Genomic DNA, 57671 nt, shown 5'->3' with positions numbered 1-57671 from the left:
TCCCTTTCGGCCAAATATCAACTAACGCCAAATTGGGTTATCGGAGCGCGGTCGTCGTTTGACAGCCGTGATTTTTCCGCCCAGAATTTTTACACCACGTTCGTTTCAGACACAGCAAATGAGCAGGTAAAAACATCCTGGAACCAGTTGAAGATCGGATATCAGAAGGCCCGGTCGTCCATTTCACTTGATGGCGGGTATAAGCACGTGAATGATCATTATTTGTACAATTCTGCTTCGATCAGAAACGAAAGTATATCCAAACTCTGGCAGGGATTGTTGGTCTGGAAACAGGAATTAAGTGCCAAGTCTACTTTGGTAACCGGACTTAATTATCAGAACAAGAACATTTCATCAAACGACCGCGGAAACCATACGCTCAACCAACTTGCTCCTTTTGTTACGCTTTCTCAACGAATCGGCGACAACTTTACCGTAACACCTTCAATCAGAATTGATTGGCGTGAAAGTATTGGTACGGAAGCCGTTCCACAGATAAACCTGTCATTCAAAAAGGAAAACTGGCAGCTGCGAGGAAGCGCGGGAAAAACAATCCGAGATGCGGATTTCACGGAAAGATTTAACAACTATAACAAAAAACTGGTAACAGGAGGCAGCGTCGGAAATCCGGATCTGAAAGCCGAAAGATCATTCAGTTACGAAGCGGGCGCGGATTGGTTTATTAAAAACAATTTCAAAATTTCGGCCACTTTCTTCCAACGCCTCCAACGCGAGCTGATCGATTTTGTGACGACACCCTATGCTGATATGCCTCGTAAGGAAAATCTTTCTCCAACCGGCACATTCGCGTTGGCTGAAAACATCGCCTCCGTAAACACCACAGGAATCGAAACTGATATTCAATTCACTCATAAGCTGGCTGACCATCAATCGTTATGGTTTGCTGCTGGTTTCACTTGGCTTAATAGCGCAAGCAGCAATCAGGTACCTTCATTTTATGTATCATCGCACGCCAAGTTTCTGTCTAATTTCTCAGCGATCTATAAAATTCATAACTTATCGGTTAGTCTGACAGGGATATATAAAAATCGGGCAACGCGTGAGGCTACTGCCATCGAGGCCAGCATATCCAAAAACTATTTGATCATCAATACAAAAGTGGAATATGCATTTCTAAAACAAAGACTGGCCATTTTCGCGCAAGCAGACAACCTGTTCGACACCCAATATAGCGACTTGTTAGGCTCCAAAATGCCCGGTTTCTGGGCCCAGGGCGGAATCAAGTTCAACTGGATTAAATGACATATGAGGAGGTAATACAGATCGTTTCCCGGAATCCGGGAAGCGATCTTCTTTATTGACAATATATATTCAATAGACGATCGGACTTATTTTCCAAGTAAATCCTTTCCCAAACAATCAATGACCATTCCCCAGACAACGCCTGACTAAAACCCAAAACTTCAATTAAATACCGAAAAGTAAGTCGCGTAAGAGAAACACCTAATGTCCCCCTGCTTCCTTCGGAAACACATCCACAATAATATTGGGATTGAAACCGTGCTCCAGATAAACTTTTAACCCGCAAAGTACATGTGCAAAGCCGCTAGTGGCATCTCTCACTGCGGCCAAAATTGCGTCAGCATCTCCTGTAAAACCAGTCTGCCGAACATGAACAAAAGTTGTTCCGTCAGATAAAGCTTTGAAATTTATCTCCACCACTGTAGGATGTTCGCCCGTAAACCAGTGAAAGACCAGCTTTTCGTTTTCAACAATTTCCGTAGCCATCACCTGAAAAGAAATCTGATACATTTCCCATTCCCAGGTAACCCGTTTGGCGACTTCAAGTTTTCCGCTCCCTTTTGTGAACCAAAAATTTCGGGTCACATCAGGATCTATAAAGGCGTTAAATACTTCACCGGGCGACTTTCTGACTCTTATTTGGGCTTCGGCGTGGCGCATCATTTGAATTGGCTTTAAGTGTCGAATCCGAATTTACAGCTAATCCACAAATCATACCAGCTTCGTTAATATTTCACCCTCAATTCCCCTGTTGGAGTCCTATAAATGGCGCCAGTGGCCAGCCCTCCTTTCGTTGCCGAGTAGTTGTCCGTATATACCGGAATATCTGACGATACAGAAGCGGCATTTGATGCGTTTTTATTATTTAAGGCTGCTTGCTTAGAATTATCGGCCGAAGCTTTTTCGGAAAAATTCACCAGATCTCCACCCATAAACCGGTTTGCAATGGCTGTTACATCATTATTAGCCCCTCGTTGGATCGCAACACCTTTTGGCACGCTGATCTGATTTCCGGTTGCCACCATCGTGTTTGTTGTATTGATGCCCCATTTGAGAGCCTCTACAAAATTCGAATTAAATATAATCCCGTCAGACGTATTGTATATTCCATAGCTGGGGTTAAGACGTATCGTATTTCCTGTAATTATCGTATATGCCCCACTGGTGATTTTTATTCCATAACTATTATTATCCATGCTTTCCCCCACCACAAACGTAGCGCCTGTTTCCGTTTGTGTTACTGTTTCACCTGGCTTAAATCCCCCCTCAATTCCCGTTAGCCATATCGTATTTTTATCCTTATTAAAAGCCGTCAATTTGGCCTTCCCACCGTTTTTACCGGATACTGACCTGGCTGGCCCAACTGCCAGTTTTCCCTGGAGCTTTGTAACAGAAAATAATCCCTTGTATGTTTCCGTGTTTGGAACCAGAATCTGGTTGTTGCTAATGTTGTTATACCCACCTCCCGCAAGTTCAATTCCACTAATTGACCCGTCATACTGGTTATTTATATCACCGCTGCCACTACTTGCATAAACATTTATTAAATTGTTTGAGATTTTATGTTCTCCTCCGTAGCCTCCCCTGATCAATATCCCTGCCCCCTTGGCCCCTTCTAATTTGCAGTTCACGATAGTTGCTTTGTCGCTGCCATACAAATCGATCGAATACTTTCCCCCATCACTTTCCATCTCATTTACAACTGCCATCCTGGTTTGGTGCAGCTGCAGCAACGTGTTGTTCTGACCTCCGTTCGCAGTTTGCCCATTAAAATAGCATCTTGTAAAATAGATACTATAGCATTCAGCTTTACCATATGTCCCTATCTTTACGCAAACATCTTCTCCACCATGAAACATTACATTTTCAAATTTTATGTAACCTGCCGCCGAAGCCCAGAAGCACCGATTCGCTCCGTTCGCCAGTAATGCCAAATTTTTGATTGTCACATAATTCACGGCATCTTTTATATTTCCCGGGTTCATAAAGAGAAGATCCTGCCCTTCAATACCCTTCATTCCCTTGATCGACGATCGTCCCTCTCCCACACCAGAAATGGTTATTTTATATACAATTCGACCATTCTGTGTCAGCGCTTTTAGTGACAACCCTACCGAAGTGTAATATACACCTGGCGACAACACGATATCCAAACCGTTCGTGGTAGCCTTATTCAGCGTTTTTTGCAGGGCCGAGCCATCATCATTGTTATCCTGAGGATTTGCACCGAACCATTCCGGCCTGATGTATCCTATATCCTCCCTTTTATATCTGATGCCCCCATTGACCAGCACCATGCTGCTATCGTCAGTCAGTGGCTCTTTAGAGGTATCTTGCAAAAAAATACCGGACTTTGTACCCTCCTGAATGTATATAACCTTCGCCCCGTTCGCGGCTCCTTTTCTAAAGTCATTCAACGATAAATATGGAATCGTCCCTTGACTTCCGGTAAGACTTTTTTCTTTTTTTATTGTATCCGGTAAAGCAAATAGCTCATCGTCATGCCGGCCGGCAGTTTTAGAATTATTAAATTTCTCAGTTGCGGCAAAAGTGATTGAAGGGAGCGCAAATATCGTTGCAAAAAACAGTATTAGGAGTAATTTAGATTTTTCCATTTTAGTGAAGATGTATAAGTGTGATTTCTTCTAAACAACCAAATTTTAATGGTTGTGAATAAGCAGGCCTAACCTGCATTTTTTTAATCCTTTATTTTAAATAGTAGTGAAACAGGCAATTTCAATCATGAGCTTTTATGATGATATGAGTTCAAAAGAACTATACCAAGTGGAAAGAAACGTGGGAGGACGAGACACGGAACCGATTAATTTTCAATTCGTTATAAAAAAAATGGATGACTGTCTATCTGAAAAAGCATGGTATGCTAAACCTCCAGTACAACCTTCCCAATATGCTCACTGGATTCAATCATCTCGTGAGCCAATCTGGCATCATCAAGGGCAAAAGTCTTATATATCAATGGCTTAAAACTGCCGGATTGGAGTAGAGGCCAGACATGGGAAAGAATTTCCGAAGTAAGTTTTGCTTTAAAGGTATTGTCGCGGTTACGTAAAGTACTACCCGTGACAGTCAATCTTTTACCGACGATCTGGCTAAAATCGGTCAGCATTTTTGCACCCGTAATCGTATTAATAAAGACAAGCCGACCATCAGGGTTCAGCAGATTGAGGTTTTTGGGGATATATTCGCCACCAACCATATCCAAAATTACATCCAGACCCACAGGTTTGAGTTCCTTTTCAAAATCCTGTTGACGGTAATTGACGCACATATCCGCTCCCAACTGAATGCAAGCTTCGCATTTTTCGTCAGTCCCGGCCGTAGCATATACTTTAGCTCCGAAAATTTTAGCCAGTTGAATGGCCGTTATTCCAATTCCGCTACTTCCGCCATGCACCAGAAAATGTTCGTCTTTTTTTAGCAAACCTCTCTCAAATACATTGTGCCAAACGGTAAAAACCGTCTCAGGTAACGACGCCGCTTCAACAAAAGTTAGATTTTCAGGAACTGGCAAACAATGCCCTGCTTCGGCCAATACATATTCCGCATATCCACCTCCAACGACCAAAGCACACACCTTTTCGCCTATATATCTTTGACCTGCATTATCCCCGATTGCATCAATCACGCCCGCAACTTCGAGTCCCGGTATATCTGCGGGCGCCCATGCTGGGGGTGGGTAATTGCCCTTTCGCTGATAAATATCCGGTCTGTTTACCCCTGCTGCTCTGACTTTGATTCTGACCTGAGTGCTAGAAGGCTCAGGAACAGGCCTTTCTTCAACACGGAGCACTTCCGCACCGCCCGGTTTGGTAATTACGACAGCTTTCATCACGAGTAAATTTCTTTACCGAAAGGCGTAAACGACAGCTTCATTAACTTAAAATGCTGCTGTGCGAAAGGAATTCCGATGATTGTGATAGCTAGCAATATGCCGAAAAACAGGTGCGTAAGCGCAATCCAAAAGCCAGCGAAAATGATCCAGAGTATATTGAAAAAGAAGGAGGCTACTCCTGAAGAGGACGAAGTTTTTATCTTCTGACCGAACGGAAATAGTGTGAGCATTCCAATCTTAAAACACTGGATTCCGAAAGGAATGCCAATGACGGTCATGCACAAAACCAGCCCCGCGAGCATATATTCCAGAAAAACGGCAAACCCGCCAAAAATCAACCATAAAATATTCCCTATCAAATTCATATGCGTGTGTAAGTTTAATGGCAGTGACAAACTCAGAGCCTCAATTTACTAAAAAACTCGACTTCACTTATTTCTTTTATCTCGCCTGGCTTCATATCACCGATGGCTATGTCCTCGATGGATACCCGTATCAACCTTTTCACGCGATGTCCCGCGGCCATGGCCATTTTCCTGACTTGCCGGAATTTTCCTTGCTGTAAAGTGATTAAAAGCCAACTATAAGGCACATACTCCTTTTCCCGTGGCAATTCGGCGTATTTTGACTCAGGAACATCAACCAGCTCTACTTTACATGGGTTGGTAGTATACAACGCCCCTCCTTCCACAATAATCGGTATACCATTTCTCAGGCGTTCTACTGTCTCCTGTGTCACTACGCCTCGAACCTGAACAAGATATGCCCTATCGTGGCCAATAGGCCCATTGAATAACAGATTGGTAATCTTCTTGTTGGTGGTCAATAAAAGTAATCCTTCTGAATCGCCATCCAGTCGTCCTATCGCGTGTGTGCCTTCTGGAAACGCAAAATCCAGTTCTCCTAATAGCCGAACCGGATCCGGGCTGATAAACTGAGAAACCATCCCGGAAGGTTTATTGACCAAAAAATAACGGTGATGTGGCTCCTGCACTTTGAAAAGATTTATGAAAAAACTTCGTCAAAGATAATGGACACCTTTCCGAATATAAACGCAGAGTTACGAGAGTTTTGTGCACAGCGTAAAGTCAACTTCTGCATTACTCCGCGTTCAACTCTTCTAACTCTGCGTTTAAATTAAACTTAATGCTCTTTTTGATAATGCGTACCTAACAAATCATCGCCAAAATCATTCTCCAGATCGCGCACAACGGAATGGATATGATTTCCATCGTTTTGGGTATTGTCAAATTCGATGATCATCGTTGGCGCATGAATTCGGTAATAATGACCGTGACCCGGGCCAATTACAGGTTCCTGGTCTCCAAGCCAGGCAAAATAAATATTATCCAGACCACTCTTTTCCAGCTTGGCCCACGCTTGATTTTTTAGTGTCACCTGATATCGGTTGAGATAGCTTAGCACCAATTTTTTAAACATACCTTTCTGCTCCTCAGTTAGTGCAGAATACGGGATGCCCTCTTTTTTCTGCAAAATTGCCTTACGGCTATTGGCGGTAAATATTTCATTAGGAGCTTTTTCCGATAGCAGGCACTGACTTTTCTGAGTCGCATTCAGGCTTTTTAACAGTTGAAATGCAAGGTCTTGTTCTTCCTTCAGAATCACGCGGCCCTTCTGAGGAACATCGGCCAGCACTTTCCCAGGGTTACTACCCATAAATCCGGGTGTAAATGATATCTGACCATTTGCCACCGTAATTTGAACCGACAAATGATGCCCTTCCATTCTCCAGCCCCATGGATCGTTGCCCACCGTGCCAAAAAGCACCAAAAGGTAATTTCCCGGATCACGATAGGTATCATTGGGCGGCCTGCTTTCGATAACACGGAGTACATTTTCCAGGTCAATAATTTGCTCGGCCTTGAGCAATCCGTTTTCACTTAATACACTTTTCAAAATAGCGGTCGTGGCCTGGCGCTGTTTCTCTGTCATATCCTTCAAAGCAATGCCTTTTCTTTCGTGAGGGGTGTAATACCACTCAAACCTTACCTCGGAAGAAAATGGGTATACCACTTTTGCAATGTTTTTCTCGTCCAAAGTACCGACAAACGACTTCACCGCCGTTCCCATGTTGGATATCATTCTTCGCGTGGCTTCATCAGGCGTTTTTTGTCCAAATGCGTTTAACGCAACGCTAAAAAAGATTGCTACTTGCAAGGATGTTCGAAAACGTAAATTCTTCATATCATTCACATTTTTAAGTGTACTGACTGATATGATGAAAAGCGAAATATTAAACGATATACCCGTTTCCAGATTTTTGAAAATCTGACCTTATATCCGTATTTCCGATGTCATCGCTTAGCTTTGCGGAAACGTGTTAAAATATGAACTGGGAAAAATTGTTGTCTGCCAAAAGGTGGGGAAGTGAAGATAAATATATTGAAGATCAGGCCGAAGCCCGGTCCGAATTTCAGCGGGATTACGACCGCTTGATATTCTCTTCACCCTTCCGTCGACTTCAAAACAAAACGCAGGTTTTTCCATTACCCGGAAGCGTATTTGTCCATAACAGGCTGACCCACAGTCTTGAAGTAGCGAGTGTTGGCAGATCACTTGGTCGTATTTTTTACAACAAAATGGCGGCTGTTGATCCGGCTATAGACAAACGACTTCCTTTGATCAGCGAAGTAGGCAATATCGTTGCGGCGGCTTGTCTTGCCCACGATTTGGGAAATCCCGCCTTTGGCCACTCCGGTGAAGCGGCAATTTCGCATTATTTCACGGAAGGTGACGGTGCCCGATTGAAAAGCGAAGTAACAGAAGAACAATGGGCGGATTTGACTCATTTTGAGGGAAATGCAAACGCGTTTCGCATCTTGACGCACCCCTATGCAGGCAAAGGATATGGAAGCTTTGCGTTGACTTACTCAACGTTGGCCGCTATTGCCAAATATCCTTGTGAGGCAATTGCAGGCCATAACAAGGCGCATATTCACACCAAGAAATATGGTTTCTTTCAATCGGAGCAAAAGGGTTTTCAGAAAATAGCGGATGACTTGCAACTGATCCAGGCGAGTGATAATCCGTTGATTTTCAAACGCCATCCACTGGTATATCTGGTAGAAGCTGCCGATGATATCTGTTACAATATTATCGACCTGGAAGATGCGCACAGGCTGAAAATCCTCTCCTATCACGAAGTGGAAACCTTGTTATTAAAACTTTGTAACGACCCCAAACTACCTGCACGACTGGAAGACGTGGAGGATATGGATGCCAAAGTAAGTTTGCTTCGTGCCAAATCTATCAATACGCTCATATCAGCCTGTTCTGAATTGTTTTTCAATGAACAGGAGGCGTTTCTTGATGGAAGTTTTAACAAAAGTCTGATCGGAAGTATTCCTGAACCGTTCAATTCGGCGATGAAAGAAATTGAGAAAATCTCCGTCAATAAGATATATAATTACTCGTCCGTGGTGCAGATTGAGGTAGCAGGCTACAAAGTTATGGGCGGACTCCTCGAAGAATTCATTCCGGCATATCTGAACAATAATTCCCATTATTCGAGAAAGCTGGTGGATCTGATACCAAAGCAATTTATTACCAAACAGACTGATACCTATTCAAAAATTCAAACCGTTCTCGATTTCGTGTCAGGGATGACCGACTTATATGCAGTCGAATTATTTAGAAAGATCAAGGGTATATCGTTCCCTTCTATTGCTTAATAATCAGAAAATTACGCTACGGTTGGCACAACATGTCGACGTTTGACAAATAAGGTCACAAAAAAATGAGCCTCATCATATTTCGTACAATCAAGCGTCTGATTTTTTTGTAAATTGTTAGCTTAAACGTCATCGAAACTGTGCGTCAAATATGAAAACAGATCAGCTTGTTTATGCTGCTGATGCCACTCTACAGTATTTTTCTATTTCTCCCGATGTAATCTTTATTTTCGGATGTAGAGAACTGCTAGAAACAAAGCAGGTAACTTCCTTTCTAAAAGCAGCATACCCCGATGCTATTTTTGCAGGCTGCTCCACAGCTGGTGAAATCGCGAATGAATCTGTTTCCGATAATACGATCATTGCTACGGCAATTCAATTTGAAAAAGTTAAAGTGCTGGCTGCAAAAATTACACTGGAAGAAGTTGATTTCAAGAGCCGCGAGGCCGGCAGCAAACTAGTTTCGTTACTGCCTTTTGAAGGTCTTAAACATGTTTTTGTTATTTCGGATGGGTTGAAAGTAAATGGATCGGAACTGGTGAAAGGTATTCAAAAAGCACTTCCCGATCATGTAACGCTTACAGGCGGACTTGCCGCAGATGGACCAAATTTTCAAAAAACCGTAATAATTGAGCCTGACGGAGACGTCATTTCCGGAAGCATTATGGCACTCGGCTTTTATGGAGATACGCTTTCCGTGAGTTTCGGTTCGCGCGGCGGTTGGGACAGCTTCGGCCTTGACCGACTTGTTACAAGGTCAGAGGAGAATGTTCTTTTTGAAATCGACCATCAACCTGCGCTGGATTTGTACAAATCATTTTTAGGTGATAAGGCCAAAGAGCTGCCAGCATCAGGACTTCTGTTTCCGTTAAGCATGCGCGAAAGCGAGGATAAAACGCCCGTAGTGCGTACCATTCTGGGCATTAATGAAGAACAAAAAAGCCTCACGTTTGCCGGGGATATACCCGAAGGATCGTTCGTGAGATTGATGAAGGCTAATAATGACAGGCTGATTAACGGAGCGGAAGAAGCCGCTCAGGTTGCATCCGACGGGGAGGCTGACACTCCGGAATTCGCATTGCTGGTAAGCTGTGTGGGCAGAAAATTAGTATTAAAACAAATGGTGGAAGAAGAAGTTGAGTGTGTTTCGGAAGTTTTAGGAAGACCTGCAATAACGGGCTTTTATTCGTATGGAGAACTTGCCCCATTCGGCCAGGACTCCGGCACCGAGCTGCACAATCAAACCATGACCATCACCACTTTCAGGGAATAATATGGAGATTCTGGAACCCACCGAAATATCATATCACCGGCTACTTAAGCGGCAGATTCGTAAATCGTTGCCACCAGAGCTCGCTGAGCATCCTGATCTTCAGGAATTTCTGGGGTCGGTAAACCAGGCATATCTGGAATTTCACGATGATATTGCCCGGGTTGAAAACATATTGGAGCAAAGCTCAGCAGAACTTTTTAAAGCCAATAAGGAGCTGATCCGAATTGCTGATGAAAAAACGCAGGAAGCAGCGCATACCAACAAGCGGTTGACTGAAGTGGTGGAAAGTATATCCGAAGTGCTGATTCAGCTCGATTCGGATGGAAAAATTGTATACCTTAATAAAGCCTGGGAAGATATTACGGGATATACCGTTTCAGAAAGTCTTGGTAAAAGTTGGGACGAATTTCCGCTTCCGTCAGAAACAAAAATCAAGATTCGGCAGATTCTGGGTCTAGACTATGTTTACAAGGAAGAGACGCTGAAAATCTTCACCCATGACAAGGAGGAAAGGTGGGTAAGTGCCTCAATTCGAAACCACACTTCGCCAAACGGAGAAATTGGAGGCTATATAGGCACGATGGTGGACGTCACGGACCGGATAGAAGCAGAAAAGAAAGTGCAGGCATATATGCGCGACCTGGAAAAGATCAATTCTGAACTGGACCAGTTTGCATATGTGGTCAGTCATGATTTGAAGGCCCCGCTCCGCGCAATCAACAATCTTTCGGAATGGATTCAGGAAGATCTTGAGCATTTGCTGGAAGCAGATACAAAAGAACAATTTACGCTGCTTCGAGGTCGGGTGCATCGCATGGAAGGTTTGATCAACGGAATTCTGGCATATTCCAGAGCAGGTAGAATCAAGACGAATAAAGATAGATTTCGGATCAAGAGTATCAGTGATGAATTGTGTGAGACTTTCTGCGATGGCAAAAAGATCACTTTTACAGTGGAAGGCGACGGGGATATAGAACTGACTTCCGAAAAGATAGCTTTACTACAAACACTTCAGAATCTGGTTTCGAATGGTATCAAATACAATGATAAAAACGATATCCGGATCACGATCGGATGGACGGATAATGGCGACTGGCTCGAATTTTACGTAAAAGACAATGGGCCGGGAATCAGTCCGGAATACCATGAGAAGATTTTTGTGATATTCCAGACGCTCCAATCCAGAGATGAAGTGGAAAGCACGGGTGTGGGATTGGCCATTGTTAAGAAAATTGTACAGGAAAAAGGCGGCGATATCAAAGTAGACTCCCGTATGACAGAGGGCACCACTTTCTCTTTTTCGTGGCCAAAAAATGAAAACAAAATACCCGAATAAAAAGCACTACCTCTAAATTACCCCAACCTTAATTATTAAAAAATGAATGTTCCAAACCCTGTTCCAATGACCATACTACTTGTAGAAGACGATGAGGTTGATATCATGAATGTCAAAAGGGCGTTCAAGAAAAACAATATATCCAACCCACTCCTTGTGGCACATAACGGGTTAGAAGCACTTGAAATATTGCGGTCTCCGACCGAAAAAAACATAGGTCCCAAAATCATATTGCTGGATCTCAATATGCCTAAAATGGGTGGTATTGAATTCTTAAAGGAACTGAGGAAAGACCCGGAACTTTGTAAATTATCGGTGTTTGTCATGACAACCTCCAACGAAGATGGTGACAAAATTGACGCATTTAACCTGAACGTTGCCGGCTATATATTGAAGCCTTTGTCCATGGAAAAATTTATTGGTGCTGTATCCATTTTGAATAGCTATTGGACGCTCTGTGAGTATCCCGAATAGCAGATCTATCCCTCCTATAAGAATCCATCATGGCGATCTCAATACTTCTCGTGGAAGATGACCACGTTGATGCGCTCCAGTTTAAACGAGCCATTGACAAAAGTCAGTTTAAAATTGACGAAATAAGAACATGCACAAACGCGGATGAGGCCATCGGATTGTTGAAAATCTGGCAGCCCACGTGCATATTCATCGACTATCAGCTTCCCAAGAAGAATGGCCTCGAACTGCTCTTGCATGTCAGACAATCCTATCCTCACGTTCCGGCTATTGTTTTAACTTCTCACGGCGACGAAAAACTGGCCGTCGAAATCATGAAATCCGGGGCGATGGACTATATCTCCAAAGCGGATATCAGTTCGGAAGTTTTGACCAAAACCTTTCACACCCTTTTGCTTATGGCGGAAGCGGATGAAAAAAGCAAAAAGACGCAAAAGCAGCTCAGGGAAAAGGAGGAATTTATTGAAAAAATGGCCCTCCTGTCGCCCAATATCATTTATGTGATCGATATTGTCCGGTGGACCAATATCTTTCATAACAAGCAGATCTGGAAAATTCTCGGATATACTGAATCGGAACTGCAGGGCTCTGACAAGGAAATACTGACCATGATTATCAATAATCAGGATCAGTATATGTTCAGGAAACACTATTATAATATCAAACACAATTTGGCTGAGGGCGAAGTACTTGAAACGGAATTCAGGCTGAGACACCGCGATGGAACTGATATCTGGATCATCACGCGCGAAGTGCCATTCAGGCGAACCAAAAAAGGAAAAGTAAAAGAGGTATTAGGCATGGCTATTGATATCACCGCCCGAAAACTCGCCGAAAAAGAATTAATTGAAGCCAAAAAAATAGCGGAGCAGGCGGCCAAAATAAAAGCCGATTTCTTGTCAACTATGAGCCATGAGATCCGTACTCCGATGAACGCCATTATCGGTTTCACTGAGCTATTGCTAACCAGCACTTTGCCAGGGCAGGACAGAGAGCATCTGGACACGATCAAGTACTCAGCAGACAATCTGATGGTGATTTTGAATGATATTCTGGACTTCTCGAAAATTGAGGCCGGTAAGTTTTCTCTCGAAAAATTCGAATTTGACCTTCGCGATAAATTCGAAAACCTGAGGAAGACATTTGAAGTGAGGGCGAGAGAAAAGAATCTGGAGCTTTCAATCAAAATTTCCGACAATATCCCTGAACGCGTGATCGGCGATCCCTATCGAATCAACCAGATATTTGTGAACCTGATCGGGAACTCCATTAAATTTACGAATCAGGGTTATATCCGGGTTTCGGCGGAGATGGTTCGTGAATATAAGGACAGCTTTGATATTCTCTTTGATATAGAAGACTCAGGAGTTGGAATTCCTGCTGACAAATTATCGATCATTTTCGACAGCTTTTCTCAGGCACATGTGAGTGATGCCTCCAAGTTTTTAGGGGGAACAGGCCTTGGGCTGGCGATCACGAAGAGTATTTCTGAAATGATGAATGGGTCGATAGACGTGAAAAGCGAGGAAGGCGTCGGCTCCACTTTCAGTGTTAAAATCAATTTCGGAAAGGCGGTAACACCGATTCTGCCTGCACCAGTTACCGGACCTATTACCAATTTTTCGCTAAAACCATACAAGATACTGGCAGCCGAAGACATTCTTGCCAATCAGCTTCTATTACAAAGCATTCTCAAAAAATGGGAGGCACAATTTGTGATATGTAACAATGGACAGGAACTGCTTACTAAACTCAACGAGGATCAATATGACCTCATCCTCATGGACTTACAAATGCCGGTAATGGATGGTATCACTGCAATGAAGCATATCCGGGAGCACCATCCGTCGTATAATCATGTGCCCGTCATTGCCTTTACAGCGGATACTTTCGCAAGAACCTCTCCCGAAATTGTCGAATGTTGTTTTAGCGATTTCGTAACAAAGCCGTTTCGCGCGGGAGAGTTGATGGAGGCTATCAGCAGAAATTTGATGCAATTTGAGAACTGAAATTAATGTCCTTGGCCACAAAGGCACTAACAAACAAAGCTGCTTTCGCAATCGGCGAAATGTCGTTTTCGGAACGATTCTGACAGCTGAAAGTCGACGGCCGAACGCAAATTTCTATCTCCGGTAGTCGAGCGGTTTGCTTGCCACTAGTAGCTGGTCGATGGCCCGGGCCATTCTGTTGATACGTTCATCTTCTGATCGGCTGGAGGATAACCAATCCAAAATCTCGGTTTGCTCTTTTTTCTTGAGTTTCTCGAAATTCTTCAACGCTTTCGGTTCTTCCTCCAGGCAAAGTTTGAAATCAGATTCTACGTCAACTGTCTCCTCTATTGAATATAAAACCAGCCTGACCTGATCCCCTGCCTCTTTTTGAATATTTTTTCGAATTTCCGCCTTTACCGGAAAAAACAACTCTCCGGACTTCATTGGCATCAGATTGACTTGCTTTAATTCGTAATCATCGATTTGCCCGGTTACACTAACGCTTCCATAATGCCGCTTCACTTCCGGTCCGATTTCTGAAATGACGATGAACGTCCAGCCGCCTTTTCCGGCCATTTTTGAGAGGGTATATACTTTGTCAACCAGTAACTTCATGGATCATACTTTACATATTCGCTCTAAAGTATGATTTCTCAAGAGAATGATAAAATACTGAAACGATTTTCGAACTAAGCTGTGGCTAATAGAAAACTTCAATATTTCTGTCCTTCAGCAATCCCAATTGCGCTCCGAATCTTTTTTCAGCATCTCCATCTCGTAAAAAGGGATTCCCACGCAGAAACAACTTTTCGATATTCCCAACCTGAAGTATCGCAGTGGGGAAATCCGTTAAATAATTCGATGAAAAATCAAGTTCTTTCAGGTTCTTCAACTTCACAATACTTTCAGGAAAGCTGGCAAACCAGTTATATCCCAAATCAAGCGTCTGAATTCTTTGCATTCTGCCAAAACGCTTCGGCATAGACGCCAGCCAGTTATGATGGGCGTATAACGTATGCAATCTTTTCAGGCGATATAGTTTTTCGGGCAATGCTTTAATCTTATTATGGGAAACTGCCAGATGAGTAAGGCGTTTAAGTCGAATTACTCCAGCGGGAACCTCTGTTAGTTCATTATGGTATAAATCCAGCACTTCGAGCCGTTTCAGCTTTTTCAACTCTTTGGGAACCGAGTTGATTTTGGTTTGGTACAAATTAAGATCCCTTATCTTTTTCGCATATTTCAATCCTCCTCCCGATAACGATTTCAGATCATTGGCCGCCAGCCAAAGGCTCTCCAGTTTCTTACAATTCTCCACTGCAACTGGAATGTCATCAAACTTGTTTTGGTTGAGATTAAGAATCCTGAGGTTTTTATTTTCAGTGAAAAATAGGCTGTCTTTTGTTAGTCTGTTTTGATTCGCATGCAGTTGAGTTAGTCTTGGAAGTTTTTGAAAATCAATGCGCAACGAAGTAATCCAATTCGCATTTATAAAAAGCTCTTCCAGATTCGGGAACCGGTATATCGCATCGGGCACTCCGGTAAGCTCCAGATTATCAAGGTATATCTTCTTGATTTTCAGACTGTCACGATATGTTTCCAAATCCTGAACTTGCGTCAGCAAACTATCGCCGGAATGTTTTTCACGACGGGGCATTCCAAAGTAATGATAGATACTCAATGACCAGTTCTTGTTCCGAGCAATGAAGTTCATTGACTGGCATACTTGCAATAAAGCCGCGTTCCGCTTTTTTAGAACCTCATTCTTTTTAACGCTGTCCAGCTTATTTAAGTCGTTATCAAAAGAAAACACAACATGATCCACATTCCCCGATTTGCTTACACAGATAGTTGCATTCGTTGAAAAACCGGGAGAAAACTTCTTTCCAAATGCTATTGTGAGGGTACTATCCAATTTTCTGGAAAATTTTCTGACAAGAGCAGTATCAGTCTGAAAAGTCAAGTATGGCTGAACTAATTGCTGCGCTTTTATCAATTCCATTTTATCCCAATCATGAAACTGAGTCTGCGCGAAACCATGCAAAACAAAACAAGTCAAACAAAATGTCAGGAAAAACTTCATGGCTGCTCTTTTTTGGATATATAATTAATTTACATGTCCAAATATAACTAAATAATTAGTTATTGCAAATACCCCATTTGTAATCATGATAAATTACAATTTCTCCCCGCATCCAAAAAATTGAGTGCTTACCTTTGTGCAAAATTATTCACGATGACAAAAGTAAAACTGACCGTTAACAACAACGGTTCACTCAAAGTAGACGGCGACTTCGAAATTGTAGATGCGCAGGGCAATGCATACGGTTTGCAGGGAAGAACGATTGTATCCATTTGCCGTTGTGGCATGTCGGTCAACAAACCGTTCTGTGATGGATCGCATAAAGGCCATTTTGAACACAATGCAGTAGCATTTGAGCTGCCTCCTAAAAAAGTTTAGATTAAATTCTTTACCATTAAGGAGTTATGATTCATCAATTCTTAACTCCTTAATGGTTCAAAACAAAGCCTCAGCAAACCGCATGAACACTCATTTCCGAGGCCAGAAATATCCTTCTCCCTTTGATGAGTTGCATTTGAAATCCGCCTGTGAAAACGCCGAAACTCGGCAAGATGGCCTGATGTGGATCGACCACAAAACATGGCAGTCTTAAGCTTTGCCGCCCCTTGCCATATGCAGTAAAAACGGGATGAACGTGCCCGGCAAATACAAATTTTTCAGGATCAGTTTCTACCTTGGGATGATGCGTAAAAACAAAATCGTCCTCTTCATAATCAAGCGGAAAAACGTTGATATTGGCTTCCAATAGCAGGCTGTGATGCAGCACATCATGATTACCAATCACAATCAACATATCGATATAGTGATGTCTGGCGCGCCAGACTTTAAACTCCTCCCATTCTGAATTATACTCGCTGTGAAACAGATCGCCCAGAAATATGATTCTGCCGGCGCCCGTCACTTTTACCAGTTTGTCTAGCTTTTCAAAATTCACTGCCGATGCTTTCTGGGGAACAGCAATTCCCTCTTTCCGAAAATGTGCAATTTTACCAATATGCAGATCACCAATCAATAATGTTTCTTTCTCACACCAAAACACCGCTTTCTCAGGCAGTAACTCAAAGCTATTGCCTCTTATTTCAATCCGCATCACTATATTGTTTAATCATTTTTTGAATTCTGTCTTCCACTTTTTCGGAAGTAAGCTGTTCCCGGAGCCGATCTACCATTACCGGAAATGCAAAAGGTGTAGGTTTCGCGGTTGCCTTAATCACAATCTTTTGAGAGGCAATTCTATCCAGCGCCTGACGCATCCTGACCTCTTCGAGTTGGTAAGTCAATACGTCCTGATACGCCTGTTTGATCAGCAAATTGTTATCCTCATACTTGCTCATCACTGTAAACAACAACGATCCGTTGGCCTGCAAATTCTTCGTTTTGACATATTTGCCCGGATATCCTTGAAAAGTCAATCCTGATATGGCTGCTATTTCTCTGAATTTCCGTCTTGCCATCTCGGTCGCGTTCACACTTTGGTATATATCATCGACCAGATTCTTCGTTGAAAAGAGATCGATTTGCTTCATCACCTCCCTCAGATCGAGATATTGATCACTCAGCAACTCAAAGCCATAATCGTTCATGGCTACCGAAAATGTGATCGGATATAGCTTACTGATTCGATATGCCAGAATAATGGACATGCCTTCGTGCACCAGCCTCCCTTCAAAAGGAAAAATAAAAATATGAAATCCCTCTTTGGTTTCGCATTGTTCGATCAACAGTTCGTCGTTTTTGGGAATTGCTGACCTTTCATTTTGTAGTTCAAGAAGCGGACGGAGTTTAGCCAGCTCAATTTCCTTAAACGGATTGTCGATCGCATCGGCCATTCGTTCTCTGATAAATCTTGATAACTGCGACGACAACGGCATTCTCCCCCCCGCCCATCGCACCAGATACCCTTTTTTGCCCACTGCTTTTTTCACGGTGGCAGTCATTTCATGGATCCGGATAAATTCAACGCTCATGCCAGCAAAAATAAAAACATCACCCGGTTTCATCCGGGTTACAAAATTTTCTTCCACCGCTCCGAGGTATCTGCCTCCTTGTAACTTAACCGAAATCGAGGTTTCAGAGACGATGGTCCCCATACTTAGCATATGGCGGATGGCAATACGCCGATCACGAACCATATACCTGTCGTCGACACGCTCTACTTTTTTGAATTCGTCATATACCAGCAGCGACGAACTGCCTGTTGTAATATATCCCAGCAACCACTCCCATTCTGCACGATCCAGAAACTGATATCCGTAAGTACCTCTCACTTCATCAAAAAGCTGCTTTTCCTCAAATCCCTCACCAACCGCCAATGTCATCATCCATTGAGCCAACACATCATATGCATGGACCACAGGCGGACGTTCTTCAATCATATTTTTGGCAACTCCCTCGCGCAATGACACCGCCTCAATCAGCTCCAACGCGTTTGTCGGGCAGAAATAAATTTTGCTCGCAGCACCCGGTCGATGTCCGCTTCTTCCCGCTCTTTGGATAAAACGTGCGATACTTTTAGGACTACCTACCTGAATGACAGTATCCACGGGCCGAAAATCCACCCCCAAATCAAGACTGGCCGTGCATATTACCACCTTTAATCTTTCATCGTGCAAAGCCTCTTCCACCCAATCCCGTATCTCACGGTCAAGCGACGCATGATGCAGTGCCATTATGCCGGCAAACTCCGGATATTTTTCAATAATTGTCCGGTACCATATCTCCGTTTGCGACCGGGTATTGGTAAAAATCAGCGTTGTAGTGCTCTTATTTACAACTTTCACTACTTCATCAATCAACCGTACTCCCATATATCCCGACCACGGCAAGGTTTCAATTTTGCCAGGGAGTATACTTTCCACTTCTATCTTTTTCTCAATACCGGACTTAATCGTGACTGATTTTTCCTCGTCGAGATTAATTCCAAGCAAAACTTTCCGAGCCTCATCCAGATTTCCGATCGTTGCCGAAATACCCCATATCTGTAAGTTAGGACATAAACTCCTGAGTCTTGCCAACGCTAACTCGGTTTGAGTTCCGCGCTTGCTTCCCATTAGTTCATGCCATTCGTCCACTACTATCGTGTGCAGATTTTTGAATAACTCGGTGCTGTTTTTTTGGGTAAAAAGAAGATGAAGACTTTCGGGCGTAATCAGCAATGCCTCAGGTAATTGCTTTTTCTGGCTGTTCCGTTCTTTCGTCCCTGTATCGCCAGTTCTTATTCCGACATGGAGCGGCAAATTCATCTCCAACGCCGCCGTTTCCATATTCCGGTGGAGGTCTTTTGACAGTGCCCGCAACGGCGTGATCCATAAAATCTGAACACCTTTTATTCGTTCCGCCTTTTTCGGGGGAATTGAATTAATATATCTGATCAAAAAAGGGACCCACAACGAATAGGTTTTGCCGCTTCCCGTTGGCGCATTGACAAGGCCACTTTTTCCGGTAAGGTATGCCTCCGCCGCGTCTTTCTGAAACTCAGCCCACTTCCAGCCCTTCGACCGAAACCAGGCCTCCGCCATTTTATATCCTTTAGATTTTGTCAATTTGATCGGCCCGATTTACTATCTGATATTCATTTTTTGGTAATGCAATTAACCATTAAAACCAACAGATTACAATTTCACAAGATCATTCCAGCATTTATCAATTTTGAACAAAAATCCTGCCATAGATTTTGCAACCCATCGTAAACACGCCCCTCTATTGGCAAGCTTTTATTAGAAAAATATTACAATTCCGGGTTCGTTTTTGTACATTACAGTTGAACTTCAAAATCATCAAACATTCTTCATCTCAAAATCAACCATGATTAACTTCCGCACAATTCTTTTTCATATTGCCATTTTGCTGTGTGTCAGCGCATTTATTTCCTGTAAAAAAGATCAAAACAACCAGACAGAAATCGAAACAGACTCGCTTTCAGCAAGTACTTCCGACTCCGTTTCCGGCGACTCTATTGCTGCCGAATCAGCGATTTCCATTTTCAACAGCACCCTTGATTCCGTATATCAGAACGGAGCTAAAAATGTTTTGTCTGCTTTGATCACCGGCCACGAACGGGCTCGCCAGCGAACCGGCTTTGTGGTCAATTCAATATATGATATTCCGGACAGCCTTGTCCGCAAAAAGCCGTTTCTGCTGCTTACCGATATCGACCTTGCACAATCTCCGGAAAAGATTTTTGACATGAGAGAATCCATGTTTGTGCAAATGGCGAGTCCCGCCTGTCTGCTGAATCAAAAGCTCGTAGCTGTAATGGAATATGCGGTTAATTACAGCGGCACAAAAGTGATCGTCGTGTTGGCGAACGGCACCAGTCGTATCATTGGAGCTGCATGTGATCATGTGCAGACCGACAATTTCGGGATCATCAATGAGGAACTAGCCAAAGCGATGAACACCACCCAGGAATTTGCAGATCGGTCGTCAGCAAACAAAAACTATATCAGTCAAATCGCTCAAAACCAGGCTAAACTTTCAGCCAATCAGATTCTAACCCTTAGCCCCATGCTAAAGTCCCTCGAATCAAGCGGCAAGATCGTCATCAAAAGTGCGATATATAATGCGGACGGTACTGTAAAACTGCTCGACTAACCTTCCCTCAAAAACACTCAAATCAGAACGCATGACTATATTATTAAATGCGGAAACCATGTTTCAATTGCCTTTGAGCAACCCTGTGTTGATCTTCTCACTGGTATTGTTCATTATCCTTTTCGTCCCCATTCTTTTAAATAAAATCGGAGTTCCATATGTGATCGGGCTTATACTAGCCGGCGTTGTCATCGGCGAACATGGGCTGAATCTTTTGCGGCGTGACAGTAGTATTGTGCTTTTCGGAACGGTGGGCCTGATCTATATCATGTTTCTGGCAGCCCTGGAAATTGATATGAAAGAGTTCAAAAAGAACAGTAAAAACAGCTTTATATACGGGCTGTTCACTTTTTCATTTCCGATGCTAGTCGCTTCGCCCGCAGCATATTATATACTTGATTTCCCATTGATCACCAGTGTGCTGTTCGGAAGTATGCTCGCTTCTCATACGTTGATCGCCTATCCCGTTGCGGCGCGATATAACGTGCATAAAACAAAAGCAGCGACTATAGCAGTTGGCGGGACAATCATCACCGATATCCTTTCACTTTTGGTACTGGCTGTTATTGCCCGTATGAGTCAGGGGGAAATCAATCAGGCTTTCTGGATACAGCTCGGGGTTTCCGTTGTGGTTTTTGCACTGATCGTCTGGTTTGTTTTTCCAATTATCGCGAGATGGTTTTTCAAGCGGTTTGATGACAACATATCCCAATATATTTTCGTGCTGGCATTGGTGTTCCTTGGCGCATTTTTGGCAGAACTAGCTGGAATTGAGGGTATTATTGGTGCATTTTTAGCTGGACTGGCATTAAACCGATTAATCCCGCACCATTCTCCGTTAATGAACCGAATCGATTTCGTGGGCAATGCGCTTTTCATTCCTTTCTTCCTGATTGGTGTAGGTATGTTGGTGGATTTAAAGGTACTTTTCAAAAGCGCCGAAGCATTAAAAGTGGCTGGAATTATGACTTTGGCGGCTTTGATATCCAAATATATCGCTGCCTGGATCGGACAAAAGACTTTTAGCTTGAACAAAAACGAGCGAAATCTGATGTTCGGATTAAGTTCAGCGCGGGCCGCTGCTACCTTGGCCACAGTTTTGGTAGGATATAATATCATTTTAGGGCAAAACGAAATGGGTGAGCCGATCCGCCTGCTCAACGAAGACGTCCTGAATGGCTGTCTTATCATGATTTTAATTACCTGTTCCATTGCATCCTTTGCAACCGGACAAGCTTCTGCGAAGTTGGCACAGGAGCAGGAGGATGGTGACCGTGAGGCAAGTAATACCGATTCCAGAAATACGCTCATTGCTGCATCGAAAGAATCTACCATCGATTCGATGATTGAGCTGACATTGTTGATGCATCCCAAAAAAATGGACAGCAACGTCTTTGCACTGTCAGTAATCAGTTCCGATACACTGGATCGCGAAAGCGAGGAGCGGCGTCTCAAAACTTATCAGAATAAGATGGTGAGTATTGCCGCGGCCACGGACGTAATTCTGACCCCTCTGATTCGATATGATGTCAATTTTGTTTCCGGAATCCAGCACACACTGGAAGAAAAAAGGATCCATGAAGTGGTGCTTGGGCAAGATTCTCATGAATTATCCGGACTCTCGGCGACAGGAATTAAATCTCAGAAATTGCTCGATAAATGTCCTCAGATCGTATACCTGATTCATGGTATGCAGCCCTTGAATACAGTTCGTAACATGACCGTCGTGTGCTCAGATAAGTTGGAATACGAGCCTTCCTTCCAGATTTTGATGGAACGTGTAATAACAATTTCTAAACAACTTGATTCAGATATTCATTTTTTCAGCACAAAAAATACGTTAAAAACAATTAATCAATATCAGCAGGACAATAAGGGGCCGGATGCAAAATATACCGTTTTCAACAATTGGAGCGATTTTCTGATCTTGTCTCGCGAGGTGCAGAAGGAAGATTTGTTCATTGTCATTTCAGCGCGCCCGGGGAACGTTAGCTTCCATCCCAAACTCAACGACGTACCACGTCACCTGGCCAAATATTTTGATCGCTATAACTATTTACTGATATACCCAGAACTTCAGTCCGAGTTTTCATCAAGCCCAATCAATGAATTTGAAAGAACCGGCGAGCTTTTTCAACAGGGAATCAGCCAGCTGGAAAAAACAGGTGGGAAGCTGAAGAATATCTGGAGGCCGGGGAATTGATTATTAAGGACAATGGAGGAAAGGGAAGAAGGGGGGAAGGGGCGCCAGAGCCATTTTTCATCTCTTCGGGATTTCGCCAAATGATATAGCCTATAATTTGTCAATTACTCGATTTGAAAAAGCCTGAAAGGTCGATATGATTATTTCAATACATGTAAAACTAACCCCTGAGAACTGAAACCTAACACCTAAACAATTACCTTTGCCCCATGGCCGTAAAACTGTTTTTACGTTAAAAGGGAATACCGGTGAAAATCCGGAACAGTCTCCGCTGCTGTAACTCCTTTAAAAATGACTGACTATATATGCCACTGTTGAAAAAATGGGAAGGCTGTCAGCCACGGGAGAAGTCAGAAGACCTGCCTGCAAACACTTTAATCATTGCTTTCGGAGGAAAGGCGACTGAAATTTATGATCTTACAAGAATCACGGTCGAATAACGGCCAGAATGCTCATTTTCGAAAAGTGGCATCAGGTTTTGTCATTGCCATATTCCTGATATCTTCGATTCTGGCCGGATGCCAGTCACAAACTAAATCCCAAAATCCGGAAGAAAAAACCACGGATTTTTACAAAGAACAGGTTAAAATAACGCACGCTAAAGGATTCACTGTCAAATATTTTGACAAATATAAACTGGTGGATATTATCAACCCTTTCGCCAAATCTGCTGATACAGTCAAGTATATATTGCTCGAACGGGGAACTGAACGGCCGGCAGGGTATACAGGTCGCCAATTGATCGAGATTCCGATTCGAAGTATGATCGCCATGTCATCGATGCATATCGGAATGTTAAAATTTCTGGAAGCAGAAAATATCCTCACCGGATTGGGAGATCTTCAATATGTATATTCCCCTACCGTTGTGAATCTGATCAAAGAAGGGAAAATTGCGGGAATTGGTAAAAACAACGGTATCAATCAGGAAAAACTGATATCCCTGCATCCCGATCTGTTTATGGTAATGGGAAGTCCGGGTGCTCAAAAGGAAAATTATCCCGTATTGAAACAAGCGGAAATACCGGTGCTCTCCAATTCTGAATGGGGCGAATCCACTCCACTTGCACGAGCCGAATGGGTGAAACTGATGGCTGTTTTGCTTAACAAAGAAGAACTTGTCAACACAAAATTCGCAAAAATAGAGACCGAATATCAGAAGCTTCAAAAACTCGCTGCTCAGTCAAAATCAAAACCTACAATATTATCTGGTCTGAACACTAAAGACACTTGGTATCTGCCTTCGGGACAAAACTACATGACTGCCTTTTTTATCGATTCCGGAGGAGCTTATCCATGGACAAAAGAGACCGGGACCGGCAGTTTTTCTCTCAATTTTGAAGCCATTTATCCATATGCACTGACCGCCGACGCATGGTTAAATGTGGGTTTTAACCCGATGGATACCAGGCACAGTATTCTCCAGATGGATTCTCGCTACAGCGATTTCAAGGCTTTCAAGAGCGGGAGTATTTATAGCTACAATAACAAAGTGAATGCCGCCGGATCCAACGATTTTTTCGAATCAGGCATGATGGAGCCGGAAGTAGTTTTGGCGGATCTGATAAAAATTCTTCACCCTGATCTTCTGCCAGACCACCAGCTCGTATATTATAAACAGATCCGATAGGCTCCACGATTTTGACCCAAGTCATGCAACGAAATGGTATTTTTCATCAACTCCAGCTCCTTATCTTATTGATATTGGCGCTGTTATGCTTTGGTGCGGATATTCTGACGGGCTCCGTCGGCATTCCTGTGAAGGATGTGTTTTCGATCATTTTCGCGGGAGATCATACTAACACTGCATGGACTTTGATCATTGAAAAAATCAGAATTCCAAAAGCCATTACAGCCGTTTTGGCAGGAAGCGCATTATCTGTTAGCGGGCTGCAGATGCAGACATTATTCAGAAATCCGTTGGCTGGTCCTTCCGAACTGGGGATCACCGCCGGAGCTGCTTTAGGCGTGGCCGTGATTATGTTGGGAGGAGCGAGCTCAGGGATATTCACGATCCGGGAATTGGGTATTTCTGGAAGTTGGCTGGTCATATTAATGGCTTCCTGTGGTTCAGCTGGCGTATTGATGGTTATTCTATTGATATCGAGACGTGTTCGTGACAATGTCATCTTACTAATTGTCGGCATTATGGTCGGCGCCATTACGTTGTCAATTGTGAGTATATGGCAATATTTCAGCGCACCCGAACAGCTCCAGGAGTATATTATGTGGACTTTCGGCTCTCTGGGCGGCGTTTCTGGCGAACAATTATATGTCCTTGTATTGATCGTTTTGCTGGGTTTGATACTGTCTTTTGCTGCTTCCAAATCTTTGAATGCGTTGCTTTTAGGAGAGAATTATGCTCGAACAATGGGGCTATCTATCAGAAAATCAAGACTGCTGATTTTGTTTAGCACTAGCATATTGACCGGAAGTATTACGGCATTTTGTGGCCCAATCGGTTTTATCGGAATCGCAGTTCCGCATTTGGCCAGAACTATATTAAAATCTTCGGATCATAAAATACTGATTCCAGGGTGCTGTTTACTGGCTGTCTCTTTGATGCTGATATGTGATATTTTATCTCAATCGGCAGGAGAAACTTCGGTATTGCCTATCAATGTCATCACATCGCTAATCGGTGCACCTGTTGTGATTTGGGTTATCGTTCGCCTCCAACGCCTGAAACAAAGTTAGCCATGAACGGAGACACGGCATTATTAACGACATATGGACTTTCGATAGGATATCGCCATACCGACGCAAAACGCGATTGGGTTATCAAGGATTTGAATTTGAGCATTTCCAAAGGACAGCTAATATGTTTGCTCGGGCCCAATGGAGCCGGAAAATCAACGTTGATGCGGACGTTATCAGGACTTCAAAACCCTCTTTCCGGGGAAGTAAAAATCTGTGGAAGGTCCGTGTCGGACACCAGGCCAGATGAGCTTGCGCTGAGACTGAGTATGGTATTAACTGACCGGATCGACGCCCCAAATATGTCTGCGGGCGAACTTATTGCATTGGGACGTACACCACACACAGGCTGGCTGGGCAGGTTAAGCAATTTGGATCAGGAAAAAATCAATGAAGCAATAAGACTAACCGGCGTCGAATCATACATCCATCGAAAGATCCATCAACTCAGCGACGGCGAAAGACAAAAAATCATGCTGGCGCGTGCTTTGGCGCAGGATACCGACCTGATCTTAATGGACGAGCCTACCTCTCATCTGGATGTACCCAATCGTGTTGAAATGATGCAATTGCTTCATGAAATGGCTCAGAAAACAGGAAAAGGCATTTTGATATCCACTCACGAACTCGATCTTGCTCTTCAAATTGCGGATCAAATTTGGCTTATTGATCCGCAAATGAGGCTTTTACATGGCATGCCGGAAGATATGGTTCTGAATGGAGCTTTTGAACAGTCGTTTTCGAGACAAAGTCATTCAAACATTGATCTCTATTTTGATAAAAATACAGGCAGTTTCAATATCCGTCCGAAAACTGCTAAATATAAAATTGGAATCTCCGGCGACCAATCACTTCAATACTGGACCAGTCGCGCTTTGGCCAAATCTTTAATAAAAACGGTTCAAAATAAAGGACTTAAACATGCTATCCATATCAACGAAATATCCGGAATGCCGCGGTGGGTGTTGGATTGGGATGGTGAGAAAAGTGAATATAGTTCGTTGGAATCGTTGGTAGTGATTGTTACGCAGAAATTCAATGAGGCTACGATTCGCTGCTCCTGAGTCCCCATATGCTCTTTTCCCTATATCCCCCATCAAGCTGGCCAATCTAGAAACCTGCTCACAACGCATGCTCTTCTCCTCTAAATTTCTTAAAATTGAGCTAGAATTCATCTAATAGCCATCATCAGATCTCCAAAATGATATTGTTGATCCCCGTTTCTTTTTTGCTCTGCATATTCAATCTGCACTATACATTTCATTTTAAGTCCTTTAGGGAATCCATTATTGCTTCCGGCGTATGCCACCTGCTTTTTGTCGGGGTTAGCACTGAAATTCTTAGCCTTTTCAATTGCATCACTACCTCGGGAATAGTTTTAAGTTGGCTTATTCTTACATTCTCGATGGCTGGTTGGAGTTGGAGAATCAGCAAATCTGAAGGAAGTGCGGTTCGTAATTTTCTACCTTCTTTGGCCTCAGCTTTGCGTCTGTTTTTTGGAAAACTGGGCCTTCTCACATCAGTAGTAATCTTTTCCATTCTGATAATCAGTCTGATTGTCGCGATAGGAGCCACGCCAAACAATCTCGACTCGCTTTGTTATCATTTGAGCAGGTTGGGATATTGGATTCAAAATAAAAATGTGGATCATTACGCATCCCATATCGAACGATCCATTTCATTCAGTCCGCTCTCGGAATATGTTCATTTGCACACGTTTCTGCTAAACGGAAATGAACGTTTTGTCCAGTCGCTGCAGTGGACTTCCATGGTCGGTATATTGATGCTCGTTTCGCTGATTACAGAGTATTTTTCCACCAATGTAAAAGCTTTGCGTTTGGCCATCGTTTCCGCGACCTGCCTTCCGATTGCCATTCTTGAATCGATGACCACGCAAAACGATCTGGTGGTTTCCTTTTTCATCATTGCATCGGTTTGGTATATCTTTCAGTATATAAGGAACGGCAGCGTTGTTTCACTTCTATTTTTAACGTTTACGGTCGCCCTCGGCATCATGACGAAAGCAGTATATGTTTTCTATGCTTCCCCATTTGCCATTTTATTGATTGTCCATTTGATCAAAACAACTCGCTGGAAAGTGCTGCTCAGCCTTGGATTCGCAGTTTTTGTTTTAACGCTGGCACTTAATTCTCCTTTTTGGTATCGAACGTATCGCATTTTTGATACGCCGTTAGGCAATATGTCAAAGGGAAATCAGAACAAAATTGATTCTCCACAGGCGTTTTTGTCGTCTACGTCAAAGCACCTGTTTCTGCATCTGGGATTTGTATCTCCCAAAAATCGCTATAATGAATGGCTGGAAAATCATCTGGAAGAATTTCATAAAACAATCGGGCAACCACTGCACAGTCAGCATTTTGAGCAGGACTTTAAGATGAACCGGCTTAATTTTAATGAGGATTTCGCACATAACTTTGTCGCGATGTGGCTCATTCTCATTGCGTTGATTTTGCTACCTTATTTTAAACCTGACAAAAAAACAATACAGTATTTTCTTTTAGTCATCACCGGATTTCTGGTATTCTGCTTTTTTATTGGCTACCAGCATTACGGTTCGCGCCTGCATCTTCCCTTTTTCCTCCTGGCCACTCCAGCGATCGGGATTCTATACGGCAAGCTTTCCTCATGGGTCGTCAGAATATTGTCGGTCATTCTTTGGTTACAGGCTTTACCTTTCGCTTTATTGAGTACCACGCATCCGCTCATATCGACCCAATGGTTTCTGGAAAAAGTGTTCCCTATTGTGAATCAATCGCTTCATTTGGGAATCAACATCGATAATATCCCCAATCTCAAACAGCCCAGTTTCCTAACCATATCCCCTGAAAAAGTTGTGTGGCGCGACGACGCGGCGTCTATTGATTCCATGAAAAGATATATCAACTCTTTTCCTTCCAACAATATTGGTTTTGATTTCAACGAGGCTAGTCTGGATTATGCATATCAATTCTCGCTCCGCAGACCAGGCCGGCATTTTGAGCATATTATGCTTAAAAATCCATCCAAGATATTGGAAAACAAAAGCTATATACCCGATTGTATTATCTCTGAAAACGCCGAGCCCGATGTGATTTCATACCACGGGCATGAATATCGGAAGGGTTGGGAAGTGGGTTTCAGGAAGGTTTATGTGAAGAAGTGATAGGGAAGAAAGGGAGGATGGACGAAGGGAGGATGGATTAATTGGTTCTTGACATAGATGCTATTCGACGAACATCTTTTCTATTATCAATTTAAGATTCTTGACCTCTTTTTGCGACAAAACTCCAATTTTGGAAACCAGTCTGGATTTGTCAACTACCCGAATATGATCTGTGGCTATTGATCCTTTGCGATCACCCACCCAACATTCCACTCGCCACGGATAAATTTTGACAGTTGAAGTAATTGGTATGATAATCACAGTTCGCAATGATCTATTCAGCTCATTCGGACTCACTACAACACATGGTCTGGTTTTTGAAATTTCACTCCCCTGGGTTGGATCTAGCGAAATCCAGAATATCTCATATTGTTCAATACTTTTTACCATGTCCATTCTTCATTGTCAAAATCAATAGATCTGTCGTTAAGCAGTGGCATATCATCGCCCTCCTCGTTCATCGCCATCGCGGCCTCTGCCCATCCCTGCCGCGGGTCTGGCTTTATCACAATGGAGCCATTCTCAACTTCAAGCTCCACACTGGACTTAAGCGACAATTTAAGTTCGCGCAACAACGTTGACGGAATAATTATCCCCTGGCTATTACCAATATTTATGATTGTAGCTTTCATAATGTTATAACACAACATATTGTAGAAAACAAATATATGCATATATGTTATAACACGCCAAACATTTCATTCTAACGATCGATTTTCGATCACAAACACAATATCATGAAGACATGGGCAAGATAACATCAAACTTCTCACAAAATCCCCCTATTTTTGACCATCAAAAACTCAGGCGCCGATTTGCCATAAACTCCATTAAAATGTCATCATTAGAAATCGTTCAACAATATTATACTGCTTTTAACAACAAAAACTGGGCTGGGATGCTTGAATTGGTTGATCCGGCAATCAGGCATGAGCCAAACCAGGGAGATGTGCGGATTGGGGTGGAAAAGTTTACAGAGTTTCTTGAGATGATGGATACTTCCTATGAAGAAACACTGACAGATATGGTATTTTTTACGGAACCTTCAGGAATGCGGGTTGCAGCTGAATTTACAGTAAATGGAATATACAAAAAGGGTGAAGAGGGCCTGCCTGAGGCGCATGGACAGAAATATGTGCTTCCAGCGGCTGCCTTTCTGGAAGTTGCAGATGGAAAAATTACACGTGTAACCACGTTTTATAATTTACCACTCTGGATTAGTCTGGTTTCCTGATATATGGAAAATCAATATCAGTTCGTCAGGCTAAAAGGCGCGGAAATCGAATCTGTTTTTGATGACCTTGCGGCTTTGAGAATTACGGTCTTTCGTGATTATCCTTATCTGTATGAAGGGGATATATCATATGAAAAGGAGTATCTGCAAATCTATTCCCGAGCTGAAAGATCTTTTTTGCTTGGGGTATATTATGATGGAAAAATGGTGGGTGCCACGACCTGCATTCCGCTCACAGAAGAAACGGAGGATATTAAAAGGCCATTCTTGGAAAACGGTTTCGATCCGGCAAAGGTCTTTTATTTTGGAGAAAGCATTATTCTGAAAGAACACCGGGGAAAAGGTTTTGGCCATCTGTTTTTTGACGAAAGAGAAGCGCACTCCCGGTCATTCGGAACGTATGAATATACCTGTTTTTGCTCAGTGGATCGGGGAGATGCTCATCCATTGCGGCCAGCCGATTATCGCAGTAACGATGCATTTTGGATCAAAAGAGGGTACCACCAATCGTCTTCACTGCACACTCAAATGGACTGGCCTGATATCGGCGAAACCGAGTCCAGCTCCAAACCGATGATATTCTGGATCAGGGAAATACCGCGATAGCATATCCCTGATCCATCATTTATTTTCCTTCAACCACCACCATTACCGCACCTCTTCCAGGAACGGTCACTTTGATTCCATTTTGGGTATCTGCGGAGAATGCGTTTAATGTCGCGTAGTCTGCCGGTCCTCCCGCAACTCCCGCTGGTGCTTTTCCATTGATAATTACTTTTCTGGAAAACTCGCCATTGTCGTTGTCGCCTTCCAGACTATACCAATAATATTTAGCGCCTTTTTTGAAGTTTTTGATCTTCACTTCCACGGCTTGCGGGCCGGTGGAAGTATTCACCAAAGCCACACCCGTTTCGCCTGATGTAAATGACGAAGCATAGGATTTCAAAGTGTTATTCCCGGAAACCGGTGTCGCTTCGATAAGGCGGTCGCCCATGCATTTTTGCAAGTAATAGAGATAGTAAAAGGACGGACGTGGTGTCCATTTGGCTACTCCCGGCTCGCGGCCATCGCTGAAAAGTCCATGGTCGTCGCCATCAGCCCAATAGTTGAACAAATCCCAGCGGGCCGTTAACCCAAAATTATTCTTCAAAGCCTCTCCAACTACAAAAACCGCAAAAATGCCGCTGATATTGGAAACCTGCTGTTTGGAGCTTTTTGCCCACATATTCCATTCCGTCATGGCGATTGGCTTCAGAATACCTTTCTTCTCCGCGATATCCTTTTTTACAAAATCCATCAACCGCGTTGGCTCCGACAAAGCGGAATTCATTACTACAGTCGCTGTTGAATTCTGATCATATGGCGTAAAATAATTGTGAACAATATAGAAATCTGCCTTGTCGCCGATCTCCGGAAACATCTGCGTGTTCCAGGTTTTAGTCGTGTTGACCTGCCAGGTTTGCGGTTCTGACTCATACATAACCGCGCCGATACGAATGCTTGCGCCCACTTCTGCCGCCGCTTTACGCATTGAATCAGCATATACCTTGAAGTGTTGCGCGTAAAGTTTTCCATTCAAAAATTCCGGCTGGCCATCCTTATTTTTCGAAACATCAATACGATATCCCCACTCCCAGTCGGCATATACCTCGTTTCCAATTTCCCAATATGGTGTCCGTCCTTTATCATATCGAACCCATTCGGCCGCCAAATGTGCTGCGGTGGCAACAGGATTCGCGCTGGTCCCATACCTCGCATATCCATAGTTAATCGTGATGACCCCTTTACTATTGCTTTGGGCTAACACGCTGTAATAATTGTCGAGCGATGCACGCCAGTCGTCAGTAGTCTTACCATACCCATATCCCGGATCTTTAAGAGTTCCACTATTATCCAGCAACTTTTCAGGCACGTCGGCTGGCAACTCACCCGGTTTTACGTTCCAGAAATAAGCATCGCTTCCACTACCCGCCGGCCATCGGATGACATTGGGCTTCAAATTGGTGATATGCGTCATAAATGCTGGCTCCCCGATCATCGTCGTCATCCAGGTATTGGCATTGTGGCCGTATATAGTTTCCGGGATTTTGGTATGCACCTTTGCAACGTCAACAGTCACGGATGTAGAAGCTGACGCGGGAACTGTTCCAGCTGTGGCAGAGGGTTTTACGAAAATCTTGGCTTTCCAGCTATCCATGAAAAAACCCATAGTTTTTGCGAGTTCGGGATCTACCGGGTCAATGATTGTTTCTTCCTCCTCCACCGGTTTCGTTTCCGGTTGAGCGGGAGAGTCGTCTTTGCACGCAATAAAAAATGCAGAAGTAGTGATCATGAGGAGTAAAAACTTCATGAGATATCTATATGAGAAGATCATCGTGTGTATGAGGTTTGAGAAAGCAGCAATCCGACGGATAGGTAGCGAGGCATGAAATAGACATTGTAATCTTGCGATAAAAACTGGCAGCTTTAATCGTTTTACTTTGAAAACTTTTAAGAAGGATATCAAAGACTGATATCGGCCAGAAACCGACCAATATCAGCCTGCACAGTGTCAGAAAATATTATCGTAACCCAACATGATCCAGGTATATTGTTCCTGACCAGCCGGTTTCCTGCAACATTAAAGTGGTGATGGTTGCTGGTTTTCCAAGGTCTGCCAATGGGATTTTGAATTCTGTCCAGGCGCCTTCTTTTATGGTAATCACGTAAGCTGTACCGTCGTTCGCAACCACGTTTATGGTTTTATCGCCAGTTCCCGGTGTTCCGAATACTGAGAGAGCAAACTCGGTATATGTTGCGGTGGCTACGCTGCCATTGGCGAACTTAACAGCTCCCCAAGATCCCGTGAAAGTCACTTTTGCAGATGCTTCTCCGTCTCTTACGTTATCGGAGCTCGCCAGATCTGCTGTATTTCCCCAACCCCAGTTTTGCCAGCCGTTCAAAAGTCCATCTTCGTACATCGCATATTTCAATGGCGCCAAATCAGGAAGGTCTCCTACAAAGGCCAGATTTTGAGGCGATTCCACTGTTACACCTGAATATGCAACCAAGGTTACCTTGCCTTTATTCGCTTTTGCCGGGATTTTGACAACAATCTCTGTCGCGGATCTACTTACAAATTCTGTAATCGGTGTGGTAATCCCTTTGAACAGAACACCCATAGTCAGATCCAGATTAGTACCCTTAATCGACAAATTTCTCTCCTTTTCTGCAGGATTTGGTGTAAGGGAAGTGATCGTAGGCAGGGTAACTTTCAATTCTGTTTCGGTCTCGATCGTTTCTGGTTCTGTCCCTCCTGCCGATATGATCAAAGCTCCTGTTTCAGCTCCGAACGGCACTTTTACGACCAGTTCAGTTGGAGACTGGCTAACGAATTCGGTTACTGCTGTATCCTTTGTAAAACGGACTTCTGTTACCCAATTAAGATATTCTCCTTTGATTGTCAGGTTGTCGCCAGGACGAACTTCGTCCGTAAAAGACGAAATAACTACCGCTACTTCAAAGCTTAATATCGTTTTGGATACAACATCGCCGTCAGCCGTCTTCAAAGTTACCTGACCTTCTGAAGCGGTCATTGGTACTGTTATCGTGATCAATTCGTCGGTTTGGGTCAAAAAGGAAGCTTTATCGACCGTCGCATCTTTAAGTTCAATGGAAGTCACCTTGCCCAGATTCTTACCTATAAACTGAATCTCTCCACCCGGTTTTGTACCCGTTGGCCCGAAACTCAACAGCTGAACTTCACTCGATGTGCTCACGTCGTCTTCCTGGCATGCCGCCATCAGACCTAAAAATATGACAAAGTATATCACGCGAAAAAATCGCGAATTCTGTAAGGTTTTCATATCTGGTGATGGGGGCTTATTTCTTTAACACTTTTGGAACCACTCGGAAATTGTCAAACGACATATCGCAATCCAGATCGCCCGGCCCATGGAATAGTATCCGCGAATAATATCCATTTGGATTCACCGCCATCTTGACACCCGATGCCTCATAACTGGCAGTCAGCTCTTCGAAAGGTATCGTCACTGTTTTCCACTCACCCTTGGTGTCGTATGGAGGAAGCCATGTATATTGATCGTTATTGAAATCATTCAAACCAACCGTCAACTTGATCACATTTCCCGAATATGGCTTTTTGGTATTCAGCTCAAATTTCAGGTCGTAATCAGCCGGTTTCAAAATTGCTTCGTCGGGGATATTTTTGCTGATCGCACCCATCGCATCCGGCGGACCACCTGCCACTTCCTTCCAGGCCCAGCCGCTAATCACGTCTTTTACACGGATATAGTTTCCACTGATTGCCGCAGGATCGTCTCCCGTTGGGGTAGTTACCACAAACGAAGCGCCCCACCAACCCATAAACGGATCGCTGTTGATGAATACATTACGGTTATCTCTGAACCAGAAATCGGATTTGGTTTCCCCAAAATTGGTTTTAACCGTAATCTGGCCTGGTTGCGCACCATCCGGCACCCGCACCTGAATGAGCTGATCTGTCACTGATATGATTTCACCCGTTACACCACCTTCAAATGAAACTGTGAGTGGTTCGTAAAAATAATCACCCCGGATCGTTGCGATTCCACCGGCAGGTACAAATTCACATTCCATTCCAGCCACGGTCGGCTCGCTGATCTGCACTTCAAAATCATGCAAAAGCTCCGTGCCATCCGAAAAAACCAATCGCATTTTGTTGGTTATATCTTGCGGAATTACACTTGGAACACTCACCAAAATGGTGGTATTAGTGATATAAGTCGGCGTCAGTGACGATTTTTGATCATTAAACCATATTTGCTGGACACCCTCCAAATTTTCACCCATGATCGCAATCAGCGTTCCCTGATATGCCGCAACCAACAGGGAATCGGACGACGTGGGTTCGGTAACGCGGATATAACTAATCTTCGGCTGGCCTCCGTTAGGCAGATCTTCGTTGTCGCATGCTGACAAAACTCCGGCCAGAATGACCATAAGCAGCAGCATTTTACTATATATATTTTTCATTTTGAGATCCATTTTTAGCTTTTGACTTCCTTATTTACTGTAATAATCCACTGCTGGCTTTTGCAGGTTTGGCGCCTGGCTCAGCTCGGCCGACGGGATCGGCAATAGGAAATTACCACTATTCGCGTTGATCTTACGGTCTGTTTCAGCCACCCACGAAGTCTTGGTGAAGGTCCAGGAAGTCGGGTTCGGCATCTTGTCAGGCTCTGTAAAAAACAGTCCGCGATCCTGCGCATTCAGGATATCATATGCTTTCTGAGCATTATAATAATGCAGGCTTACCAGGTCATACCAGGCCATACCCTCCATTGCGAACTCGCAAAGACGTTCTCTGAAAATGATATCGAAAGTCAAAGCAACTTCCAGCGGTGCCAACCCGGCGCGGGTGTGGACTGCGTTGAAATATTGCAAAGCTTTAGGATCCGTCGTAGATTCAGAATTGCCGAGAACAGCCTCTGCATAAACCAGATACATTTCAGCCAAACGCATCATATAGGTATCGTTACCATAGTTCTGCGAAGCTGATTGACCACCCACGTCTTTCGCCTTCCCAGTGATATACTTTTTGATGGAAAGGAAATTGTTATCAGTTCCTGTGAATGGGAAAATGAGTTTTTGTTCCCCGCCCGTGATTGTCTGGCTGATTTCAGGATAAGACGCTCCCGGCAGCATATAAGTCGCTTTTAAACGCTGATCCAAAGTCCGGCCCTGCATCCCGGTTGCGGTTGGTTTGAAACCTTCATATTGACTGATCATCCACCAGGTTGCGCTTTTATCTCCACCCCAGCCATCGCCATTCGCGATATCCGCACTATATGCGAGATATGCTGGTGTTGAATTCTGGGTTCCCCATGCTCCCGGAGAATATACCCATTGCAGCGAAAACAGCGACTCCGAATTATTATCATATGGAAAAAGGAAAAGATCGCTATAATTTTTCTGCAAAGCTGCGCCACTTTTAGTGATCACTCTTTCAGCATAATATTTCGCGCTGTCCAGATATGCCTGATTTCGCGGACCAGAACCGTTTGCTTCCACACCGGCGCGGGTCAGGTAAAAACGGGCCAACATACCTTCTGCAGACCATTTCGTAACACGACCAGGACGAACCGGAGCTTCAGGCAAATCGTTCGCCACTGCTCTCATTTCGCTTGTGATAAACTTCCAGACACTTTCAGGAGTATTTCTTTGAACGGTTGTGTCAGAAATTAAAGTCAGGTTGTTTTCAATAATCGGCACCGCCCCCCAGTTCATTACAAGGTGACGATATGCCACGGCACGCATAAAACGCGCTTCTGCAAGGGCCAGTTTTTTGATATTCGGACTAACTCCTGCGCCTGCATATTGGTTGATATTATTAATTGCAAGATTGGATTGACCAACTACAATAAAGAACGATCGCCATGAAGAGCCGTTTTCCGGTGTATTTCCGGTTGTATTGAAAAGTACGTTCCCTCTGTCATTCCATGCCGAAAATGTAGTTCCGGAGCGGAAGTCTCCCAGGTTGTAGGATGCCTTATCGTTATAGTCAAACCATACTTTGCTGTACAAAAGTCCCGTCGCAGCAAGTACCTGATCGTCAGTTTGATAAAAGCTTGCATCGACGATCGAATCCTTTGGTGGTCGTTCGAGAAAGTCCTCTGAGCATGCCGACAACGTCAGAACGCTTGCCAAAAAGCCGAAAGAATAATATATGTTTTTAAGATTTTTCATGTTGGTGATATTTTAGAAGTCGAGACCCAGGCTGAAAGTATATACAGGAGTAAGAGGATATCGTCCATAATCGAGACCGATGGCCTGATTGGTCGGACTTGCATCTCTCGAAACGTAAGCTCCAACTTCGGGATCAAACCCGGAATACTTCGTAAGCGTCCACACGTTCTGCGCTCCAACTGTAAACCTCGCGCCTCTCACCACCTTTTGTTTGGCAAGAAAAGCCGCAGGTACATTGTAGGTCAGCGATATGTTTTTCAAGCGGATGAACGATCCATCTTCCACCCATTTGTTGGTGTGGCGGGCATAGTTTCCGTTGGGTCCATTGGAGATACGCGGCACGTCCGTTCCGGGATTTGACAAAACCACTTCACCGTTATCATTCGTGATTGGTTTTGCATAATCCATCGCGTTGATCATCATGTTGCGGCTTAGGTTGATATTGTTCGGGTTCGTATTTACTTTGGCGAGATAGTTGTAAATATCATTGCCATAAGTACTCGTGAACAACACGCTCAGGTCAAATCCCTTATATGAAAACGTGTTGGTAAAACCTGCAAACAACTTCGGCCAAGGGTTTCCGATCGTGGTTAAATCCTGTTCGTTGATAATGCCGTCCCCATTGATGTCTTTGAACTTGGCATCTCCAACCCAGATATTGTCGACATTAACCGGCAATTTGGCACCATTGTTATCCACAGGAAGCGCGCTGCTTTCGATCTCGGCCACATTCTGAAACAAACCTTCTTCCACATATCCGCGGAATAACCACGGTGCTTTGCCCACTTCTGAACGTTGCGTCCAGTCTTGCAGCCACCATGAAGTACGGTCTACGAATGCGCTTTCAGAGTAAAATGATTTGATCTTTGTTTTGAAAGCAGAGATATTGAAGTTCGACTCCCACTTAAATCCATTTCTGTTGATATTGGTTGTGTTTAGAGTAAATCCAAAACCTTTGTTTTGAAGACCTCCAATATTTACCGTCGGCGAGCCAACCGCTCCTGTTCCGTTTGTCCCCATATACCAAGGCAACGGCTTCTCCATCAACAGGTTATCAGTATTCTTAATGTAGTAATCAAATTCCAGCTGGATTCTGTTTTGGAAAAATGACACGTTTATACCAAAGTTATTGGTTTTCGTTTCTTCCCATTTCAAGCCCGGATTGCTGTATCGGGTTGGCAAGAATCCTGTTGTGGTTGGCGTTGCACCCGTTCCAAGTGGCGAGTATATACCGCCGCTACCTCCCTGATTACCAGTGATACCAGTTTCAAAACGAAGCTTTAACTCATTGATAAAAGGAATATTAAAAAACGATTCCTGCGAAACGCGCCATGCAGCCGACAACGACGGGAAGAAACCCCATTTGTTATCCTTCCCAAAATTAGCCGAACCATCGCGGCGTACTGTTCCCATGACGATGTAGCGATCGCCGTAGTTGTAGTTCAAGCGTCCTAAATAAGACTCCATAGCCCAATCACCCGAACCGCCCGAGTTGCTGGATGTGAGCACATCGCCTGCGTTCAGGTCAAGGATATCGTTGGTCAAAAATCCGGTTCTGGATGCGCCTACGTTTTTCCATGAGGAATACTGTGCCTCATGGCTCACCATCGCATTGATGGAGTGCTTGCCAAATTGCTTGTTATATTCCAAAAGCTGATTCCAGTTCCAATATGTATTTTCTCCGGAACCGTTGTTCAAAGAGGCAGTCACGTTACGAGCCCAGCCGATGGCATATGTCGGGATATAGTAAGTCGATCCCGAAAAGCCCAGATTGGTATTGAACGAAGAACGTAAGTGCAAACCTTTGGCAAGCTCAATACCGATATTCAATCCTCCCAAAAACTGGCGTCTAACCAACTTATTCGTAGTTAAAGTAGCAATCGCGATGGGGTTAACAGGTGCAAACTGGTTCGCTCCGTTGTTCTCGTCACCACCACCCCAGGTACCGTCCAGATTCTTTACAGGAACCTGTGGTGTCAGTTGGAGTGCATTGGCGATGATATTCTCCTGGCTCGTAGTCAGGTTATCGTTTGTTTGATTGAATGCAAGATTGGCACCGATCGTCGCCCATTTCCGTGGTTTGTTTTCCAGGTTCAATCTGAAACCATATCGGTTAAAGCCAGAACCTTGTGCTACACCATCCTGTTTCAGATATTCACCTGACAGATAGTAAGTTGTCTTGTCATTTCCACCGCTCAGGCTCAACTGATGCTTGTTCATCGGAGCACTTTTGAACAACTCATTTTGCCAGTCAGTACCTTTCCCTAACAGTGACGGATCCAGAAATTCCTGCGGAGTGTCACCTCCAGCGAGCTGGTGATATTCGCCCACCATCGTCGCATATTGCTGCAAATTCATTACCGTAATAGGTTGCGGTGCAGTTTGCAAACTGAACTGATATCCATATGAAATTTTGGTATCGCCCGCTTTCCCTCTTTTTGTTGTGATCAAAAGCACCCCGTTGGTTGCTCTTGAACCATATATCGCCGTAGCTGACGGACCTTGCAATACTTCGATGGATTCGATATCAGCAGGGTTCAAACCTGCTAATGGGTTGGATGAACTTTGCGCACCGAATGAGGCAGTTTGTCCCGGAATCTGTACACCGTCAATTACATATAAAGGTTCATTACTCCCACTAATAGAGTTTACCCCACGAATATTAACCGATATACCTCCACCCGGCTGACCTGAGTTTTGAGTAACATATACCCCCGCTGCACGTCCCTGAATAGCCTGTTCGATCGTTGTATTGACGGTTCTTCCAATTTCCTTTGCGGATACCGAAGTCTGAGCGGTTGTTAAATCAGCTCTTTTCATTTCACCATATCCAACCACGACTACTTCTTCCAGTGCTTTGGTATCAACAGCAAGCGTGATATCGATCACGGTTTTGTTGCCAACACCGGTTTCTTTTGGAATATAGCCCACAAACGAGAATGCCAGTACAGAAGCACTGTTGGGCACCGAAAGGGTATACCGACCGTCCGTTGCCGTAGTTGTTCCTACAGTTGTTCCTTTTACAATGATGCTTACACCCGGCAAAGGATCACCTTTATCATCCGTTACACGACCTTTTACCGCGATGTCGGCAGGCGCAGATTCGGTCATTCTTTTGATCAAAAGCTCATTGACAGGCGCTTCATTTCGCGTCAGAAAAGGTACGGGAGCGCCGGAAGTCGGCACAACGGTTTCATCCTGCTCGGAGGTAAGTTTCTTTTTCTTAACAACAATGGTTTTGTCAATGATCGTATAGCTAAGCGGCTGATTTTCAAAAACCTGATCGAGTACAGTTTTCAGCTCCGCCTCGTTCACTTTGATATTGACCGGACGTGTGTTCTTCAGCAGTCGGTTGTTATACAAGAAGTTGTATCCCGTCTGTTTCCGGATTTCATTGAACACCTTTTCGAGGCCGCTGTTATTTTCGTTAAGTCTAACGGTTTGAGAATATACGCCGGCACTTACCTGAATAAAAGCAACCATAATCAGAAGTGTAGTCAGCTTCATGATCCTTGCTATTTTAAGTTTTGTTTCCCGGGGAAGCAAACCGTCCACAGCGCTAAAACGATCTGGCGTCAGACGGGCAAACCCGCATTGATAAAGTAAAGCATATTTCATACTTTTACAGTGTTTGGATTAAGTACATAAGTTGGGTTTCGCAATAAATTTCAGCTTCGTAAAAATCTGACATCTGCTATTCCTTATCCTGGCAGGGATTTGGTTCAGCGTCTAGTCCGCTTCGGATTTCAGCTCCGAAGTGGCTTTTTTTTACAAGGCCATGAGGAGATCAGGTTTTCTTCATAGGGCTTTGATTCATATTTAAAGGTTCATTGTTAATCAATAGAGCTTACTTCGACACGTTTTCCTTTTACGTCAAACTTTACACCGCCACCTTCTTCGAGGATATTCAGGATATTGGAAATCGAGACGTTCTTCGAAACATATCCCGTAAACTGATCCTTCGGCATCGTACCAACATATACAATCTGAAGGTCATACCAGCGTGAAAGCTGCTTCATCACCTCCTGAATATCTGTGTTATCAAACTTGAAATAGCCTTCCTTCCATGCAATCGCGATTTCCGTATCCGCCTTTCCAACCACAATAGGGGCTAGTTTGCTTCCACTTTGTTTGACGACTGACTGCTCCCCGGGCGAAAGTTTGACAGTCGATTCAGGAAGTCCGGTTTTATTACCAAGGATACTCACCTTCACGCTGCCTTCCAGCAAAGTTGTTTTCACAGCGCCTTCGTCCTGATAAGAGTTTACATTAAAGTGGGTTCCTACTACTTCGATCAACTGGTTGTTGCAGGACACCAGAAACGGCACCTTTTTGCCATTACTGTATTTGGATGCTACCTCAAAATAGGCTTCACCCGTAATCTGCACATGCCGTGAATTATCGTCAAACATCGCAGGAAAGCGGATAGACGACATCGAATTCAGCCATACTTTGGTACCATCCGATAGGCTGATCCGATATTGACCGGCTCTTGGTGTGCTCACCAAATTCATATCTGCGTTGGTCTTAACACCATTTACATCTGTAGCTTTGGTATATGCCAGTTCGCCATCCGTCAATTTGGCAATGCTGATTCCAGCCTGACTTGCGATTTTTCCCTGCCCGGCGTCGTTCAGGTTAATTCTTGAACCATCTGCCAAAGTCAATATCGCTTTGTTTCCACCGGGTTCGATATCTTTTACAACAACCTCGCTGACAATATTCTCTGAGCCTTTTCCTGTTCTTCCAGTCCTGAAAAATCCATATGCACCCACTAAAACTATCACCGCCGCAGCTGCAACCCTCAATGCAAAACCCCAATTAATTCTTCGTTCCTTTGGAAATTCCTGCTCAATATCGGCCATATCCAGACTAGCCTCAATTTTGCTTCGCAGAGAGTCCAGTTCAACCCGTTCAAATGGTGAGCTGGCTGACGATATTTTCTCAAATTGTCGCATGACGTTTTGCGCCTCAGCTTCCGGCAAAGCATGAAACCATTCTAAAAATAGTTCGTGCTCATAAGGTGTGTGAAGCCCATGCGCATATTTTTCTAGAAATAGGATATACTGTTCTTCTTTCATACAAAGGGAAGACGGACTGTCTTTGGAAAAGAACCCCTCGTATTAAAATTATTTTTACTTTTTTTTGAACTTATAAGATATTGAAGAAACAAAACAGAATAATAACCATATCGGCTATCACTTCCCCATGTTGGCGCAGGTAGCGTTTTACGAAGTCGGTGGCGGCATACAACTGCTTTTTAACCACCGATTTAGAGATATTTAATTTGGTTGCGATCTCGTCGAGTGAGAGCTCGGTTGTAGTTTTTAACTCGAAAATTTCTTTGCGTTTTTCGGGCAATCGGTTGATCGCCTCCTGAGCAATCTGGTAATACTGACCATATATCAGATCCGAATCCGTCTGGTCACTGCTCGCCTCTGTAAAAGGTGCGGATAAAGTTTGAAACCGGAATTCCGCTTGTTGGCGACGAAAGTGATCCATCACCTGGTTTCGTGCCATTTTGAAAACATATGCTTTGAACATCCCCACCATCGCAAGCCCCTCCTTCTTCTCCCAGACTTTCACAAAAACATCCTGCACAATCTCCTCGCTCAGTTCCCGTGACTTTGTGAACAAATAAACATAACGGTAAAGCTCTTCAAGATACAGGTTATACAAACAAGCATATGCCTGCCGCTCTCCTGCCGCACAACGATCCAACATCTCCCTTTCGTCCATCAATTCCGTCATGTCTAAAAGTTTGCCCGATAATGTTTTGTTTTATATCCTTTTAAGAAACCTCAGAGCCCTCTTTGCCAGAAGACAATATTATATTTATTCTCCGATTAATTCAATGCAAGTTCAGCAAATATTCTCAATAAATGTCAACCTGACAAAAATTTGAAAACAAATAAGCTTTAAAGGTTATTGGGAAAGGATATGTAAGCCGTTGTATACTGTTTGGGAGGACTGGGTAGCATCAATAGCACTAGCTGCCAACCCATTTTCTCAACCACAAAAAAGGTCCTGACCAAAAGCCAGGACCTATATCAAATCATTTCAATCAGAAACTCTTACGATCCACAAGCTTCGCAAGCATCCGGATTATCCAGTGAGCATTGCATATCCGAAAGATTATCGCGTGGAACCACAGGCTTCGTATGTTCTTCCGCGTATTTCGCGTAGTCCATTTCCTTTTCTGCTACAACCGCAATTGCCGCTTCGATTTGTGGTTCTGCCTGCTTGCTGACAGTGAACTGTACAGGATCGGAAGCAGCGCGTGTCCGCAGGTAATACATACCTGTTTTCAATCCTTTTTTCCATGCGTAGAAGTGCATAGAGGTCAGCTTACCAAAGTTCGCTTCTTCCATAAAGATATTCAGCGATTGAGACTGACAGATATATGCACCCCTGTCGGCCGACATATCCAGCAAGCTTCTTTGCTTAATTTCCCAAGCAGTTTTATACAGGTCTTTGATATGCTGCGGAATATTCGGTATCGGCTGAACTGAACCACTGGCGCGAACCAGGTTGTTTTTCATTTCCTCGTTCCACAATCCCAGTTTCACTAAATCCTTCAACAGATACTTGTTAACAACCACAAATTCTCCCGAGAGAACTCTTCTCACATATATATTAGAAGTAAACGGCTCGAAACATTCGTTGTTACCCAAAATCTGGCTGGTAGACGCAGTTGGCATCGGTGCAAGCAACAATGAGTTACGAACACCATTTTGAACTACTTCCTTCCGTAATTTCTCCCAGTCCCAACGGTTACTTTCAGGTTTCACACCCCACATATCAAACTGGAATACTCCTTTTGATATCGGGCTGCCTTCCCACGATGCATATGGGCCGTGTTCTTTGGCCAGCTCCATCGAAGATTCCATGGAACCGTAATATATAGTTTCAAAAATATCCTTGTTCAGCTGACGAGCCTCGTCGGAGTCAAACGGCATGCGAAGCATACAGAAAGCATCTGCCAAACCTTGCACACCAATACCGATTGGGCGATGGCGTTTGTTGCTGCGCTCTGCTTCAGGTATCGGATAAAAATTGAGGTCAATGATTTTGTTCAGATTTCGGGTAATCACCTTCGTAATCTCATACAATTTTGCATGATCGAAACGAGCGAATCCGTCGGCACTTTCTTCTATGAATTTAGGCAGCGCGATCGATGCAAGGTTACAAACCGCTACTTCATCCGGCGAAGTATACTCGATAATTTCAGTACAAAGGTTCGAAGACTTGATCGTGCCCAGGTTTTTCTGGTTCGACTTGCTGTTCGCGTGATCTTTGTACAACATATATGGTGTACCTGTCTCAATCTGCGACTCCATTACGGCAAACCAAAGATCCTGCGCCTTAATGGTTTTACGCGCCTTGCCTTCGAGCTCATATTGCTCATACAATTTCTCGAACTCCTCGCTATGCGAATCAGCCAGGCCAGGGCATTCGTTCGGATCGAAAAGCGACCAGGTATCGTTAGCCTCAACGCGTTTCATGAACAAATCAGGAATCCACAATGCGTAGAACAAGTCTCTTGCACGCTGCTCTTCTTTTCCATGGTTCTTTTTCAAGTCAAGGAAGTCGAAGATATCAGCATGCCATGGTTCAATATAAATCGCAAAAGAACCTTTCCGCTTGCCACCTCCCTGGTCTACATATCTCGCTGTATCATTGAATACGCGAAGCATCGGCACAATACCATTCGAAACGCCATTGGTACCTTTAATATAAGAGCCCGTCGCACGAACATCATGGATGCTCAAACCAATACCACCAGCTGACTGGGATATCAATGCGCAGTTTTTCAAAGTATCATATATACCATCGATGCTGTCTTCCTTCATAGTCAACAGGAAGCAAGACGACATTTGTGGTTTTGGGGTACCCGCGTTGAACAACGTCGGTGTTGCGTGGGTAAACCATTTTTCAGAAAGCAAGTGGTAGGTTTCGATCGCCGAAGCAATATCTTCCTGATGGATCCCGACAGCAACACGCATCAACATATGCTGTGGACGTTCCACAATTTTGCCGTCAACTTTTAAAAGGTATGATTTTTCAAGGGTTTTGTAACCGAAGTAGTCATAACCATAGTCGCGGTCATATATAATAGTAGAGTCAAAAAGGGCAGCATTCTGGCGAATCACTTCATATACCTCCTTGGATATCAACGATGCGTTTTCGCCGGTTTTGCCGTCAACATAAGTATATAGTCTTTTCATCGTTGCGGAGAACGACTTTAAGGTATTCTTATGTAAATTGGATATCGCAATACGGGCAGCCAGGATCGCATAATCCGGATGCTTGGTGGTCATTGAAGCGGAGGTTTCAGCCGCAAGGTTATCCAGTTCGGCCGTTGTAACTCCGTCATATATACCGGAAACGACCTTTTTAGCTACCTCGACTGCCTGAACGTAGTTCGTATCAAGGCCATAGCTGAGTTTTTCAATACGAGCAGTCACCTTGTCGAATTTTACCGATTCGCGGCGACCGTCACGCTTAATGACGTACATTGACATAATTTTAAGTAGAGTTAAAAGAAGTTAGTGATGTTAATAGTATGAGGGTGGCACTCGAAGATACTCTTTAATAAACTTTTGAAATGAGGCGCAATGAAACATGATTCAGTCGAAAATATTTCCTGCGGACTCCATGTGACTTTAAAAAAACATTTAATCAACACATGAAATAACACGAAAAAAATAACAAAAGCAATCCCGTTTGATAAGCCATATCCGCAAAAAACATGCCACCCGAGATTAACAAATTGTTAAAAAACTAATAACAAGCGATTTACACCAAACTGAAGGCCCGAAAAAAAAATTGAAAATTTTTCAAGAAAAATATTTTTTCACACTTCTATAAAATTTGTAAACTTTTTGACTATCCAAAAATCACTTATTATTGATTTCTAGATAGTTAAGGAAAAATATTTGCAAACTTTTGAAAAACGCCTATCTCAATCATAACAACAAAATATAAACATAAATTTCAAGTAGGACCGGCAAAACATCGGCTTTCTCTTACCTGACTCAGCCAATATTCATATTTCACCTCATTGTTAGCATGCAAACGGATAAAGAAAATAGATCACGAAGGGCGTTCATCAGGAAGGCCGGCGCGGCTGCATCTCTTGCTTCCTTATATAGTGTACAAGGATATAGTTTTGGTACTGAAATATTCGGCGACGCAGCCATTCAGCTGGGTGTTTTCGCGGCATATGAGCACGCTTCATATCTGCGAGGCCTGGGATATACCTATATAGAGGAATCTGTTGGCAATTTCCTGTTGCCGGAAGGCGGGGAGCCCAAGTTTGAACAAAATCAAAAAGAGCTGGAATCCGTAAAATTCCCGATCTGGTCATATGTGATTCTACTGCCTGGAGATTTGAAAACAGTCGGACCAAATGCCAATCCGGACGGTGTTCTTAAAAGAACTGAACTGGCCCTGAAACGAGCAAAAGAATGTGGCTCGTCTTATATTGTGTTCGGAAGCGGTGGGGCAAGAAATATCCCGGAAGGTTTTGACCGCAAAGTCGCCAAATCACAACATATAGATATATGTAAGAAAATGGCACCGCTGGCAGAAAAATATGGAGTAACGATTGCCATTGAGCCTTTGAACCGTGGGGAAACCAATTTTATCAATAGCCTTGCGGAAGGTGTGGAAATAGTCGAAGCCGTCAATAGTCCGAAGGTGAAACTGCTTTGCGATATATACCATATGTTAAAAGAAGACGAGTCGCCGGACGAGATCCTTAAATATGGAAAGTATATCGTTCACTGTCATATTGCTGAAAAACAAAGCCGTACTCCTCCGGGTGTGATGGGGGATGATTTCCGCCCATACCTGAAGGCACTCAAAAGGATAAGTTACAAGGGTGGACTATCAATAGAATGCTTTAAATATACCGACTTCGACAAGGAGATTAAAACCAGTATTGAGGTGCTTAGGAAGCAACTGAAAGAAGCGTAGATTAACTATTTTCTGGGTTTTGCCAGGGGTTGGTAAGCATGGTCATTTGTGGTGAGGGATTGTCAGGAGTGATCATTTATTGTTTCTGTCAAGAATGACACTCGAACAACAAGTGATGCCAAATGACAATCCCTGACAAAAAATGATTAAATCTTAATTGCCAAATACCTGACTAAGATAGCAAAACCGCAGTTTGCCAACCCGTAATGACTCTGAGGTTCAATTTATTAAAATATAGCTGAGTATTATTTGCTCCATCGAATTTTAATAATTACTTTTGCAATCCTTTTTAAGAATTGTATAGAACACAAAATACCATATAACAATGAAAAAAGATACTCATCCCAATTACAGAGAAGTAGTTTTCTGGGATCTGTCAAGCGATTACAAGTTTATTACCCGTTCAACGATTGATACTAACGAAACGATCACTTGGGAGGACGGAAAAACATACCCTGTATACAAAGTGGAAGTTTCTTCTCAGTCTCACCCATTTTATACTGGTAAAAACGTATTGGTTGATACTGCTGGTCGTGTTGACAAGTTCAGAAAACGCTACGGAAAACAATAACATCCCTTTTTTGGGTTATATTACGATAAGGCAGTCTCTTACAGAAGGGACTGCCTTATTGTTTGGGGCATCCAGAAAAATCGCCGAACTTTGACTACGGACCACTCACACAGCTATGTGCAATATTATCCTTTTCGACGAACCCACTACCCGCACTCAACTATTACCGTTTACATATACCCGCCCCATCGCAGCGATTCGTTGCGGCATTCTGACCATTACCGAAAAATGGGAACTATGGCTTAGTAAGCCCGCTTCTTATGCGACAGAAGCATATTTAGGTGGCAAGTTTCCGTTTGAAAAAGCAGATGAATATTTATACATCAACGGTGCACTTTGTCCGGATCCCGGAGTTACTGAAGCAATTACCAAACTAAATACCGGCCAGGGTATTGTTTCAAAAGAAGGACATACACTCGCGTTTAAATCAGATTCTGTTTTTTCAGATTTTGGGAAAATACCGGTGGAGATCGAAAGTTTTACCTATCATTCCGACTTCACCATCATTCAACATGTCTGGGATATTTTTGGTAAAAACGGAAGTCAGCTCCTGTCGGATTTTACTAAAATTACCGAAGGCCGTGCTTCGCAAAAACTCACAGATCCTTATACCTATGTATATAACCCGACCAATATCTTTATTGAAGAAGGTGCCAATATCAAAGCTGCAATACTAAATGCGGAGAATGGGCCTATATATATTGGCAAAAATGCGGTGATTCAGGAAGGGGCGACAATTCAGGGACCGTTTGCAATCGGAGAAGGAAGCACTGTGGCGCAGGGATCCAAAATACGCCCTAACACTTCTGTTGGACCATTTTGCAAAGTCGGTGGTGAGGTTAGTAACAGTGTTATTTTTGGATATAGTAACAAAGGACACGATGGTTATCTGGGCAATTCCGTCCTGGGCGAATGGTGTAATCTTGGAGCGAATACCAATAATTCCAATCTAAAAAACGACCATACGAACGTTAAGCTGTATAATTTTGCGGTAAACGATTTTACAGATACCGGCATCGTAAACTGCGGTCTTATGATGGGCGATTATTCCAAGGCAGGTATATCCACTATGTTTAATACAGGAACTGTCGTAGGCGTGAATGTCAACGTTTTCGGAGGAGGTTTCCAACCCAAATATATTCCTTCTTTCAGCTGGGGCGGGCAGCAGGATGGGTTCACAGAATATCGTTTGCCGACAGCAGCAGCCGTTGCAGAAGACACGCTCCGCCGAAGAAATCGTATCTTTGACGAAGAAGAAATGAATATACTAAACGAAGTTTTTGAAAGGTCAAAGAATCACAGGACTTCATATCGATAAACTACTGATCAGCAGTGCTTTTTACAGAAATTCCAGGATTAGCCCCCATCAAGTCTACCCTCATCCGATCGGTACAGAATAGTCATTTGGCGCATGCACAGCTTTTTGATTGCAGTGTAGGAGGAGGAGGATTGGCGCTTGCCCTGGCTTTTGCTACGTATATTAATTGCGAAAACCGCTCGGAAACTGACGCCTGCGGACATTGTGTATCGTGTTCACAAATGAGTAAACTGGTACATCCCGATCTGCACTTCATATTTCCGGTCGCCACGTCAAAAAAGGTGGACGGAAATAATAGCGAGGCGTTTTTGGGACTGTGGCGGAGCTTTATTGCTGAAAGCCCATACCGACTCCTGCCCGAATGGCTTGATTTTATTGGTGCCGACAACAAGCAGGGAAACATCTCTGTGGAAGAAGCCCGTGGTGTTTTGCGAAAACTTTCGGTAAAGTCGTTTCAGGGTGAATATAAGATTCTGATTATCTGGAAGCCGGATATCATGAACGCTTCTTCGTCCAATGCTTTGCTTAAAATATTGGAAGAGCCGCCCGTGAAAACGCTGTTCCTTCTCGTAAGCGACCAGTCGGACAAATTGATCACCACGATTATTTCCAGAACGCAGCGAATTTTGGTTCCGGCTTTTTCTGACGAGGATGTAAAAGAATATCTCGGAAATCTGAACTTGAGCCCCACCCTGTCGGCGCAGATCACTTACCTTTGCGACGGAAATTTATCGGAGGCCCGAAAACTCGTTAACGAAGAGGAGGACGGAAAAGGCGAATGGTTTGCAGAATGGATGCGTTCATGCTACAAACCTGACTACCTTAATCTGGTAAAAATGGCGGATGGATATGACGGCATGAAAAAGGAAAAACAAAAGGAGATTCTGGATTATGCTTTGAGGCTTTTCAGGGATATGCTGGTTTGGGGCCAGGGCGCTGGTGAACTTTTGCGTGTTCCGGAGGAAGAGCTTACTTTCGTGAAAAATTTTTCACGTGCTGTGAGTTTTGAGGCGCTTGGAAAAATGATAGAGGAGGTCAACACGGCGTATTTTCATATAGAAAGAAATGTTCGCGCGAAAATGGTCTTTCTTGATCTTTCGCTAACGATCGCACCTTATTTTAGAAGCAGATAATGTTGTGTTTGCGACAAAGGCTTTAAGACGCGAAGAGTGTCATTTTGTTTTCTTTCTTAATTTCTTTGGGCCTTTGTGGCAAAATAGATTTTACATATTACCAAACGAAAATACCTGGCAGTAACCTTATAGAAGTAACCTTATAAATGAAACCGTCTAAACCAGAGATAATCGGCGCAACAGATTATGTCGACTTCCCCGATCTGGGTTGGTCAAACGTACCTGTGCGTATAGATTCCGGTGCAGCGACTTCGTCCATTCATTGTTCAAAAGTGAAAGTAGTGAGGGATGGAGAAAGGCCAGTACTTCATTTTTCGCTTGATACGAAAAAAGGTGCTCCTGCACAATCGTTTTCAGTTATAGATTTTAAAGAAAAACTTATCAAAAACTCTTCCGGCAAATCTGAAAAACGATATGTCATCAAAACTTTTATACGGCTTTTCGGCAGGAAAATCCGAACAGAATTTTCACTTGCCAACAGAACAAAAATGAGCTATCCGGTACTATTGGGCCGTAAGCTTTTGAACGGACGTTTTATTGTGGACGTGTCACTAAAAGACCTTTCTTATAAGCGTCTGGCAAAATCTGCGGATACATCTCCGGGCGGTCGACGTTCTGATAACCTTCCCCATTCTCTCAAATTAATTGAATAAAATGAAAATCGCCGTATTATCTACTAACCCGGACATATACTCAACAAAACGGTTGGTAGAGGCAATCAAGACGAGAGGCCACCAGGCTGTTGTCATCGACCATGTCAAATGTTTCGTCATGATCGAAGGGGGCAAGCCAACTATACTCTATAAAGGAAAACAGATCCAAGACATAGATGCCGTTATTCCACGAATTGGCTCGTCGGTAACATCCTTTGGGTGTGCTGTCGTGCGTCAGTTCGAGTTGATGAAAATTTTTACTTCTGTCAAATCTCAGGCCATATTAAGATCCAGAGACAAACTGAGAAGCATGCAGGTTCTTGCAAAATCGGGCGTTGGCATACCCAAAACCGTATTTGCCAAAAACCCTTCGCAGGTGACGGAACTGATCCATATTGTGGGAGGGCCACCGGTTATCATCAAATTACTGGAAGGAACACAAGGAGTCGGTGTTGTTTTGGCAGAAACTATCAAGGCAGCAAAATCAACCATTGAGGCTTTTTATGGCTTGAAAGCCAATTTCCTGATCCAGGAATTTATAGCAGAGTCGAAAAGTGCAGATATCCGCGCGTTTGTGATTGGCAACAAGGTGGTAGCTGCGATGAAAAGGCAGGGACTGGATGGCGATTTCAGGTCCAATCTGCACCGTGGAGGACAAGGCATGGCTATCCAGCTCTCGCCTGAAGAAGAAGAAACTGCTCTTGCAGCAGCACGCGCGCTGGGGGTGAGAATAGCTGGCGTAGATTTGCTGCAATCAGAAAGAGGTCCCTTGGTGATGGAGGTGAATTCTTCCCCGGGCTTGAAAGGCATCGAAGAAGTAAGCGGGGTAGATATCGCGTCGCTTATCGTTGCATATATAGAAGACAAGATTAAGACGGACGAGGGGGATACGGTTGGGGTTTAGTATTAAGTGAATTGTTGAATGAGTGAATGAGTGAATGGCTGCTCATTCAAAATTGAATTTGTATGAAAATAAAAATAGGAACCAGAGGCAGCAAACTTGCTCTTTGGCAAGCATATTATGTTGAAGACCTTCTTCTGCAAGGTGGACTGGAAACAGAGATTGTCCTGATCGAAACGAAAGGAGACAAGATTCTCGACCGTTCATTATCTAAAATTGGAAGCAAAGGAGTATTCACCGAAGAGCTGGAAGATCAACTTCGAAGCGGTGAAATTGATATAGCGGTGCACAGTGCCAAAGATCTTCAGTCGGATCTGGACATCGACTTTGAGATCATTGCTTTTACGGAAAGAGAAGAAGCCAATGACGTTCTCGTGAGTCATAATACAGATCTTTCGCTGAAAAGTGGAGAAGCTTTTGTGGTGGGTACATCGTCCACGCGCCGCGTGGCTTTACTAAAATATTTTTACCCACATATCAAAACGGTCGATATGCGCGGTAACCTTCAAACCCGTTTGCGAAAACTGGAAGAAGGCCAGTGTGACGCACTTTTGCTGGCATTCGCGGGTGTCCACCGTATGGAATATGACGACAAGATTGCCGAGCACTTACAATTGGACGAATTTACACCAGCTGTCGGTCAGGGAACAGTAGCCATTGAATGTGCTACAGCATTAAGTAACGAAAAGAAGTCAGCGATCAGACGTCTTTTGAACGATGAGCCAACAGAAACCTGCCTTTTAGCTGAACGCGCTTTTCTGAATCATATGCATGGCGGGTGCAGTATTCCGGTATTTGGTTTGGCGAGGCTAGCCGACGGTCTACTTAATATCGAAGGAGGTATCGTAAGTCTCGATGGCTCAGAAATGATACGCCGATCACAATCCGGACTGCCACAGCAAGCTGTTCAATTGGGACAAATTTTAGCAGAAAAATTATTGGAAGCCGGCGCCGAAAGGATTTTGAGAGAAATCAGGAGTTCGCAAGCGTGAGTTTCTGATTTCAGAGTAGTAGGTCAAAGCGAAGGGAGGCAAAAGATGGACACACAAGTATTTGGTAACCATTGATCGTTATAAGTAATTCTTCTAATATTTCAATTAATAACACAAGCCCGTTTAAAACCTCTAAATCAGTGCGTTTTAAACGGTTTTTCTTTTGATTTTATAAAATATAACCGCGTAAATAGAGTTAACTTTGCAGCAACGTTCAGCCACGCTTGGCTGGGTTCAATTTTCCACTCGACAAGCGTATTCCCTCCCCTATCAGTTTTCGATACTTCGCCAGGTCCATATTATGATTGTGTGACCATTCCCCTGACAGCCAGTTTTCTTCATTCGAAATTATTAAAATGAACAAAATTAAACGGACTGCGCATCATGACCCATGCCGAACAAGCTTTGCAACGGTACTTCCCTTATCTGTTGGCAATAGGAATTCTACTCAATCTTCCCGGTCTTTGGCTGGATGTAATGGAACCAGACGGCGCTTTGTATGCCACCATTGCCAAGCATATCGTACAACATAACGATTGGATAAATCTTTACGGAAATGGAGAGGATTGGCTCGATAAGCCCCATTTCCCTTTCTGGATGGCAGCGATCAGTTATAAGCTATTTGGAATCAATGGATTTGCATATAAGCTACCTGCATTCCTTTTCTGGTTAGGAGGCCTTTATTACACTTATATAACAGCCCGATATCTCTTTAATCCTTCCGTTGCAAAAATTTCGCTACTCCTTTATACAGTTGCACTGCACAGCACTCTCGCCAATTTTGATGTTCGGGCCGAACCGTTTTTGACAACCTGTATTGTGGCTGCGATCTGGCATATGCTATGTCTATATGAGGGAAAATCCTGGAAACATATCGTCGCCGCTGCCGTTTTCGCGGCCTGTGCGGTAATGACCAAAGGAATATTCGCTTTGATCACGATCTGGGGTGGCTGGGTGATATTCTGGGCATTAGCCCGACAGTGGAAGCAGTTCGTTAATTTACGCTGGATCCTCGTGTTTGCACTGACGTTGGTCGCTACACTTCCTGAGCTTTACTGCCTGTACGTTCAGTTTGATATGCATCCTGAGAAAATAGTGTTTGGCAAAACAGGTGTATCCGGGCTAAGATTCTTTTTCTGGGATAGTCAATTCGGGCGATTTTTTAACTCGGGGCCAATTAAAGGGTCTGGAGATGTTACGTTTTTTCTTCACACCACTCTATGGGCATTCCTTCCCTGGTCAGTTAGTCTGATCGCAGCTTTAGTTTTTCTTTTCCGCAAAAAAACGAAAAACATTTCTCCCAGAGTGGTTATTTATGGAAGCTCGGCCATCACCTTTTTGATGTTTTCTCTTTCAAGGTTTCAGCTACCCCACTATATCGTTATCTTATTTCCCTACTTCGCCATCATAACTGGCTATTTCTTATATACCAAATCCTCAGAGTCGAAACTGGGTTGGCTGGTCGTGGTTCAGAATATCGTGATGGTTCTACTTGGTGTGGCCATTCTAGGCTTGTTGTACCTCACTCAGGTTGGCAACGGCATCATTGCTGCCGTTATCACGCTGGGCATTATTCTAACTGCAGCTTTATCCAGATTGAAATACCCGCTTTCACGAATTTTGTTTAAGGGATATGCGATGGCGACAATGATTTATACCTTTCTTTTCTTCTTTTTTTATCCTTTTTTACTGCAATATCAATCAGGTAGGGAGGCAGCCAGAATCATCCCCGACAACAACATACCTGTGGGAACCTATCGGTCGCTTTCCTATTCTTTTGAGTTCTATTCGCCGGGATATGTGAGCAGAATCAATACCAATGACCAGCTTACACATTTTTTAAACAATGCGCCTTGTTACTTGTATACAACGGCAGCAATTGGCGACAGTTTGTTAGAAACTGGAATTGACGCACATGTGGTAGATACTGTACAGAATTTCCATATCACCAAACTTAAGTTGGGCTTTCTGGACCATGCGCGACGAAAGGAAAAACTGCAGGCTCGTTATCTAATGCGGATTGGCGACTTGGAAGTAAAGAGGCTTAGCAAGATTAATTGAGCATAAAAAAAACCTCCCTAAATAGAGAGGTCTTTCGAAACTAACAAAATCCAGTATTTAGTTTTCTTTTTTCGTTGTATCAGCCGGCACCGTCGGCACGGCTGGTTTTGCGATCGTATCAGGCTTTGCAGTAGTGTCTGGTTTAGCGATTGAATCTGGCTTAATAGTCGAATCAGGTTTCATCATCGTAGAATCCGGCTTTACCATATTCCCTCTTTTCAAGGAATCAGGTCTTGAAGTAGAGTCAGGCTTGAACTGACCAGGTTGTTTTGCAGGAGCACCAGTTGAGTCGGTTTTTACAGGCATACCCTGTACTTGCGGACGCTGACCACCTCTTTGACCTGCACCTTGGCCACCAGCGGCAGGACCTGCTCCAGCCCCTGTTGCTCCGCCACCAGTTTGAACACCACCGCCCATATCTCCGCCACCGCTGTCACCTTTCTGGTCGTCATTGGAGATGGATTTCTTCCTGCGCGTTTTTTGCTCAACAAAATTCATCTTGCCTAAACGATACGAGAAATTGACCCGGAAACCTCTGTTGTACAGGTGATTTACGCTGTTCTGAGTGAACGTACTTGTTTCAAAAGAATTCTTTTGGTCGAACGTAGCAGAGAAGAAATTTTCCATTCCAATTCCAATGCTACCGCGTTTGTTGGCAAAATCCTTCTTAACACCGAAGTCATACATACGGAAACCGGCTTGTGATCCTTGCAATTGAACATCCTTGCCACGCATAAAACCACCAGCCTGAAGTCCCCAACCATTTTTGATCGTCAAACTTGTACGGAAACGACCACTCAATACAAAACCAGTATTGCGAGAAGTTAAAGCAGGGTTAGGGCTATTGTTTGACAAATCAGCATAGTACATATCAAAGCCTCCACCTACTTGCCATCTTTTAAAGAAGGTCATATTTCCAAAAAGGTTAGCTCCATAGTTCTTTTTTGAACCAATGTTGCCATATGTAGTGGTAATAACTCCCTCCGAACTGGTCGTTTTGATGGACTCAATCGAGTTGTTTGTAAACCGTGCAAAGGTCGACACGTTGATATACAGGGAGTTTTTGAAGAAACTGGTACTCATTTCAACCTGATCTGTCAATTCCGGATTCAATTCCGGATTACCAACCGTGATATTCGTCGGGTTAGAAGCATTGATGTTTGGATTAAGGAACTGAATACCAGGGCGTTGCAAACGACGGTTATATGCAAGCTTGATCGTTTGCGCTTTACCAAACGTTTGCGAAATATTGACACTCGGTACCAGGTTGGAGTAAGATGGTAGCTTCAAGTTCCCGGCTTCGCCTTGTGTCGCATCAATTGAGGTGTACTCATATCTGGCCCCCGCTTTCAATGAAAAACGACTCTTTGTAGTAAGGGAGTAAGATAGATACCCTGCTGCCACGTTTTGGTCGTAATTCAGATTACTACTTGGCTGTGGCGTACTGACCGTGTTGTAATAGTCATAATTACTCACCACCTGGCGGAAGATTCCCTTACCCCCAACTTCCAGCATCTGCGTTTTTCCAAGTGGAGTTTGGTAGTCTATCTGTATGGTACTTTCCTGGTTGTAACTTTTATTGGCATTCCCCTGTTCTCCCAATTTCTCGCCGATCTGCTGATTACTCAGTGCGAAGATATCTGCATCAAAATCGTTGGTACGGTTATTACGGCTATATTGACCGGAAACACTCAACTCCTGACCAGTTTTACCCAGAGTTTTGAGGTAATCAACGTTCATATCCCAAGTTCCTGACAAGTCCTTCACATCAACATCACGATAGCTACCAGTGGTGGTGGTACCTTGACTGTTTAGCGTGGTCAACTCCTGAATGTTCTTCATATTGCGAAGGCCATATCTTATGTTCGCTGATAGCGAAGAGCTTGGGTTCAAATCATAGTCCCATCCAAGATTGTAGGATCCGAAGGCACCTTTGTTTTTTGTCTTGCTATATTGTGCAATTGAAAAGTCTTCTTGTTTTCCGGTTTGCAAATTTTCAGATCTTCCCGGCTGATTGTAGTTGAAACGGCCAAACCCCCCTAAACTGAAACCCATCTTACCTGTTCGATAATTACCTCTCAGCCCCAGGTTGGAGCCACGGTTACCAACGGAAGAGTTCAGATCAATCGTCCCACCCTGGAGCGTGCTCTTCTTAGTGATAATGTTAATAATACCAGCTGAACCTTCCGCATCATATCGCGCCGAAGGCGAAGTAATAACCTCGACTGATTTAATCATATCCGCAGGAATCTGCTTCAATGCGTCTGCAACACTGGTTGCGATAATGGTCGACGGTTTGTTATTGATCAACACACGTACATTTGAACTCCCTCTTAAAGAAACGTTTCCATCCAGATCCACCGTTAGCATCGGCACTTTTTTCATTACGTCCGATGCATCACCTCCTTTGCTGGTGATATCTTTTTCGGCGTTGTATACCAGTCTGTCAACTTTCTCTTCCACAAGCTGAGCCATACCTACAACTTCCACTTCATTCAGCTGCACCACGTCAGGAGTAAGTATCACATTGCCCAGATCAATATCCGTTTTACGGTCAATTTTGATGTTGGCAATTGTTTTGTTTTTATAGCCGATAAAAGAAATGAGTATTTTGAAATCACCATTGGCAACTTTCGTCATACTAAACTGACCCTTTTCGTCAGTAGTTGTACCGTCGATCGGTTGGTTGGTTTTGGTATCAATTAGCGATAATGCTGCAAATTCAACAGGTTTTTTGCTGGTGGAATCCACCACAACACCTTTAATCTTGCCATTACCTTTAGGAGTGTTTGCTTCTGCTGTACCGGGTATAGCTGCCTGCCTTTCACGAGGTGCGCCAAAATCGCCACGGCCGCCGCCACCTCTACCTCCACCACCACCACCACCGGGGCCAAACTGCGCAAAGGCGCTCGTTGAAAGAAGAGAAACAATAAACAGGGTAAATAATTTTTGCATGTTCATGGAAAGGGAGTATTAGAATATTAAATACAATTTCAAAGTAAAGTCTTATTATCGTCATATTTTTATACAATAGACCAAGAGGAGCTTTACACCGATAAGAACCCCGTTTTTTACGACGAGTTGGCGTTCTGCATAGAGTCGTTTACCTTTCAAAGACGTTGCTTTTGCAAGTATATACCTCTTGTGTATCAATAGATTTGAAACGGCAATCGGTCGATAATAATGATGCTTTGATCGATTGCTGAAAGATTTTAACTTAATTAGTTTTAAAATTGTAACTCCAAAAATAGGCTTTCCACTAACAAAGCATATCTATCCCGATGAACTCGGAAACCTCAGATCGAAAGTATTTCCTAGTCCTGATGCATTTGCTGGGATGGAGTTTTCTCATCCTATTCCTCATGTGGCAGCCGATGAGCTGGCAAATTCAACTACCTCATACGTTTTGGATCAAGCAGGGAGTGTTGTTATTGCTGCTGGTAGTGGTGTTCTATATGAACTACTATTATTGGTATCCCGA

General features: G+C 43.6%; 45 protein-coding genes and 1 riboswitch (2 of these 46 cut by a window edge). Of the genes, 24 read left to right on the top strand and 21 right to left on the bottom strand.

Annotation, left to right across the window (positions count from 1 at the left end; all coding sequences use genetic code 11):
• Positions 1-1263, top strand: the 3' portion of a protein-coding gene (locus AC1XUD_RS21140; RefSeq protein ID WP_483363010.1) for a TonB-dependent receptor plug domain-containing protein. The gene continues 681 nt to the left of window position 1, outside the view; 1263 of the gene's 1944 nt are visible here — the last part of the coding sequence; its start codon lies off the left edge, out of view; the stop codon is at positions 1261-1263.
• 201 nt (positions 1264-1464) lie between these two features.
• Here the strand turns inward: AC1XUD_RS21140 and AC1XUD_RS21135 are convergent, their stop codons facing one another.
• The 6 genes from AC1XUD_RS21135 to AC1XUD_RS21110 all read right to left on the bottom strand — a co-directional run bounded on the left by AC1XUD_RS21135 (position 1465) and on the right by AC1XUD_RS21110 (position 7321).
• The gene (locus tag AC1XUD_RS21135) at positions 1465-1926 is read right to left on the bottom strand and encodes an SRPBCC domain-containing protein (RefSeq protein ID WP_483363009.1); all 462 of its coding nucleotides are present in this window, start codon (positions 1924-1926) and stop codon (positions 1465-1467) included.
• A gap of 62 nt (positions 1927-1988) precedes the next feature.
• Positions 1989-3878, bottom strand: coding sequence for a right-handed parallel beta-helix repeat-containing protein (locus AC1XUD_RS21130; RefSeq protein WP_483363008.1), 1890 nt, complete (start codon positions 3876-3878; stop codon positions 1989-1991).
• 266 nt (positions 3879-4144) lie between these two features.
• Positions 4145-5113 carry an NAD(P)H-quinone oxidoreductase gene (locus AC1XUD_RS21125; protein WP_483363007.1) on the bottom strand — a complete coding sequence of 323 codons (969 nt, stop codon included), beginning with the start codon at positions 5111-5113 and terminating at the stop codon, positions 4145-4147.
• Entirely contained in the window at positions 5113-5481 is a 369-nt protein-coding gene (locus tag AC1XUD_RS21120) for a YccF domain-containing protein (RefSeq protein WP_483363006.1), read from the bottom strand. Before AC1XUD_RS21120 ends, AC1XUD_RS21125 begins: the two co-directional genes overlap by 1 nt.
• A gap of 32 nt (positions 5482-5513) precedes the next feature.
• A complete protein-coding gene (locus AC1XUD_RS21115; RefSeq protein WP_483363005.1) occupies positions 5514-6110 on the bottom strand; it encodes a pseudouridine synthase in 597 nt (198 codons plus the stop codon).
• A gap of 149 nt (positions 6111-6259) precedes the next feature.
• A complete protein-coding gene (locus AC1XUD_RS21110) occupies positions 6260-7321 on the bottom strand; it encodes a DUF3500 domain-containing protein (protein ID WP_483363004.1) in 1062 nt (353 codons plus the stop codon).
• A 143-nt stretch (positions 7322-7464) separates the two neighbouring features.
• On the opposite strand from AC1XUD_RS21110, the gene AC1XUD_RS21105 reads away from it, so the two are divergent.
• The 5 genes from AC1XUD_RS21105 to AC1XUD_RS21085 all read left to right on the top strand — a co-directional run bounded on the left by AC1XUD_RS21105 (position 7465) and on the right by AC1XUD_RS21085 (position 13900).
• Positions 7465-8808: a deoxyguanosinetriphosphate triphosphohydrolase gene (locus tag AC1XUD_RS21105; protein ID WP_483363003.1), complete on the top strand. Its 1344-nt coding sequence runs from the start codon at positions 7465-7467 to the stop codon at positions 8806-8808.
• Between the two features lie 151 nt (positions 8809-8959).
• Positions 8960-10081: an FIST signal transduction protein gene (locus AC1XUD_RS21100; RefSeq protein ID WP_483363002.1), complete on the top strand. Its 1122-nt coding sequence runs from the start codon at positions 8960-8962 to the stop codon at positions 10079-10081.
• 1 nt (position 10082) lies between these two features.
• Complete coding sequence (locus tag AC1XUD_RS21095; protein ID WP_483363001.1) at positions 10083-11417, top strand: sensor histidine kinase; 1335 nt, start codon at positions 10083-10085, stop codon at positions 11415-11417.
• A gap of 66 nt (positions 11418-11483) precedes the next feature.
• On the top strand, positions 11484-11891 hold the full coding sequence (locus tag AC1XUD_RS21090) for a response regulator (RefSeq protein ID WP_483363000.1): 408 nt from the start codon (positions 11484-11486) through the stop codon (positions 11889-11891).
• A gap of 29 nt (positions 11892-11920) precedes the next feature.
• Entirely contained in the window at positions 11921-13900 is a 1980-nt protein-coding gene (locus tag AC1XUD_RS21085) for a response regulator (RefSeq protein ID WP_483362999.1), read from the top strand.
• Positions 13901-14014: 114 nt separating this feature from the next.
• Here the strand turns inward: AC1XUD_RS21085 and AC1XUD_RS21080 are convergent, their stop codons facing one another.
• On the bottom strand, positions 14015-14497 hold the full coding sequence (locus tag AC1XUD_RS21080) for a YdeI/OmpD-associated family protein (protein ID WP_483362998.1): 483 nt from the start codon (positions 14495-14497) through the stop codon (positions 14015-14017).
• A gap of 85 nt (positions 14498-14582) precedes the next feature.
• Positions 14583-15965 (bottom strand): leucine-rich repeat domain-containing protein, encoded by a 1383-nt coding sequence (locus AC1XUD_RS21075; protein WP_483362997.1) that lies wholly within the window; start codon positions 15963-15965, stop codon positions 14583-14585.
• A gap of 153 nt (positions 15966-16118) precedes the next feature.
• On the opposite strand from AC1XUD_RS21075, the gene AC1XUD_RS21070 reads away from it, so the two are divergent.
• The gene (locus tag AC1XUD_RS21070; protein ID WP_483362996.1) at positions 16119-16343 is read left to right on the top strand and encodes a CDGSH iron-sulfur domain-containing protein; all 225 of its coding nucleotides are present in this window, start codon (positions 16119-16121) and stop codon (positions 16341-16343) included.
• 70 nt (positions 16344-16413) lie between these two features.
• On the opposite strand, the gene pdeM is transcribed toward AC1XUD_RS21070, so the two are convergent.
• Positions 16414-17055 carry a ligase-associated DNA damage response endonuclease PdeM gene (gene pdeM, locus AC1XUD_RS21065; RefSeq protein WP_483362995.1) on the bottom strand — a complete coding sequence of 214 codons (642 nt, stop codon included), beginning with the start codon at positions 17053-17055 and terminating at the stop codon, positions 16414-16416.
• Positions 17045-19483 (bottom strand): ligase-associated DNA damage response DEXH box helicase, encoded by a 2439-nt coding sequence (locus tag AC1XUD_RS21060; protein WP_483363032.1) that lies wholly within the window; start codon positions 19481-19483, stop codon positions 17045-17047. The genes pdeM and AC1XUD_RS21060 overlap by 11 nt, the downstream gene beginning before the upstream one ends.
• 286 nt (positions 19484-19769) lie before the next feature.
• Here AC1XUD_RS21060 and AC1XUD_RS21055 point away from each other — a divergent pair, with 286 nt between their 5' ends.
• From AC1XUD_RS21055 to AC1XUD_RS21030, 6 genes are all read left to right on the top strand, one after another.
• Positions 19770-20558 (top strand): carbonic anhydrase, encoded by a 789-nt coding sequence (locus AC1XUD_RS21055; protein WP_483362994.1) that lies wholly within the window; start codon positions 19770-19772, stop codon positions 20556-20558.
• Between the two features lie 31 nt (positions 20559-20589).
• Positions 20590-22761, top strand: a complete 2172-nt coding sequence (locus tag AC1XUD_RS21050) for a cation:proton antiporter (protein ID WP_483362993.1) — start codon at positions 20590-20592, stop codon at positions 22759-22761.
• Between the two features lie 193 nt (positions 22762-22954).
• A riboswitch (cobalamin riboswitch) is annotated at positions 22955-23142 on the top strand.
• 30 nt (positions 23143-23172) lie between these two features.
• On the top strand, positions 23173-24390 hold the full coding sequence (locus AC1XUD_RS21045; RefSeq protein ID WP_483362992.1) for an ABC transporter substrate-binding protein: 1218 nt from the start codon (positions 23173-23175) through the stop codon (positions 24388-24390).
• Between the two features lie 23 nt (positions 24391-24413).
• On the top strand, positions 24414-25457 hold the full coding sequence (locus tag AC1XUD_RS21040; RefSeq protein WP_483362991.1) for an iron chelate uptake ABC transporter family permease subunit: 1044 nt from the start codon (positions 24414-24416) through the stop codon (positions 25455-25457).
• Positions 25458-25459: 2 nt separating this feature from the next.
• Positions 25460-26521 (top strand): ABC transporter ATP-binding protein, encoded by a 1062-nt coding sequence (locus AC1XUD_RS21035; protein ID WP_483362990.1) that lies wholly within the window; start codon positions 25460-25462, stop codon positions 26519-26521.
• A gap of 137 nt (positions 26522-26658) precedes the next feature.
• Positions 26659-28620 carry an ArnT family glycosyltransferase gene (locus AC1XUD_RS21030; protein WP_483362989.1) on the top strand — a complete coding sequence of 654 codons (1962 nt, stop codon included), beginning with the start codon at positions 26659-26661 and terminating at the stop codon, positions 28618-28620.
• Positions 28621-28680: 60 nt separating this feature from the next.
• Here AC1XUD_RS21030 and AC1XUD_RS21025 read toward each other — a convergent pair whose 3' ends face one another.
• On the bottom strand, positions 28681-29010 hold the full coding sequence (locus tag AC1XUD_RS21025) for a type II toxin-antitoxin system PemK/MazF family toxin (protein WP_483362988.1): 330 nt from the start codon (positions 29008-29010) through the stop codon (positions 28681-28683).
• Positions 29004-29252: an AbrB/MazE/SpoVT family DNA-binding domain-containing protein gene (locus tag AC1XUD_RS21020; RefSeq protein ID WP_483362987.1), complete on the bottom strand. Its 249-nt coding sequence runs from the start codon at positions 29250-29252 to the stop codon at positions 29004-29006. Before AC1XUD_RS21020 ends, AC1XUD_RS21025 begins: the two co-directional genes overlap by 7 nt.
• Positions 29253-29455: 203 nt before the next feature.
• Here AC1XUD_RS21020 and AC1XUD_RS21015 point away from each other — a divergent pair, with 203 nt between their 5' ends.
• Positions 29456-29854, top strand: coding sequence for a nuclear transport factor 2 family protein (locus tag AC1XUD_RS21015; RefSeq protein WP_483362986.1), 399 nt, complete (start codon positions 29456-29458; stop codon positions 29852-29854).
• A 3-nt stretch (positions 29855-29857) separates the two neighbouring features.
• The gene (locus AC1XUD_RS21010; RefSeq protein WP_483362985.1) at positions 29858-30460 is read left to right on the top strand and encodes a GNAT family N-acetyltransferase; all 603 of its coding nucleotides are present in this window, start codon (positions 29858-29860) and stop codon (positions 30458-30460) included.
• Between the two features lie 19 nt (positions 30461-30479).
• On the opposite strand, the gene AC1XUD_RS21005 is transcribed toward AC1XUD_RS21010, so the two are convergent.
• The 8 genes from AC1XUD_RS21005 to AC1XUD_RS20970 form a co-directional block, all read right to left on the bottom strand.
• On the bottom strand, positions 30480-32204 hold the full coding sequence (locus AC1XUD_RS21005; RefSeq protein ID WP_483362984.1) for a hypothetical protein: 1725 nt from the start codon (positions 32202-32204) through the stop codon (positions 30480-30482).
• A gap of 211 nt (positions 32205-32415) precedes the next feature.
• A complete protein-coding gene (locus tag AC1XUD_RS21000; RefSeq protein WP_483362983.1) occupies positions 32416-33699 on the bottom strand; it encodes an IPT/TIG domain-containing protein in 1284 nt (427 codons plus the stop codon).
• A gap of 16 nt (positions 33700-33715) precedes the next feature.
• Positions 33716-34867, bottom strand: a complete 1152-nt coding sequence (locus tag AC1XUD_RS20995) for a glycan-binding surface protein (protein ID WP_483362982.1) — start codon at positions 34865-34867, stop codon at positions 33716-33718.
• Between the two features lie 30 nt (positions 34868-34897).
• A complete protein-coding gene (locus AC1XUD_RS20990) occupies positions 34898-36580 on the bottom strand; it encodes a RagB/SusD family nutrient uptake outer membrane protein (RefSeq protein WP_483362981.1) in 1683 nt (560 codons plus the stop codon).
• Between the two features lie 12 nt (positions 36581-36592).
• Positions 36593-40198: a TonB-dependent receptor gene (locus tag AC1XUD_RS20985; RefSeq protein ID WP_483362980.1), complete on the bottom strand. Its 3606-nt coding sequence runs from the start codon at positions 40196-40198 to the stop codon at positions 36593-36595.
• Between the two features lie 215 nt (positions 40199-40413).
• Positions 40414-41661 (bottom strand): FecR family protein, encoded by a 1248-nt coding sequence (locus AC1XUD_RS20980; RefSeq protein ID WP_483362979.1) that lies wholly within the window; start codon positions 41659-41661, stop codon positions 40414-40416.
• Between the two features lie 70 nt (positions 41662-41731).
• Complete coding sequence (locus tag AC1XUD_RS20975; RefSeq protein ID WP_483362978.1) at positions 41732-42331, bottom strand: RNA polymerase sigma factor; 600 nt, start codon at positions 42329-42331, stop codon at positions 41732-41734.
• A gap of 323 nt (positions 42332-42654) precedes the next feature.
• Positions 42655-45099 (bottom strand): ribonucleoside-diphosphate reductase subunit alpha, encoded by a 2445-nt coding sequence (locus AC1XUD_RS20970; protein ID WP_483362977.1) that lies wholly within the window; start codon positions 45097-45099, stop codon positions 42655-42657.
• Positions 45100-45652: 553 nt separating this feature from the next.
• Here AC1XUD_RS20970 and AC1XUD_RS20965 point away from each other — a divergent pair.
• From AC1XUD_RS20965 to AC1XUD_RS20930, 8 genes are all read left to right on the top strand, one after another.
• The gene (locus AC1XUD_RS20965) at positions 45653-46561 is read left to right on the top strand and encodes a sugar phosphate isomerase/epimerase family protein (protein WP_483362976.1); all 909 of its coding nucleotides are present in this window, start codon (positions 45653-45655) and stop codon (positions 46559-46561) included.
• 325 nt (positions 46562-46886) lie between these two features.
• Positions 46887-47132: a type B 50S ribosomal protein L31 gene (locus tag AC1XUD_RS20960; protein ID WP_483362975.1), complete on the top strand. Its 246-nt coding sequence runs from the start codon at positions 46887-46889 to the stop codon at positions 47130-47132.
• 115 nt (positions 47133-47247) lie between these two features.
• A complete protein-coding gene (locus AC1XUD_RS20955) occupies positions 47248-48450 on the top strand; it encodes a putative sugar nucleotidyl transferase (RefSeq protein ID WP_483362974.1) in 1203 nt (400 codons plus the stop codon).
• Positions 48451-48464: 14 nt separating this feature from the next.
• Positions 48465-49583, top strand: a complete 1119-nt coding sequence (locus AC1XUD_RS20950; RefSeq protein WP_483362973.1) for a DNA polymerase III subunit — start codon at positions 48465-48467, stop codon at positions 49581-49583.
• A 146-nt stretch (positions 49584-49729) separates the two neighbouring features.
• Positions 49730-50236 carry an ATP-dependent zinc protease family protein gene (locus AC1XUD_RS20945; RefSeq protein ID WP_483362972.1) on the top strand — a complete coding sequence of 169 codons (507 nt, stop codon included), beginning with the start codon at positions 49730-49732 and terminating at the stop codon, positions 50234-50236.
• Between the two features lies 1 nt (position 50237).
• Positions 50238-51140 carry a 30S ribosomal protein S6--L-glutamate ligase gene (gene rimK / locus AC1XUD_RS20940; protein WP_483362971.1) on the top strand — a complete coding sequence of 301 codons (903 nt, stop codon included), beginning with the start codon at positions 50238-50240 and terminating at the stop codon, positions 51138-51140.
• 62 nt (positions 51141-51202) lie between these two features.
• A complete protein-coding gene (hemC, locus tag AC1XUD_RS20935) occupies positions 51203-52129 on the top strand; it encodes a hydroxymethylbilane synthase (protein ID WP_483362970.1) in 927 nt (308 codons plus the stop codon).
• Positions 52130-52513: 384 nt separating this feature from the next.
• Positions 52514-54190: an ArnT family glycosyltransferase gene (locus AC1XUD_RS20930; protein ID WP_483362969.1), complete on the top strand. Its 1677-nt coding sequence runs from the start codon at positions 52514-52516 to the stop codon at positions 54188-54190.
• 57 nt (positions 54191-54247) lie between these two features.
• Here AC1XUD_RS20930 and AC1XUD_RS20925 read toward each other — a convergent pair whose 3' ends face one another.
• On the bottom strand, positions 54248-57151 hold the full coding sequence (locus AC1XUD_RS20925) for a TonB-dependent receptor (protein WP_483362968.1): 2904 nt from the start codon (positions 57149-57151) through the stop codon (positions 54248-54250).
• 320 nt (positions 57152-57471) lie between these two features.
• Between AC1XUD_RS20925 and AC1XUD_RS20920 the strand changes: the two genes are divergently transcribed.
• Positions 57472-57671 carry the 5' portion of a sensor histidine kinase gene (locus AC1XUD_RS20920; RefSeq protein ID WP_483362967.1) on the top strand. The gene runs 874 nt beyond the window's last position, so only the first 200 of its 1074 coding nucleotides appear in the window; the start codon lies at positions 57472-57474; its stop codon lies beyond the right edge, outside the window.

The sequence above is a fragment of the Dyadobacter sp. HNCC25DJ184 genome (genome assembly GCF_056895215.1).
This window is presented reverse-complemented; position numbering and strand designations above follow the sequence as displayed.

Excerpts from the sequence above, each read along its gene's own strand:
- AC1XUD_RS21100 (WP_483363002.1), top strand. The coding sequence starts at position 8,960 with ATGAAAACAGATCAGCTTGTTTATGCTGCTGATGCCACTCTACAGTAT.
- AC1XUD_RS21120 (WP_483363006.1), bottom strand. The coding sequence starts at position 5,481 with ATGAATTTGATAGGGAATATTTTATGGTTGATTTTTGGCGGGTTTGCC.
- AC1XUD_RS21045 (WP_483362992.1), top strand. The coding sequence starts at position 23,173 with ATGATCTTACAAGAATCACGGTCGAATAACGGCCAGAATGCTCATTTT.
- AC1XUD_RS20975 (WP_483362978.1), bottom strand. The coding sequence starts at position 42,331 with ATGACGGAATTGATGGACGAAAGGGAGATGTTGGATCGTTGTGCGGCA.
- AC1XUD_RS21125 (WP_483363007.1), bottom strand. The coding sequence starts at position 5,113 with ATGAAAGCTGTCGTAATTACCAAACCGGGCGGTGCGGAAGTGCTCCGT.
- AC1XUD_RS21105 (WP_483363003.1), top strand. The coding sequence starts at position 7,465 with ATGAACTGGGAAAAATTGTTGTCTGCCAAAAGGTGGGGAAGTGAAGAT.
- AC1XUD_RS21090 (WP_483363000.1), top strand. The coding sequence starts at position 11,484 with ATGACCATACTACTTGTAGAAGACGATGAGGTTGATATCATGAATGTC.
- rimK (WP_483362971.1), top strand. The coding sequence starts at position 50,238 with ATGAAAATCGCCGTATTATCTACTAACCCGGACATATACTCAACAAAA.
- AC1XUD_RS21015 (WP_483362986.1), top strand. The coding sequence starts at position 29,456 with ATGTCATCATTAGAAATCGTTCAACAATATTATACTGCTTTTAACAAC.
- hemC (WP_483362970.1), top strand. The coding sequence starts at position 51,203 with ATGAAAATAAAAATAGGAACCAGAGGCAGCAAACTTGCTCTTTGGCAA.
- AC1XUD_RS21110 (WP_483363004.1), bottom strand. The coding sequence starts at position 7,321 with ATGAAGAATTTACGTTTTCGAACATCCTTGCAAGTAGCAATCTTTTTT.
- AC1XUD_RS21010 (WP_483362985.1), top strand. The coding sequence starts at position 29,858 with ATGGAAAATCAATATCAGTTCGTCAGGCTAAAAGGCGCGGAAATCGAA.
- AC1XUD_RS21025 (WP_483362988.1), bottom strand. The coding sequence starts at position 29,010 with ATGGTAAAAAGTATTGAACAATATGAGATATTCTGGATTTCGCTAGAT.
- AC1XUD_RS21095 (WP_483363001.1), top strand. The coding sequence starts at position 10,083 with ATGGAGATTCTGGAACCCACCGAAATATCATATCACCGGCTACTTAAG.
- AC1XUD_RS21080 (WP_483362998.1), bottom strand. The coding sequence starts at position 14,497 with ATGAAGTTACTGGTTGACAAAGTATATACCCTCTCAAAAATGGCCGGA.
- AC1XUD_RS20955 (WP_483362974.1), top strand. The coding sequence starts at position 47,248 with ATGTGCAATATTATCCTTTTCGACGAACCCACTACCCGCACTCAACTA.
- AC1XUD_RS21000 (WP_483362983.1), bottom strand. The coding sequence starts at position 33,699 with ATGAAAACCTTACAGAATTCGCGATTTTTTCGCGTGATATACTTTGTC.
- AC1XUD_RS20930 (WP_483362969.1), top strand. The coding sequence starts at position 52,514 with ATGACCCATGCCGAACAAGCTTTGCAACGGTACTTCCCTTATCTGTTG.
- AC1XUD_RS21085 (WP_483362999.1), top strand. The coding sequence starts at position 11,921 with ATGGCGATCTCAATACTTCTCGTGGAAGATGACCACGTTGATGCGCTC.
- AC1XUD_RS20945 (WP_483362972.1), top strand. The coding sequence starts at position 49,730 with ATGAAACCGTCTAAACCAGAGATAATCGGCGCAACAGATTATGTCGAC.
- AC1XUD_RS20985 (WP_483362980.1), bottom strand. The coding sequence starts at position 40,198 with ATGAAATATGCTTTACTTTATCAATGCGGGTTTGCCCGTCTGACGCCA.
- AC1XUD_RS20965 (WP_483362976.1), top strand. The coding sequence starts at position 45,653 with ATGCAAACGGATAAAGAAAATAGATCACGAAGGGCGTTCATCAGGAAG.
- AC1XUD_RS20990 (WP_483362981.1), bottom strand. The coding sequence starts at position 36,580 with ATGAAAAATCTTAAAAACATATATTATTCTTTCGGCTTTTTGGCAAGC.
- AC1XUD_RS21075 (WP_483362997.1), bottom strand. The coding sequence starts at position 15,965 with ATGAAGTTTTTCCTGACATTTTGTTTGACTTGTTTTGTTTTGCATGGT.
- AC1XUD_RS20925 (WP_483362968.1), bottom strand. The coding sequence starts at position 57,151 with ATGAACATGCAAAAATTATTTACCCTGTTTATTGTTTCTCTTCTTTCA.
- pdeM (WP_483362995.1), bottom strand. The coding sequence starts at position 17,055 with ATGCGGATTGAAATAAGAGGCAATAGCTTTGAGTTACTGCCTGAGAAA.
- AC1XUD_RS21070 (WP_483362996.1), top strand. The coding sequence starts at position 16,119 with ATGACAAAAGTAAAACTGACCGTTAACAACAACGGTTCACTCAAAGTA.
- AC1XUD_RS20970 (WP_483362977.1), bottom strand. The coding sequence starts at position 45,099 with ATGTACGTCATTAAGCGTGACGGTCGCCGCGAATCGGTAAAATTCGAC.
- AC1XUD_RS20980 (WP_483362979.1), bottom strand. The coding sequence starts at position 41,661 with ATGAAAGAAGAACAGTATATCCTATTTCTAGAAAAATATGCGCATGGG.
- AC1XUD_RS21030 (WP_483362989.1), top strand. The coding sequence starts at position 26,659 with ATGATATTGTTGATCCCCGTTTCTTTTTTGCTCTGCATATTCAATCTG.
- AC1XUD_RS21020 (WP_483362987.1), bottom strand. The coding sequence starts at position 29,252 with ATGAAAGCTACAATCATAAATATTGGTAATAGCCAGGGGATAATTATT.
- AC1XUD_RS21060 (WP_483363032.1), bottom strand. The coding sequence starts at position 19,483 with ATGGCGGAGGCCTGGTTTCGGTCGAAGGGCTGGAAGTGGGCTGAGTTT.
- AC1XUD_RS21050 (WP_483362993.1), top strand. The coding sequence starts at position 20,590 with ATGACTATATTATTAAATGCGGAAACCATGTTTCAATTGCCTTTGAGC.
- AC1XUD_RS20995 (WP_483362982.1), bottom strand. The coding sequence starts at position 34,867 with ATGAAAAATATATATAGTAAAATGCTGCTGCTTATGGTCATTCTGGCC.
- AC1XUD_RS21005 (WP_483362984.1), bottom strand. The coding sequence starts at position 32,204 with ATGAAGTTTTTACTCCTCATGATCACTACTTCTGCATTTTTTATTGCG.
- AC1XUD_RS21135 (WP_483363009.1), bottom strand. The coding sequence starts at position 1,926 with ATGATGCGCCACGCCGAAGCCCAAATAAGAGTCAGAAAGTCGCCCGGT.
- AC1XUD_RS21130 (WP_483363008.1), bottom strand. The coding sequence starts at position 3,878 with ATGGAAAAATCTAAATTACTCCTAATACTGTTTTTTGCAACGATATTT.
- AC1XUD_RS21035 (WP_483362990.1), top strand. The coding sequence starts at position 25,460 with ATGAACGGAGACACGGCATTATTAACGACATATGGACTTTCGATAGGA.
- AC1XUD_RS21055 (WP_483362994.1), top strand. The coding sequence starts at position 19,770 with ATGATTAACTTCCGCACAATTCTTTTTCATATTGCCATTTTGCTGTGT.
- AC1XUD_RS21040 (WP_483362991.1), top strand. The coding sequence starts at position 24,414 with ATGCAACGAAATGGTATTTTTCATCAACTCCAGCTCCTTATCTTATTG.
- AC1XUD_RS20960 (WP_483362975.1), top strand. The coding sequence starts at position 46,887 with ATGAAAAAAGATACTCATCCCAATTACAGAGAAGTAGTTTTCTGGGAT.